Source organism: Bacteroides sp. K03 (assembly GCF_019734355.1).
Taxonomy (GTDB): domain Bacteria; phylum Bacteroidota; class Bacteroidia; order Bacteroidales; family Bacteroidaceae; genus Bacteroides; species Bacteroides nordii.
In genome coordinates, this window is record NZ_JAASHC010000009.1 from 1 (window position 1) to 57671 (window position 57671).

A 57671-nucleotide genomic window follows, 5' to 3' on the forward strand; every position below is an offset into this window, starting at 1 on the left:
AATATTAAGAAATTTATTCTTATTAACGTTCATAAAGAACTATGTTTTCCATGGCAAAGATAATGGTAGAGGAAAAACAAGGGCTATTAACACACTCATTATCAAGAAATTACAAAGACCAATTACTGTATATTTTTTTCATCACAATCTATTTGTATTTCACGAAAGAGAGTATTTATTTTACAATCTGAAATTATTACAAACAGAGCTTTCTACATCTCTTATACTTATGAATTCTTAGATGGTATCAAATATCCTCACCGTATATTTGATCGCTTAATAACTACTATTTTAGTCTATTTTTTAATAGTACCAGACTTTATGAGCTAGACATATTAATCATTTTTTCGTTTTAGTATTACATTATTATACCTAAACTTATTTTTATTTTATAATCACGACTATTCATAGACCCATTAGTAAGTGTTTCCCAAACAGAAACCTCATGACAATCTAAAATTATAAATTTGTTATTTTCAAATCTCCACTTTCCCTGACATTGTGGCATAGCATCCTGAACTATTATTTAAAAAAAGAACGATCCATTCTGATTAAGTTCTAAAATATATTGATATTTAAAGCCCATTGTTTCTCTCATGCCAAAGAAAGTCCCTTCAATTTCCATACTCTTATATTCTACCAATTTTTGAGTTTTACAAGAGTAAATGAATAGTGTTATTGCAATAAAGCAAATGATTTTTATTTTCATCGTTTATAATATATAAAAGGATAAGACTTCTATTACTGTTCAAAAACCTCCTGAAAATGCTCAGACACTTTTTACTTGTAATCTCTATATGTTTTATTATTATTTGGATTCATCCTGTCATAAACCACAACAACAGTATCTCCAATGGACAATGTATCGCTTATAGGATAATGCTTTCCACTTCCATAATAAACCTTTTCTTTGACAAAAAACTTATAATCAAGATAAGACCTCATTCGAGGGCCAGAAGAAAAATCGACTATGACTGCATCTACATATTCAACATTTTTATCTAAAGAGTTTCTTTCTACTACTTTTACAAATATCAAATAGCCAAAATAAATAACCAATATAAAGCTAAAAGAGTAAAGTAAAATATCTTTTTTTATTGTTTTCATCGTTGGATTATAAATGGATATAAAGGTTTATAAACATTTATAGTATCGGTTGGTTGAACAAATTGATTAACAGACTTATTCGTAAAAACAGGCCTTAAATTTCAGATCAAGATAAAAAGACAGGAGAAGTATCTAAAAACACCTCTCCTGTCCTCATTTTATCTCTTAATTAACTTCTCACAGTATGCAAGATTATATTCATCGACAATCCATTATTTCATTATTTTAGCCACAGCACCTTCAGCCTTTACAATATAAAGACCATTAGCCAGTGCATCTAAATTGATTACAGCTTGTGTACTCTGAATAACCTGGCGACCCATGTTATCATAGATATAAACTACTGAATCAGCGGCCTTATCGATGATTGTGACATCATTTGATTCACTATTAAACAGAATCTTAACATTCGATATTTTTTCAGAAGTAATACCAACTCCACCACCTTTTAGATGATCAGGCATCGTTGTAGGTTGATTGGTTAAAGTCATATCATCGGCAGCAAATGCCAGAATCGGAAGTTTATAATCATTATCGGCAGGCATTCTCCAATAGGTATAGTAAACATCTGTTTCATCATTTTCATCATAAGCAAACTTCCAATTAGCATATGTTTCTTGTTTGGTAAGATCAGCCAAAGTTTTTGCTAAGCCATCATTTCCTGTTTCGTCAGAAATTAACTCTTTATTCTCGCACTGCAGATCAATACCTTCGTATGCATAATTACCTTCAAGAATCATAGTGAGCAATTCACCTTCTACTATACGATTAAAACCTAAAATACGACCTGCACCTTTACCTGTTCCATCCGTATTATATGTAGGTGCCTGAATAAGCTTGTTTAAAGCAACACAGTTCTTAATATAAGATGTGCCATTAGGTTTCTGCTTAGAATTACTCCAACCACCATATCCTAAAATACTACCAGCGCTCCCATTAGAAGTCAATGTTCCCAGACTATAGCATCTATCTATTTTCAATACAAATGTATTTAACAGATAGCCCACAATCCCACCAACATTACCAGAACCAGAAATATCATTCGTTGAATAACAGTCTGAAATATTCACCTGCCCATTACTATTTGCACAAGTACCAATGATAGCCCCAACACTGGCTGCGGCTGCTTTAATCGGTCCGCCAGTAACAAAGCAACCGTTTACATTCAGTTTTTTCCCAATTACCTGACCAACCAGTCCACCAACATTATCTTTACCATTAATTCCTTTTTCTGCATCAAGAACCAGACCAAGATGTGTAATCTGTGCAAAGCTATCACCAGCTATGTTAGCAATAAATCCCTGGTTGTCTGCTCCAGGGCGGTTAATCCAAAGCCCTTTGATAGAATAATGAAATCCCTCTATGTTACCAGAAAAGGCAGTAATAGGCTCCCAGCCTTCTTCAGAGTCTTGTAGAAATTCAGTTAAATCAATGTCATTGTCCAACACAAAATAGGCATTAGCTGCAGTCCGGATATTATTCAGATGTTCTGCTGTCTTAATCACATATGGATCCATCTCCGAACCAACACCAGATGCAAACTTATCATCTTGCGCACTCAAACTTGAAAACATACTACCAACAGCAAATAAGCAAGCTGTCAACATAAAACGGTACTGAGTATTCTTTTTCATAATTCAAAAAATTAAAATTAATAAATTCATTTAAAAATAAAGTTCACTATAATATTGAATTAGTGTATTCTTTTACTTCTCAGAGATTTTGTTTCATAGGCATTCTTTTTTTAAGATTCATATTATTGCTTCAATATTTTCTTCACACAAACAGTGTTTTCACCAATCAAACGTATCAGATAACATCCTGGAACATAACCATACATAGATATAGTCTTGCCGCATTCAACAGATTCAATTGATATCTGCTGCAGAGTAACTCCCTGTAAAGACAGACATTCTATTTTATTGAACACCCCTGCCTCAAAGTTTACATTCAATTCAGTATCCACCGGGTTCGGATAGACAGCCACTTGCTCATTCAACTCTGTTTTTCCTATGCTTGTTCCGCCCGTTGCCTGATATACATTCGTTACAGTGCTACCTGTATAGTCTCCTGAAGGCATTCTAAGTTCTATTTTTGTACCATCAGATAATTCAGTACCACCAATCAATTTTTTATTTAATGTCAATGATACCGGACGTCCGGCTCTATAGGTCGGATCGGATACAGACACCTGATATTCGCCATTTTCCACTACCACCAATACCATCAGAGGACCACCGGCTGAAAGTTTCAAATCACCCATCGTTACTTCAGCTCCTTCATAGAAGACAACCGCATATTTATTACCATGCTGTACTGCTTGTACGGATTTGGTATTAGCTATTATCTCAAAATCATGATTTTTTGTAAATGCTTCAAAATTGTCTAAAGACATATCCGGCACTACAATGTATTGATAAGTTGCATTTTGCGGAGCCACTCCATGATCAAAATAAGCACTGAATACACGACCTTGATCACTTCCAGTCGAAGTATCTGTACCTATATTAGTCCAATTACCTTTTTGAAGGATGGCACCGGCAGTTATTTGCCCTTGTTCAGGGAAAATATACCCCACATTATCATGATGAATCCAGGATAAAGTGTTATCGTATGAAGTCCAACGAGTCAAAGGAGTTACCGCTGTCTGCGTATTAATTGTACCGTCTGTCAAGCCAAAGACTGCCGGAGCACCAAAGAAAGCCTGATTCACGGAGGTAGCAATCGACGACTTCCCATTGGTTGTTATTCCCGATCCCAGGCAAACCATACAATCATCAATGAAGAAATAGGCTTTCTGAGCTTTTAACCCACGATAATCGTGCTTATACGCCAATACTCCATCCTCACCGTTGCTTACACCACCACCAAAGCTATTAGTGCCATACAAATAGCCGCCCAAACGGGCAGAATCAACGCTTTGTGCAGCAGTCGTACCAGGAATTCGAGCCCAATCCCAAATACCGTAAATAGCTCCCGCATGGCCATAAGCCCCACCATTATATTCATTACCGCTTGTTAAAATATTGGTTGCTCCCATTGGCAAATTATAACCTAACTTGTTCTCACTGTTAATCATTTCCGTCCCTAATGTACGGTTAGAAATAATTTTGGCCGACATATAATAGTTAGCGCCATGTTGAGTCATCATATCCGACTTCCAGAAATGTTTGTTGATATTCAAAGGGAAGGGAGCGCCATTCTCAATATGATCTATCCAGGCTTCATAATCAGCCTTATACTCCGGATCAGCTTTTATCATCCGACGCAAGACAAGAGGATCTATATTGGTTCGATTACCTCCTGAGTCACGAGAGATATTACGTCCCATGGTACCAAAGTCAAACGCATTACGATATCCGAACAAACGATGTCCCTGTAACAACATATTACGGAATAACTCTATTCTATCTCCCGTATAGGCCTCATCAAACAATGTTCCAGCAGCAATCTCCATATAACCGGAAATATCATTGGTAATCGACATTCCATACCCTCCGGAATAAATTTGTTCATGATGCTGATGGAAGCTACCATCAATTTTTATCCCTTCATCTCCTTGTTTACTTACAATTGTAAGTGTAGAAGCTATTCCGTCAAAAGCTTCCTTCACACCAGCGAAGTCATTCTCTATACACCCCTTATGTATGGCTATCTCACAAATCCAGGTCAGATTTTTACCTCCGCCTAAAAAACGTTGAACCATATTCCGAAGGTATTTCTTAGAACAATATTCCAATTGCGTTTGGTTTGCATATCCTTTGACTAATAACAACGGAATCATATACTTTTGTGGTACTCCAATTTCATCGTACCACCAATTGTATCCCGGATCTCCTCGTTTTCCGGTTTCCTGAGGATGATTATCTGCGAAATAAGTACACCCGGCTACAATACGTTCCAGCAAGCGTTCATTCATATAATAACCACTCTTTGAATGACGATATGCTTTGGCCATTACTACCAAACGATTAGGAGCCGTATTACCTGCCGCATTCATTTGCCCATATTTCCCATCACTCCAGCTTCCATCCGAATTCATTGAATCCATCCACTTTTTAACTTCAGTATCAGCAGGCGGATCATCCACTAATTGCCTGGCCACTAAAACCTCAGAGACTTCATCAATAGATACTTGTTGCTCAGAAGTCAGGCTACGAGTCGTAATATCTGTATCGCTGGCTCCAACCGCCAATAATTCATTAGTTACAGCAAAAGCTCCTGAACTGGTAAACAAACAGAGCGAAAGAAGAACCGTTTTTATATTTTTCATATAGTTCTATTAGGAATAATTACAGGTAGAAACCGAACCGGAAGCCCGGCTCCCACCCATTATTATTGCGTTATTAAATTTATTCTACCGCCAGAAAAACAGCAATCTCAGCCAAAGCTGCTTTTTTGGAATCCTTACCATTGACAGCATAAATTCTGAAATAACGGGTTTCCCCAGCATTAGCAGGAATATTAAATGACTGTACCCCATCAACATCTTCCATTCTATAAGACTGTATATCCGTCCAAGTAGTACCATCCTGACTATATTGCAGTATAAAATCATAGATAGTAGAATTTACAGCGTCCTGAGGGCGAATCAATTCAAGACGTCCTAGCTTATAACTTTCTTTCATATCTATAGCCAGCCAATGAGGGTAAGCCGTAGGTAATGGACTGATTTTGGAATGCCAATAAGTTCTATAGTCATTATCAATAGCACTTTCCGCTACATAAGCACCTCCGGCAGTAGTACTCGCTGTAATGGTCCAATTAGTAACAGGAATCTTAGCTACTCCCGGATTACTCACCCAACTTGTATAAAAAGTATCAACCACTAAAGAGTCAGAAACAAACGCCGTTCTATATTTAAATTCAGAACCGATTTTATAATTTTCATACGTAATCGTATCAGCATTTGTTTTAATTGGGTCCCATACACAAACTTTCTCATTATCTGTGTTAATATACTCAATCTCAGTAGCAATGGCTCCATTATAAAGATCAGCTAATCCCCAAGCAATCACCAGATTTCCATCATCCAGAGAAGCATCATCAAAATCACGATTTGTCAGGATTGCCTGATAATTTTCACCACGTGCCCATCCAATAACTTCAGTCGGAACAGAGATATCACCCGCCTCATTGAATGAACGAATGATGAAAGAATATGAATTCTCGGCTAAATCAGGTATGATACATCTTATTGTATCACCTTCATAGTCAGAGTAATTGACTTTATATACATTGGTATAATTGTTCCAGTATACTTCAGCACGTACAGTCGTCGGATCTTTTCCCTTCAACCATTGCAACTGTACTCTGTTCTTTCCGGCATATACTACCGGATTTTTAGCTACTCCCGGATACACACGCCCATTGGGTACAATGTATTCTTCATAAGTACCGTCCATGTCTTTACAAGAAACAAAATTTAAAAGCACAGACAACAGTATAAAACTATAAAATATTTTTTTCATTTTATTTCAACTCTAAATTATTAGTACTTATCGTTCTATTTTATCTCTTGTCCATAAACATCCAACTCAGAAATCCAAATTGATCCGGAAGTGGTCTGGCCCATGTAAGTTTCCAGAACTTTAAAACGTAGATATCTTACCGGAATATAAGGATTAGGAGAAAACTCAGATTCTTCCAGATCATAATTAACACCCTGTACACAAGCATATTGATGATCTTCTTCTGTTACTGTCCCAGATTCACCGGAAGGTTTATCTGCAATGAATGTGCCCAATGGGGTCCAACTATCATCCCAACTTCCATCCGGATTTGGTGACAAACTCCCATACAACTCGAATTTCTTTACATTCGCTTCACTATATACCTGGATTTCCTGGCGAGAACCTTTACCACGTTGATGAAGTTTTACACGACTTATTGTTGCCTTACGCCCCAAGTCAACAGTAAACCATTGAGGTATCGGAGCCGACTTAGTAGTTGCAAACATACTATTTCTATCCGTTGCCACTCCATCCCATAAATGTTCTATAGAGTATGAATTATAATTACCTTCAACTGGTTCATAAGTATCTGTTGGTAAAGCAGCATTCTTAAATTTATCTTTGGGAATTACTTCTTCATACAATGGAGTTAAAACAGCTTCCTTAGTACCTGAATAATGTTCCCAACGATCTCTCAGATATACAGCAAATCGTCCTTCTTTGGCTTGCAGTCCCCGAAAAGGAAAACTTCCCATAGAGGCCTCTGTATAGAATGTCTCAAATTCTTTATATTCACCTGTATTTGCAGTATCTCCCAATAGTACAATAGCTAATGCTGCACGATCGGGATTTTTAAAACTAACAGATACTCCCCCAAAACCCGCTTTCAATTCCAGATGTTCAAAAGCGTTTAAATAAGCAGGAGTCAATGGAGTAACTTCACAAGTCACCGGAACCGACTCTTTTTCATTTCGTCCTACACTATAAATCTTAATCGGATAAGATTTTACTTCCCCAAACCCCTCCAACACCAATGAGTCTTCATAACATGAGGCTTTAGTAGTATGTACTGCACCCGTTTCAATTTGATAAACAGCCTTTACATATAGTAAATTTTCATCTTTTGGCATTTTATATTTTAAAACAGCACCACCAGCAGTAGCTCTCACTGTTATATCATATATCTGTTCCGGAGCAGGAGCCGACATATCAATATGGTCTAAACGACCCTCCTCTTTACAACCCATCCCTACAAATAATAGAGAGATAAGTGCTATATATAATGATCTTTTCATATTAACTTTCTAATTTTAGATTACCAACCAATATTCTGAACCAGATTATCATTCTTCAATATATTATCATTACTGATAGGCCAGAAATAATCTTTTACGCCAAATGATTGTTTATAAACGACCATAGAACGATAATAATAATTCGCTCTGGATTGGGTCATATCCCAACCCTGCATTGAAGTCTGGTACAAGCTCGGAGCCGTTTTCCAACGACGGATATCCCAAAAACGAATACCTTCAAATGCCAGTTCAATCATTCTTTCCTGTTGTATAATAGCTCTTAAACCTGTTTGAGTAGTATACTTAGTTGGATTGTTGGAATAATTACTCCAAGATTCTTTTACTCCTTTCAAACCGGCGCGTTCTCTGATGGCATCAATGTAGGTAAACGGATTCTCGGCAACGGCATTTTCCTCACCTACAAGTCCGCCCTCAGGACCATATGCCTCATTAATAGCTTCGGCATAAAGTAAATATAAGTCCGAAAGACGATAAATAGGCCATGGATATTCTGTATAACTATACTGAGTAATAGAGGTCAATACATTCTCATCATATACTAATTTTTTAGGCCAATAACCGGTTAACGGTCCCTTTCCCACAGTTTCTTGCCCGTCGGTATCTCCTCTTCTTGCATGAACATAAAAGGGCTGTTCTGTATCTTTCTTGCCCTGTCCGTGCCATGCTCCACGATCAAATCCTAAGAATGCATAAAAACGGGGTTCTCTGTCCATATTTAATCGCGCTGTCGTCTCTCCACCTTCCAGATAGAATCCATAATGATCTTCAGCACGTGGGATATCACGCAATTCATACTTAGTAGCATAATTCCAGTTTATATCTTCAGTAATAGGCACTCCATTATCAGAATAAAATGTTTCTGCCATCTTTAAAGCAGCTGCTACCAAAGAACGGATTTCAGGAGCATCTTTATAAGTTGAATTTAACTTGGGAGTGGTGATTTGTTGCAATCCTGTATTACCACCACCAACACGACTATTCGTATTAGCCCAGATCAACTCACTGTTCCAACGTTCATTAAACATACGGCGTAGCGTCATTTGCTGTCTGTAACGAGGATCCATTGTATTTGAACCCTCTGTATATTGATACAATTTAAGATCAGCTTCTTTGCAAACATCCATTGCCGCCTTACAAGCATTTGCGGCTTTCACCCATTTTTGCTTATCTTCTGTTTGGTTGAACAGCTGTGTTCCATCATGGTTTCTTAAAGTCGCCTGGTCATTATTCCCATTAAATAACGGACTGGCTGCCGTTGTCATAGCTTTCGCTTTTATCATATGCGCAATTGGCAAAGTTATACGTCCCAACTCATCTGCCGGTGCGTATACCTGTAATGGTAATGAACGCATATTAATAGCCTCATCCAGTAGCTCTTCAATATATGCAAAGCACTCGTCTACTGTATTTCTGGGTACTTTTACTTCATCTACCCCTGCATCTACCGAAAGGTTTTCACGAATAATAGGTACAGGACCATACATCAAGACCAACTGATAATGATAATAGGCTTTCAAGACTTTCACTTCAGCGATCCATAAGTCTCTTTCCCAGGCAGGAAGATCCGGAACAGAAGCTACATTATCCAGAAAAATATTACAGTCTCTCAATGCTTTGTAATAATCAGACCAACGATCTAACAAAGGGTTCGCAGTAGATTGCGCTCCTCTTGAAAGATTCAGCGCATAGTCTTTGTCAATACGTCCACTTTCTGTAACTCCACACAATTCATCCCCACCCAATAGTGCGGGATCCCAGGTTGAGTTTCCATGAGAAGGCATATAAGAGTAACAAGTAGCTAAATATTTAATTGCTTCCGAACGCATATGAAATGCCATTTCGATAGTAGCTGTTCCTTCCGGAACCACATCCAGATAATCTGCGCATGAGTTGAAGAATGGCATTAAAGCCAACATTCCTATATATATAAATTTCTTTCTCATAATTGCTATTAATTAAAACTCAAATTAAAACCAATATTAAACACACGCTGCAATGGATATCCCAAACCATTACCACCCATTTCAACATCCCACAATTTGAATGAACTAAATTTCAACAGATTGTTTCCGCTCAAATAAAAACGAAGATTAGACAGGTGCATCTTATTCAGAGCTTTTCTTGGTAACGTATATCCAATTTCCATTTGCTTCAAACGCATAAATGCACCATCACGCATAAACCAAGTACTCTGTACTGTATTATTCACATTCTTAGTACGACTTAATCGCGGCCATACTGCATATACATCCTGATGATCTTCGGCCCAATGACTATCCGCATATGCTTTTAACAACTGTGTATTATCCTGGAAAGGAGCAGTGGCATTTGCATCAATCCAAAATGAGGTATTAGCCGATCCTTGGAAGAACACAGAGAAATCAAAATTCTTATAGCCGGCAGAAAAGCCAAAACCATACACAATTTCCGGAGTCGTAGGGTTACCGATAGGAACCATATCTTTTTCATCGATCACACCATCATTATTCACATCCAAATATTTAATATCACCACCACGTGCAGGTTCTGCTTTATCATCTTTATTAACGCCAATCTGACTCGGAGAATTAGCTGCTTCTTCATCACTTACAAACAGGCGCTCTGCAATATAGCCATACTGTTGCGCCAATGAGTTACCTACTCTATATCTCCAAGGTTCTTTATAAGCCGATTCTTCGTATACTTCGTACTTACTAGTAGCATATGTGAAATTAGCACGAGCTGATGCCCATAGATCCTTATTGAAAACCTGCTGATACTCCAGACTCAAATCAACTCCCTTGGCAGATGCTTCACCGACATTAGATCTTAATGCAGCTGCCAGCCCCATCGTAGAAGGTATATCTGCACGAGTCATCAGAATATTCTTACGATATTCCGTATAATATTCAGCTATTATATTCAACTTATCAAAAAGCCCTAATTCTAGTGCATAATTCTGTTTACGAGAAATTTCCCATGTAATATCAGGATTGGCATAACGTTTTATCGCTACTCCAGATATTTTATTCTTAAAATCACGACCGAATGTATAACCACCGGTATTCATTTCTACCTCAGATAAATAGAAGAAACGGTCTGTGCTACTACCAATCTGGTCATTACCAACCAGACCAAAAGAATAACGGAGTTTTAAATTAGAAAAGATGTTTTTCGCGGGTTCAAAGAATTTTTCGTTAGAAACTACCCATGCCACACCAACAGACGGGAAAAAGCCAAAACGATGTTTTTTATCAAAACGTTCAGAACCATTGTATCCAAAGTTAAACTCTCCAAAGTATCTTTGATCAAAAGAATAAGTTGCACGACCGGATAGACCTATATTCCTGGATGGTAATGATAGTTGCAAACTGTTAGCTTGTCCTTCACGTTCTTCACGTCCCTGAAATACCAATAATCCACTCACACCGTGTTTTCCAAACGTACGATTATAATCAACTGCCGCTTCTAAATAATTAGAACTTGTCATAACTTTGGCACCTTCGGAGAATCCCAGATATTCAGTACCACGTCCATTCCCTTCAGTATTTAAACAGTTAAGTACATATTGCCCGGTATTCTTATCAAAAGAAGTCATTGTATAATAAAAAGGAGTATAACTTCTATTTACGGCAAACTGAGACAAACGAGCTATATTCAGCATAACACGTGCCGATAAACCTTTTGTAATAAATTTCAAATCTTGCTTCAATTCCAATTGAGCCAAAATCTGAGAACGTGTTTTATCCTGATATCCACGCACTGTTTCTGCATAAGGATTGGTATAATAATTCCCCTTTTGTGCATCCATAATAGCACCACCAAACAAAATATGTGAAGCTACTATATTGGCATCCGAAGCCGAGTAATAAGCAGGGAACATAACAGGATTTGAATGCATAATCATCTTATACGTATCAGAACCACTTTTCAATGGACCGGTATAATCCTCGAAGTTACCATTCAAACGGACAATCATTTCAGTCGTTTTAGAAACATCGATATTGACGTTTGCACGCAGATTATAAATATTATCCTGAATGTTGTTATTAAAGTTATTCCGCTTGTCTACTTTCAACAAGCCATTATCTCTATTGAAAGAAGCAGCTACATAGTAACGCGCTACACCTCCACCACCACTTACACTCAAATTGACACGTTGATTCATCGTAAAATCTTTCATCAACATACTTTGCCAGTCATTAGCCGGATAAAGTATCGGATCATAACCAGCAGCAGTTCTTTCTATTTTACTTTGCGAATAAGGTAATTGGCCCAACGGATTACGCGTAAGAACAGCTTCGTTCTCCAGTTTCATATAAGTAATCGGATCAGCCAATTCAATATTCTGTGTAGGCATAGAAATTGAGTTTTCTACACGTAACTGAATTTTAGCCGGACCATTCTTACCCGTTTTAGTTGTAACCAAAATTACACCGTTAGCACCACGAGCTCCATAAAGAGCCGTTGCAGTAGCATCTTTCATAATAGAGAAACTTTCTATTTCATCCGGTTGTAGACGCGCCAGGTCAGTAGATGTCAACTCAACGCCATCAATCAAAATCAATGGATTTGTATTGGAACCAAATGTAGTGATACCACGAACAAAGAAGTCGGCATTATCGGCACCCGGCTCACCGCTTCGCTGGTAAGCAATCATACCTGCCACACTACCAGCCAAGGCTGTTGTCAGGTTACTCACCGGTACTTTCAATTCTGCGGGCTTCACCGTAGTAATGGAAGAGGTGAGACTCTCTTTCTTCTGTTTACCAAAAGCTACTACCGTTACTTCATCCAACGTCTGTGCATCTTCATACAACACTGCATTTATAATGCGTTTGGTACCTACTGCTATTTCTACGGGCTTATAACCAATAGTACGAAACTCTAAAACGGCTTTAGCGTTGGGTACATTAATACTATATTCTCCATTTAAGTCTGTTGTAGTACCGACTGTGGTACCCTTAATCATTACAGTGGCACCTGGAATAGTTTCTCCACGATCATCGGAGACAATACCACTAATTTTAATAGATTGCTGCTGTACCTCTTTCGGTTCCATAGCGTTGCCCGAGTCTTCCTTCACATTAGCAAACGCTTGACTCCCTATCATTATGGAACAAAGGACTATTCCAAGAGCATTACGTATTATACAATTCCTATAAAGCATATTTTTCTATAGTTTAAATATTTGATTAATTAAAAAAGGAACTATTCATAAGAAATTCCCGATTTCTTATAATTCAACAGAACACTTCACTCATACTACATAGGCTGATAGATTTAGAGTTTACACTTCATTTTTATAGATTATACACGATTGATATATCACTAAGGAGGATATTTCTTCATACTCATTATATAATAAGGTTAAACAATTCTTTTTTGGAGTAAAGAGTGGGAGAAGAAAACAATTCTATTCTTGTACTTCTTTACTCCCTCTCAATTACTTCCAGCTTCACATCAACAAATCTTTTTTTACCTGAATTGAAATACCAATTAAAAACATCATTCTATGTTGTTTCTGAAAGCAAATATAAGTCGTAACAGACAAGGTCACTATGCCTAATCTCGCCATTAATATGCCCAATCTGTACAGTGACATTTAAAATACATTTTTGGCGTAATTGAATACAATATACCCTACAATCAATACTCACAGGAAGTTATGGCCAGATGATCACATTCTTTTTTTTATTCTTAAAGTAGGTTATCGCTATATAAACAATGAGGTCATTAGCGTCATAACAGTCTCATTTTTATATCTCAAAAAATCTGGGAATCATTTTATTTTCGATAAAATACCCCCTTAACAAGTGTTTCGTATTAGACTGATTTTATAAAAACTGAGTGGCAATATATACATAAAGTATTTAATCTGCAAGTTCGAAAAACACAAGGAAAAATGAGATACAAAGTATTATATATACATTGTTTATTCTAATTTTCCTACAGAGAATTTTGATTATTACTACCACAAAAAATACAACCATGAAAAGAGTTCTTGCTTATTAATAGACGAGTAACAAAAAGAAATATATTTCAAGCAAGAATAATATAAAGGACACAGTTTAGTATAATAGGTATACTACAAAATAAGAAATTGAAATATACAAAAAAAACTCTGCCGCAATCATAAATGATGTTCAAAGCGACAGAGAGTTCTGTTTTGGGTTTCATACGGATGTATCCTACCAGAATATAGCTGCCCTGGTAAAATGTACTCTTTACACAAATAAAATCCGATTCACATATTATTTCTTTCCTACAATCCTGTAATCACCTCCATTGAATAGATAAGCCTGTTTTCCCTTTTTCTCAAAGCGAATATCTACCTTATATTTTTCAGACGGAGTCTTACCATTAATTGAAATATCAAATACTAGCTCAGCAGGTAAATATACAATGGCCTGAGTATTCCGGGGCACAGAGATCTCTAAGGAAAATACATCCGGCTCTATTATAAAAGCAGATTTAACCAGCCCGGCAATTGTGGGAACAGTAATAGATGCCTGTTTAAAAGAAGTAAGATCAGGTTCTATTTTAAATAATTCATATCCAGGTTTCAATGGTTCCACACCGCACAGATATTGGGCAATAACGGTTAAAGCACCTCCACTCCATGCATGATTAACGGTACCTCCTCCAAATCCTTTCTCACCAATATCCCATCCTTCAAACAGCGTAGAATACTCTTTATTGTCAACCATCGGAGCAAAACGAGATTGTACACGCTCCAATGCATAATTACTTTGTCCCATAATGAAAAGGGCCTCCATAACATACTTTTCCATATAAGGACTGGCATGTTTTTGTGATTTAAACAAGTTAAAAATCTCGTCGTATTGGGTTTGATCCGCAATACCTGTAATAACAGCCAATGCTTGTGCACGGTCATCCGTCTCTTTCTGATATTGCGGATGTCTGTAGGCATAACCATTCCAACATTTATTATAACCAACCTTCAGCTTTTTCATTATTTCCCGATACATTTCAGCATCGCCTTCATACCCTAAAACATCGGCCATTTTTGCTGCACCATCCAATGCCAGATAATGCCATCCGGCATAGATAAGACGAATATCACGATGGTCTCCCCAGTCTCCCCAAGTCCACCCGCCACTTCTAAAAGCAGTCAGACCTGTATCATCCAGTTGCCAAAGTCCAAGATACTTCTTAACTTTAGGATAAGCATCAACAATCGTCTGTTTATCTCCCGTATTCAAATAATAATTCCAAAAACCATAACGCCCGATACTTGCCAATGATTGTCCGGGGAGTTCTGTATCCGAGCGTCCGGAAGGAATGGGAGCATAGAGTACACCGTTTTTCTTTTGCCAACCGACCAGTTCATAAATTGCTTTCTTCATCAAAGCATGTGCTGTAGGAGAATACGTATAGAAACTTTCGCCCATAAGCAACACTACATCTCCCCACCATTGGGCCCGCTCTCTATCGGGACAATCAAAGTAGGTATCACGCATATTCACATACAATGTCCGAAGCGCTTTTTCCCAGAAACGCATATAAAACTCATTGTCGCAAGAGAAGCTACCGATAGGTTCCGTATCATAACCGGTTTCCCGATAAGACAGAGCATTAACAGTTACACTTTTCGGTAATACAAGAATCAGTTTATGCCCATTCATCCATCCTAAAGACTCATAAGTTTGCTTTCCTCGTTTTGTGACGTATTCAGCTCTTACATTTTCTGCCCCTCCTGCCACGGAGTGGTCTGTGGATATAGAGATTAAGCTTCCGCCCTGAGTATCTGTTACATCCAATACTGGAGTCATTTGCATATTATAGGGAAACCGGGCAATAATTGTATCTTTATCGTTTCCCGGAATACGCTGCATTTCAAGCGGCTTTATACCAAAGTCTTTCCAAAACGGAATAGGTCGTTTCACCAACTTATTCCAAGGGCCTACTCCCCAGTCTCCCAATTCTCTCGCATTTTCGAAAGCGTATTTTCTACAATCCTCTGTTTGCCAACCGGTAATATCATATCGTGCATCAAAATGAATGTTAGATTCCGGTAAGCGGTAATTAGGATAAGGTTTGCCGGTGTTACCATAAGCCGGGTGGACTTTACAAAGCCATTCCGAATTACTTATAATATCCAACTTATCATCTTTCACTTTAAATATTAGTCCGGCTTTCCCGCTACTTTTGTGAGAAAAGCCATTTTTCCCAAAATACCAGACCAGAATGGCTATTTTATTTTCTCCTTTCTTCAGATAAGGAGCAATATTCACTTCGTCATAGTAAGTGTCTTCGGGATTAGGGCCTCGTTTCAATCCACCTTCAAATACAACGAGGTTACCATTTATCCAGAGCCAGTATTTACTATCTACGCCAATCTGAGCTATTACTTCCGAAGGAACCTTTTTTATCAAAATATCCCGCCGAAAAGCAATCCAAGTATTAGGATTATCTACATCTTCCTCAATGGAAGTTATCCATTGAGCTCCCTTCCGACTTTCTGCATGAAGCATATATGTACAACTTAATATTAATAACAATGAGATAAAAATCTTTCTCATAAAACCACTTATTTAAAAAAGTTCCATTAGGTTATCAATCAATAATCTTCACACCTTTAGGAGCTTTTACTTTTGTTACTATCTTACCATTCTGTTTGCGATGAGAGATATGAACATCTCCCTTTGGAGTCGGGAAAGTACCTTCCACCCATTCCAAATCACCTAAATGAGACTCTATCTTTAGAGTACGACAACCCGGAGTCATCACTTTCACACCTAAAACATGCTCACTCAGCCAGGCAGTAGGTCCTGAAGCCCAACCATGACAAAGACTATGCCTCAACCTGCTATAACAGAAATTCCCGAAGTCTCCATGAATATCTTTTTTCCCTACAGGAACCAGTTCATCTATCGGAGCAGAACCAGACATCCATTCCAAATTGAAATCTTCCCAGAAAGTAGTAGCTCCCATATCCAGCATTCCGCCCCAATAGGTACGGATTACATCAATAGCTCCCTGATAATTACCGGCTTTAGCCTGTGCCTGCAACATATAATATCCATAGAAAGTTGAAAAATTCTTGGCTCCTCCTACTGATATTACATTATTATCGGCTTCAGCAGCATCTACCAAACCTGCCAAAGCAAGCAGTGCAGCAGCTTGTTTGGAACCGTTTGCATCGGGTACATGTTGTTTCATGCGAGTACTCACTTCAGCACAAGTAGCCGCCAAAACGTTATCGCCCAACGCTTCACAAAGCATAGCACCTGCATCAAAAGTCATCGATAAAAGAGCTTGCAAACCAGCATTAATTCCTTGCCTATTCCTCTCGGAAGGCCAATCAAGAAAACGCTTCCCGTCTAAATGCTCTTTACCGGATTCGTCTACTTTGGTCAATAAATGATTTAGTAAACCAGTCAGATAGTCCTTCTGCTGTTTCAGATACTCCAAATCACCCTGATACAGATACCATTCTTTATGAATCAGAATCCACCATAAAGAATAAGAACTGATATTATTCATCCAGTCCGGAAGCGGAGTGGTATCACGGGATAAATCCAAACTTCGGGGAACAACCTCATTAAATCCGAAAACAGAGCTGATAGTCATTACTTCGGGATGCATATCTCCTACCCACACCAGGCGGTCTCTTTTAATGCCATCCCACAAATATTCCTGCATATTCAAATGAACGGTATAGGCTCCGGTCATCCATATTTCATTCAGCCGGTCATCATTACAACGGAAAGAACCACGATAAGGAATGTCACGCATCACAGATACTGCATTGACCTCTTTCAATAACAATTCCGTATCGGCATCTAATAAGTCAATACGTGCAAAACGGAAACCACTATGTACAGTCTCTGCAGTCCCAAGCCATGGAAGTTCCATCGTAAAATCACGCATGGCATGATCATTCATGGCTCCCTTTGTCCCAACAGGAGTCATTGCTTCACTCACGGATTCACCCAGACGGATACGAATCTTTACCGGCTCTTTGCTTTTTGAACGCCCGGTAACAATACGTAACCCTCCCTGTATCTCTTTTCCAAAGTCGACCAGAAAAGAAGGATATTCACCGCCGGTACTTTTCAGCAGGCACAAATTGCGATTGGTTAATACCCCTTGTCCATCACCGGGTTTCAGTAATGCATTAATATTATGAATTAACCCACCACTACCGTTATACTGCCAAACAATACGTGTCGGCGCGATATATGTACGCGTTCTCGGATCTGTATGCTGCCCCCAACCAACTACGGTAATCATCAAAAACAGCAAAACGCTACCCACTCTTCTTATTATTGTCATGTTAGTATGTATATTCTTATTTAATTCTAATCTCAAAATGATACGTTCCGGGAGTAAGTTTTATACTTCCTTCTTCTCTTTGTGCAGATAAAATCTGCGACTTGATTTCCTTACTTTTAACAGTATAAGCAGCGTCAAGATACAATGAAGCAGAAGTGTTTGAAGGAACCGTTACCATATACTGAACTTTATTCTTGTTTTTATTCCATGATGAAACTATTTCCCCATAAGGTGAAACATGACTGGCCTCAAAAGAATTCAATCCGGTTACAAAGTTAGGTTTTAAAATAATATGTTTAAAACCAGGGGCAGATGCATCCGGAAACAGACCTCCCAAAGCCTTGTAGTACCAGGCACTGATTTCACCAAACATGATATGGTTCAATGAAATATCCCGATAACCGTCTGTGCGCCAATTTTCAAAAAGAGTGGTAGCTCCATTCTTAATCCACCATCCCCAGGAAGGATAGGTATCTTTGGAAGCCAATTTATAGGCTAAATCAGCGTATCCATTCTCACTCAAGGAGTTAAGAATCGCTTTGCTTCCCAATAAACCAACATCCATACTTTGGTCTTTCTCCACCTTTTCGGCCAGATTCTTTGCTACTAATTCCTTCATATGCTCCGGAACAATATTCCAATATAGAGGTGTACTGAGTTCCGTTTGGTGTCCACTGCAATAAATTCCTTTCTGCTCGTCCAGGAAGCGGGCATTGATACTATTCTTTATTTTTGTAGCCAAAGCGGAGTATTTCTCATAATCACGCTGTTTATTCAGCAATTTAGCTGCTTTAGCCAGAATATCGGTATCTACATAATAATAAATAGAAGAAGTCAGTTCTTTTGAAGAACGTGCCTTTATAGGAATCCAATCGCCCAAGCCCCAGTCTGTAATACCGGAAGGATAGGTATAATTCAAGTAATCTACGTACCGCTTTATATTATCGTATACAGATTCGAGCAAATGTTTATCGCCATAAAACAGATAAATATTCCATGGAATAATAGCTATCGTACTGGTCCAATCCACTCCATTTCCCCAATGATAGCCCCATCCTCCGGTAGGTATGATAGCCGGTAATACACCATTAGGAGCCTGTTCATCCTGATGATCGGCCAGCCACTTCTCATAAACCGTAATGCCATCATAGTTGTAAAGCGCAGTTTCAATAGCAATATGTGCATCGCCTGTCCAGCCGTTTTTCTCTCTTTGAGGACAATCAGTGGGATAACCAAACAGATTGGATAAATAAGAACGATTGGTTGCTTCCCATATTTTATTCAATAGTTCGCTCGATGAAGTCACTTTTCCAACAACAGGTACATCACTATGCATAAAATAAGCCTTCAGACTATTCGTTGTCAGTTCTATAGGCTCGTTACTCAATACTTCGACATATTGAAAACCTTTATAATTAAATCGTGCCCGGAAAGACTCTTCTCCCTTTCCACTTAATATGAAGATATCAGTCTGAAACGGATCAGAATCATCAGTAGGACGATAATGATAATCAATATTAGACATGTCTACTTTTCCATCCTCCCCAATTCTTTCGGCATGTTTCAATCTTATTTCGGTACCCGGTTTTCCGGTTACAATCAGTTCACTAACCCCGGACATATTCTGTCCGAAATCAAACAGATAATCTGTATCCGATAGTTTAGTCATCCTTACCGGGTTGAGTTGTTTCACATCACGAACCGGATGCATCTGCTGAGAAACAATTAAATTGGAAGGAGCCGATGTACAAGCAGCGTTTTTCCATTTCTCATCGTCAAAACCGGGAGTATTCCATCCGGCCTGTTCCTTTCTGGCATCATAGTGCTCAGCCGTGTAGATACTATTAAAGATTACCGGACTCAATGACGTTTTCCAATCTGATCCTGTAGAAACAAACTCCTCTTTCCCATCCTCATAGACTATACGAATATCCATACAGAATTTAGGTCTGCCACGCCAGGGAGCCTGATCAAAATTCCACACTGCTGTAGATTGATGATTATACCAGCCATTTCCCAATAATACTCCCACAGCATTATCTCCCTGTTGCAGTAATTGGGTTATATCATGTGTCAGGTACAAAGTACGACGATCAAAACGTGTATAAGTAGGATCAAGGCGATGGTCTCCCACACGCGTACCGTTAATAGATAGTTCATATAATCCAGCCACAGCAATGTACGCCCGTGCCTGCCTGATCTTGCGTCCGGTATCAAATGTTTTTCTGAAATAAGCAGCAGGTTTCAAACGGTAATCATGCGTATCCGAAATCCAACTGCCTTTCCAATTGTGCATCCCCATCAATCCTGTTTCAAAATAAGATACGGCACTTGTATAGTTATTATTAGTATCATCCCAGACAGAAACCTTCCAATAATAACGGGTATAAGGCTGCATCGCCTTTCCGGCATACATTGTAAGTACCTCCGAAGACAATATCTTTCCGGAATCCCACGCTTCTCCGATACCATTCGCTACTGCAACAGAGTCTGTGCCAACAATTACCTGATAAGCTTGCTGCTTATTCAGATTGACAGGTAATCTCCAGCTAAAACGAGGAGTCGGAACATCAACACCTAAAGGAGTGACCAGATATTCACACCGTAAAAAGTCTAACTTCCCTAAAGACTGAGTCGCAAACAAAACCAAATGAGACAAAAGTGTTAAAAAGAGTACTGACAAAAATCGTTTCATGATATATAGATGTGTTTATAATATATAATGCAAAAATAGCCAATAATAGGCGAATACGTATTCTCATATGTGCCAATAGTATGTTATCAGCAGGACAACATGTATTCATTCTCGCCAGTTTTGTATGTTAATCGTCCAAATGCCCTTTTAGCGCCTCTTTTACGGATTATAAAAAATACGAAGATTATATAATTCCGGCAAAAAATATATCTTTGTACGTGTAATTACTATCCAAGCAAATAATATACTAATGAAAAAGCACTTTCACATTCTATTATTGTTTCTTTTATGCTTAGTAGGAAATACCAATGCATACAACCTTAGACAAATCAGTAGCCGGGACGGACTTTCCAACAGTTCAGTGGCTTGTTTGTTTCAAGATGACGAACGCTTTTTGTGGATCGGAACTTATGATGGGCTCAATATGTATGATAGCCGGGATATTTATATCTATAAACCGGATATAAATAACCAGAACAGCCTGTCGAGCAATGTTATTAAGAATATTACAGAGACAGAAGGTGTCTATCTGTGGATCAGCACCAAATGGGGGCTCAATAAGTTATCACAGCGCAGTAATATTATTGAGGAGTATTACAACGAATTTGGCGAGAACTCATATGTGGCTAAAGACAACCATGACAATTTATATGTGTTTGGTAAACCCGGTATTCTCTCGCTGTATTCCAAAAAGCAAAAGAAGTTTATTGACCTTCCTATTCAGAAGGGCATGACACACGACAATGTGAGTAACTTTGTTATTGATGCACAAGATACCATCTGGATAAATCATCGTGGAACGATGGAAAAATATACTGTAAATCAGGTAGACAGTGCGGCTCCTCAGATAGTGCAACATCCCAGTTTCAGACATCCACATCCTATTAAGTATGTATTTTACAGTAACAAAAAGGTTATAATTGTTGATTCAGAGGGAAATATCTATGCAATCACACCTCAGGAGACACGTTTCATTAAAAATCTGAAAACACTTATCAATGAAAGTGGAGAGATTGGTTCCATTATATTCGATAATGAAGATCTCCTTATTGCTTTCAAGACCAATGGGTTAATACATCTTGATGCTGCAAAAAATTATGCACCGGAAAAGATTGAAATTAACTGCGGAGTATTCTCGTTATGGAAGGATGAACAGCAAGACATCGTCTGGATTGGAACAGACGGGCAGGGAGTATATGCATGGACAAAAGATGAATATACATTTAATAACGTATCACTCAACCAACTCCCCATAAATAAAAGAAGACCCATCCGCGCCATTTATGCCGATCCTCAAAACACGTTGTGGCTGGGAACTAAAGATAATGGCATTATCCGTATAGAAGACTATGACAAGGCGAAAGTATACTCAGCTGCAAACGTTACCCACTTCACTACACAGGAAGGACTAACTAATAATGCTGTATTCGCCTTTGTTCCCAGTAAAACCCATCCCGTATTATGGATCGGTTCTGATGGGCCCGGATTAGACTATTATTCCTACCGGGATCATAAAATACATCCATTGGTAAACCACACAAAGATTGGAATAGCCAAAGTGCATTCTATGGTTGAGATTTGTGATTCGCTATTATGGGTGGGCTCCGGCAGTACATTATTAAGAATAAATGTACAACCCAAAGGGAATACTTTGGAAGCTAAAAGTATCCGGTCTGTCAACCTCAATATTTCCAACCGGCAGCAATATAACCAAATATATTCTATCTATCCTGAAAATGATTCTATTATGTGGATAGGTATGCGTGGTAATGGCGTCATACGGCTCAATATACAAACAGAGGCTTACAGGCTGATCACTTTTGATAAAAACGGTATAGCGCCAATGAACGACATATTATGTATTCATCAAGATCGTAATAAAAATATCTGGTTAGGAAGTAGCTATGGACTAACCAGACTAAATCTGCTCCCTGACGGAAGTTTTGATTACAAAAACTTCAACGAGAATGAAGGGCTTCCCAATAACACAATACACGGCATTGCAGAGGACAGGCAAGGAAATCTATGGTTAAGCAGCAATACTGGTATCATTCTGTTTAATCCTCAAAGAAATAGTTTTCGTAACCTCAATTATAAAACCGGACTAAAACTTATTGAGTTCAGCGATAACGCTTATTTCCAGGATAATACTCTAAACAGATATTTTTTCGGAGGAGTAGATGGCATTGTATGGATCAAAAATGAGGAAAGAAAGAAGAAAGAATTTGTACCCGAGATCTTCTTTACAAAGTTACGGATCTTCAACAAAGAATATAGCATATCTGAGTTTGAGAAAGCAAAAGGTAATGAGGAGGCAATTGTGCTCAATCATAATCAGAATTTTTTTGCAGTATCATTCGTTGCAATGGATTTCATCAACGGAGAAAACAGCAAATACTCGTACAAACTCGAAAATTTCAGCGATGTATGGATGGATACCCGCTCTAATGAGGCACAATTTACCAATATTACTCCGGGAAATTATATCCTGAAAGTGAGATATAATGACGGAATGAGTAATAATGAAGAATTAATAAAAAGTATACATATCATCATTCTCCCTCCCTGGTATCAAACCATGGTTGCATACATTATCTATGCACTGCTTATAATAGGTCTTATGATTGGTATATTCAGATATATCAAATGGAAATATGAACGGAGAAAAATATCTATTACCAGACGTTTAAATGAAAAATATAAGGAAGAAATGTATGAAGGTAAATTGCGTTTCTTCACCAACATCACACATGAATTCTGTACTCCGTTAACCCTTATTTACGGACCGTGCGAGCGTATATTACATCATGAAAGCAGTGATGTATTCATCAAAAAGTACGCTCAAATTATTAAATCAAATACAGAGCGGCTCAACAGTCTGATTCAGGAAGTAATAGACTTTCGCCGTATGGAAACAGGAAATCAGATATGCCATATACAAGAATTAAATATCAGCGAACTATCGCAGGAAATTATTGAATCATTCAGCGAACTGGCTGAGCAAAATAATATCCTTCTCCAAACCGACGTTAGCCCTGATATCATATGGAGAAGTGATAATAGTTGTTTTACAAAAATTCTGAACAATCTCATTTCCAATGCATTTAAATACACTCCGGAAAAAGGAACTATTTTAATATCTGTAAAAGTAATAAATACAAAACTGGAAGTTAAAGTATATAATACGGGTAAAGGTATCAGTAAAGAAAATATCCCTCTAATATTCAACCGTTACAGCGTATTGGATAATATCAAAGAAAACAGTATTAAGGGATTATCTTCCAGAAATGGATTGGGACTTGCTATCTGTCATAGTATGGTGGAATTGCTTCAAGGTATAATCAAAGTAGAAAGTGAGGTAAATCAGTATGCCCAGTTCACCGTAACGTTACCTCAGCTGGAAATTACAGAGAATTCTTCCCAAAAACAGGAAGAGGTTCCCAGATTGATACAGAAAAATAAGATGAATAGACAAGAGCCTGAAAATGGGACTACCGAAGAAGAATGTCCGCAACCGGAAGCAACGATTCTGGTTATTGATGATAACAAAGAGTTGTTGTGGATGTTGAAAGATATATTATCTGATGAATATGCAATCCTTACGGCAGAGAACGGAGAGGAAGGGTTGGCACTGTTAAAGCAAGAAACCCCTGATTTGATCATTACAGACATTATGATGCCTAAAGTTGACGGAATTACTCTGACTAAACAAATAAAGAGTAATAAACACACGGTACATATTCCACTGGTTATTCTGTCGGCTAAGAACACAACCGATGAAAGAATAGAAGGCATTGAATCAGGGGCCGATGCTTATATACCAAAACCATTCAATACCCAATATCTGATAACAGTGATCAGGCAACTTATCAGAAAGCAGAAAGAGCTGAAACAATATTATAACTCTTCAGCCAGTGGATTCGATTTTGGAGGTGGACAGCTATTGCAAAAAGAAGATAAAGAATATCTGCAAACAGCAAGAGAACTAATAAATAAAAACATGGATAATACACTCTTCGGCCCTGAAGAGTTGGCAGCAGCCATGCAGACGAGTAGCCGCAACTTATATCGCAAATTCAAAAATCTGAACCAGCCATCTCCCAAAGACTTTATAAAAGAACAGAGAATGACTTATGCCGCCAAATTACTACTAACTACCAGCCTGACAATACAGGAGGTAATGTACAAGACTGCATTTACCAACCGTTCTCACTTCTATAAAGAATTTGCCAAACGGTACAATCAAACGCCAAGGGAATACAGGGAAACAAATAAACAGAAAGATACATCCCTGTCTGATTAAAGGAGTAATTTATGCGAATCTGTAGTTGGATAGTTGGTTCAAATCTGATCGGAAATGAACTCACCACAGAGTAGCACAGAGTTCCACAGAGTACTATTTATCTGATAAAACGCGGATTAACACAGAACGCAGATTAAAAGACTGTAGTTCTTTATCATACATTTGTTTCCCTTTGCGAAAATCTGTGTTAATCTGCGTTTCAATAAAGATTTAAACTCGGTGGAACTCCGTGTTACTCTGTGGTGAAATACATTCAAAACCGTACAATAATGAACACCGCCCGGCATACCTCTCAATGACTTCTTTACTGAGTTTACATTATTTAACCCACTGACTATTGTTTAATTACGAATATTTCGTAGATTTGCAATATAATCGTAATTAAACATACTCCATGGAAAAGCTGACTATACAAGAAGAAGAAGTGATGATCTACATCTGGGAACTGGAAAACTGTTTTGTAAAAGAGATAGTAGCTAAATTCGAACCACCTGCTCCCCCTTATACGACCGTAGCATCCATAGTGAAGAATCTTGAACGGAAAGGATACGTCACACCTCGTCGGGTAGGTAATACTTATCAATACACTCCCTCCATACGGGAAAGTGAATATAAACGTAGTTTCATGAGCGGAGTAGTACGCAATTACTTTGAAAACTCTTACAAAGAAATGGTTTCTTTTTTTGCTAAAGATCAAAAAATATCAACTAATGATCTGAAAGAAATCATTGATATGATTGAAAAAGGAAAAGAAGAATAATCCATAAACAATGATATTATGACTCCGGAACTTGCCTATTTTCTAAAGATAAACGTAGGAATTATAGTATTCTATATATTCTACCGGTTATTCTTTTATAAAGATACATTTTTTCATTGGCGCCGGACAGCATTGCTTTGTTTCTTGGGAGTCTCACTGCTTTATCCTATGCTCAACCTTCAGGAATGGGTAAAGGCACATGAGCCAATGGTGGTAATAGCCGATTTTTATGCAACGACACTACTCCCCGAAGTGGTATTTGAAGAAACAGTAACCCCAACTGATGCAAACTGGCAGGAATTGATCCTCTATTCTCTGAGTATCATCTATTTATGCGGAGTGATATTACTATTTATCCGTTTTATAATGCAACTGACCAGTATTATCCGCTTACGAATTCAGTGCAAAGTAACAAAGATACAAGGTGTACGTGTACATATATTAAACAAAGCAAGTGGTCCCTTTTCCTTTTTCCATTGGATATTCGTCCATCCGGAATCTCATACTCAGGAAGAACTTGCCGAGATTCTTACTCATGAGCAGACTCATGCCCACCAATTACATTCGGCAGATATAATATTCAGTGAACTGGTGTGTATTGCCTGTTGGTTTAATCCTTTTATCTGGCTTATGAAGCGTGAAATACGAAATAATCTGGAATACATGGCCGATCAACGCGTCCTGCAAACCGGATATGACTATAAAGTATACCAGTACCATCTGTTGGGACTGGCTCATCACAAGGCTGCAGCAACTCTCTATAATAGTTTCAATGTTTTACCACTCAAAAACCGAATTAAAATGATGAACAAGAAAAGAACAAAAGAAATAGGAAGAACTAAATATTTGCTATTTCTTCCATTGGCTGCCTTGCTACTAATAATCAGTAATATCGAAGCAGTAGCCCGAACCACGAAAAATTTTGCACGGGAAGTAATACAAACTGTTGAAAAGTCAACAGAACAAGTAACAAAGGCTACCGGACAAATACCAGAACAGACCACAGTAGAAGAAGTTACTATCCCGAAAGAAACTCCTGTCGATATAGACATAACCGATAAAGATCCTTCTGCCACCATGCAAAAAGTGAATACTGGAGATGATGATATTTTTGATGTTGTAGAAGAGATGCCCGTTTTTCCTGGCGGACAAACAGGTCTGATGGAGTTTATTGCTAAAAATTTGCGTTATCCTGTAAAGGCTCAAAAAGAAGGTATACAAGGACGTGTCATAGCACGTTTCATTGTAGAAAAAGACGGATCGGTTAGCAATCTGGCAGTAGCACGACGCTCTGTCAGTTCCGAACTGGACGCAGAAGCCATACGTGTATTGTCAACAATGCCTAAATGGACTCCGGGTAAACAAAGAGGAAAAGAGGTACGTGTAAAATATACAGTTCCCATCGCTTTCAGATTGAGCGGACCGGAAGTAGAAGAGATAAAAGACAGTAAGCTGGAGGAAGTGGTAGTTGTAGGATATGCTCCCAAAGATGACATCATAACCCCGGAAGTTGTTCTTGAAAGTGCAGAAATAATGCCCAAATATCCGGGTGGAACCAGTGGACTAATGAGTTATCTGGCAAGAAATATCAAATATCCATTTGATGCCCAACAGAGCAAAACGCAGGGACGTGTTGTTATCCAGATGATAGTCAACAAAGACGGTCATGTTATCAGTCCGAAAGTAATACAAAGTGTCTCTCCTTCACTGGATGCCGAAGCTATACGTGTAGTAATGGGTATGCCACGTTGGGAACCCGGTAAAAACGATGGCCAAACGGTAGCTGTGCAATATACACTTCCTATCACCTTCAAACTTCAACAATAACTCTCTCTTAATACATTAATTGAAAAGAAAGAAGTAATCGCCTTTTATCATAGTGATTACCTCTTTCTTTTTTACCAAAAAAGTAGTAAATAATAACTATATTATTCTTACTTTTGCAGATAACCATAAATAACAACACCATGAAACCATTCGTACTTATCACTTGTTTTCTGCTAAGTCTGACAGCATTTACACAAGCCCAGGAAAGAATCATAGAACAACCTCCCTTCACCGCCTGGAGTTCTACAAGCATTGAAATAGATAAAGTAGCATTGAGTGACACAGCAACCGTACTACATATCAAAGCTTTTTATCGTCCTAAAAACTGGATAAGAATTGCTTCCGGTAGCTTTCTGAAAGGAAGTGACGGTGAATTATATCCTCTACGCCACGGTATCGGCATCACTCCCGATCAAAAGTTTTGGATGCCGGAATCCGGACAAGCCGAATTTAAACTTGTCTTTCCACCCCTGCCAAAAGATATTACCTCTATCGATTTCTCCGAAGGAGATACAGAAGGCGCTTTCAAAATCTGGGGAATACAATTGGATGGTAAGTTGCCTAAGCTAAAACTACCGGCTGAAGCTACAGAACGAACCAAAAAGCTTACTACCCTACCTACACCCAAAATAGAAAAAGGCAAAGCTCTCTTAGAAGGGCAAATACTTGATTTTGAACCGGGAATGTCTTCAAACTTCACTATCTACCTTAGAGGCGCTGTTAACCTGGAACAAAAAGTAGACATAAAAGTAAATGATAATGGACAATTCTCCAGCGAAATACCAGTCATTACAACAACACCTGTTACATTTTACAACGGAACAGAAGCGATTAATTTTTTATTAGCCCCCGGAGAAAAGACCAATCTCTTCATCAACCAACGTGAGATCTGTCGCCGGCAATCCAAGCTACATAAAGACAAGAAATCCAATGAAGCAAGCGTCTATTACGGAGGATATCTTGCCGGACCATCCGAAGAAATTGCTAAACTGAATTTCAAAACCAATATAGATGATGACTATCCTCAGTTCATAAAAGACCTGAAAGACAAAAATGCAGAAGAAGTAAAAGCGTATATCCTGAATAAACATAAAGAGAAACTCCGGCAGATTGATGCTCTTAAAGCAACGAAAGCCTGCAAAGAGATGCTTTGTTGTGCTGTAGACGCATCGGCTGCATCACTTCTCACGTTCGTTCCCGGAATTATACAACGCGTACATATCATTAACTACAAGCTGAAGGACGAACAAGTGAATGAATATATAAAGAATAATCCTGTCAGTCTTCCGGATGATTTTCTGAATGTACTAAAGGATTTTTCCTCTCTTAATACCCCGCAAGCTATGTATGTTCCTCTCTATACGCGTCTCACCGGAAGCCCCATGTTCAGGACGGCATTCAGCAAAGCATTAGGAACAGACAAAGGGATTTATTTTGAACTTTCTACAGTAGCCAATGTACTAAACGGAATTAACGACTTTACACCTGTCACAGAAGAACAGTTGGCAAAAATATCCGCTTTATCAACTCCCGTCTATCTGGAAACAGTGAAAGAGAAAAACGATGAATTACTGGCAAAAATAGAAGAGAACAAAAAGAAAACCGGATTTACCATAAATGAGGCTGGTGAGGTAAGTAACGAAGATTTGTTCGCTTCTATTATTTCCAAATATCGCGGGCATACCTTATTAGTGGATTTCTGGGCAACCTGGTGCGGACCATGCCGCATGGCAAACAAAGCTATGATCCCCATGAAGGAAGAGTTAAAAGACAGGGATATCGTTTATATTTATCTGACCGGAGAAACTTCTCCAAAAGGTACATGGGAGAACATGATACCCGACATTCATGGAGAACACTTCCGGGTAACAGCTGATCAATGGAGTTATCTGATGAATTCATTCCAGATCAGAGGAGTGCCTACCTATCTGCTCGTTGACCGTGAAGGAAACATCACTTATAAAACAACCGGATTTCCCGGAGTAGATAAAATGAAGAGTGAACTGTTGAAAGTACTCAATAAATAAGAATAAATACAACTCACCACAGAGTTTCACAGAGTCTAATTATCTGATGAAACGCAGATTAACACAAATGAACACAGATTAAAAAGACTGTAGTTCTTTATCTTATAGGTTTCCTTTTACGAAAATCTGCGTTCATCTGCGTTTCAATAAAGATTTAAAACTCTGTGGTAAAACTTATTTCAACTACTGATTCGCATTACTTATGCATTTCTACAATCCGTGTAGGTGCCTGTTCTACATTCCGCCGATCTACCTGGCGGACCACAGCAGCAGCCAATGATAAGAAAGCACGACCGGTAATTGTATTCTCATCCAATGCAGCAGGAGTTCCCTTATCACCGCTTTCACAAATACTTTGAACTATAGGAATCTGTCCCAGCAAAGGCACATTCATCTCTTCTGCCAGTTTCTTGGCACCTTCACGCCCAAAGATGTAATATTTGTTTTCGGGCAATTCGGCAGGAGTAAACCAAGCCATATTTTCGACCAACCCCAAGATAGGTACATTAACTTTCTCATTGGTGAACATATTGATACCCTTACGGGCATCTGCCAATGCCACAGCCTGTGGAGTACTCACAACAACTGCACCGGTCAAGGCCAATGTTTGTACCACAGTCAGATGGATGTCACTGGTTCCGGGGGGCAAGTCAATCAGGAAATAGTCCAGTTCGCCCCAGTCGGCATCACCAATAAGCTGTTTCAGTGCATTACTTGCCATACCACCACGCCATAAAGTGGCTTGATCGGGATCGACAAAGAAACCAATGGAAAGAAGTTTTACCCCATATTTCTCAACGGGAATAATCATATCACGCCCTCCAATTTTTTCGGCATAAGGCCGGGCATCTTCTACCTGAAACATTTTTGGCATAGAGGGTCCAAAGATATCAGCATCAAGCAATCCAACTTTATAGCCAAGTTTGGCAAGCGCCACAGCAAGATTTGCCGCTACGGTAGACTTACCGACCCCTCCCTTTCCGGAAGAAACACCAATAATATTTTTCACTTGCGGTAATAGTTTTCCTACTTCCGGACGTGCGGTCTGAATGGTTCTTACACTAATATTGCCTACAATTTCCACCTCTTTACTTACGTGAGTAAGAATAGCTGCTTCGGCAGCTTTAACCACCGACTTCATAAAAGGATCGGTAGGCTTTTCAAAAAGAAGGGAAAAAGAAACTTTCATCCCTTCAATGCGGATATCATCCTCCACCATACCGGCTTCAACAAGATTCTTACCGGTACCGGGATAACGCACTGTTGCCAGTGCATCGAGTATTAACTTTGGATAAAGTGTCATAATATTTACGATTTGACGATTTACGATTTGACGATTGAAATTACTTAGATTTACCATAAGACGATTGGGATTACCTATGACTACAGGAAGAAAGATTCTTCAATCGTAAATCGTCAATCGTCTAATCGTAAATCTGATTATTTACTTGTTTGTAACCCGCTCCTCTTACTACGGTTATAGCTACGATACGAGTCGAGTTCTATTTCAACATCCGGCTCTTGCAATTCACCTTGCTGTGGAAGCAGAAATTTTATATACTTAATATTTAAACCACGGTCAAGCCATTGTTGTTCATAATAAGTCTTGATTCCCAGAATATCATCTACGAGGCCGGAATGATAAAGATCTTCGGTGATAAACTCTACCGGGAATTTATTCTCCTCGATCATATATCGGGTATAGGTGAACATGAAGTTACTATCCGTCTTCAAATGAATGATTCCATCTGGTTTGAGAAAGCGGCGATAACGCTCCATAAAATGAGTAGAAGTTAGTCGCTTGGTAGCCTTCTTCATTTGCGGATCAGAAAAGGTAAGCCATATTTCACTCACTTCACCCGAGCCAAAAAAGCGGTCTATTATTTCAATATTCGTACGCAGGAAAGCCACATTCTTCATACCTGTTTTCAAGGCTTCGGTAGCTCCGGTCCACATACGTGATCCTTTGATATCTACACCAATAAAATTCTTATCCGGAAACATCTGTCCCAGTCCTACGGTATACTCTCCCCTACCACAACCCAGTTCGAGCACTATCGGATGATCATTACCAAAAAATGTTTCATTCCACTTGCCCTTCATTTCAAAAGGCACATTGTCCACCACAGAGTAAGGATACTCAAACACATGCGGATAACTTGCCATATCGGCAAACTTCTCTAATTTTCCTTTTCCCATATAATCAATCTGGTTTGCCTGCAAAGTTACTTACTTTCGACGGAAACGGCAATCAGGTAGGAAGAATATTTCATAGATGTCAAATAGTCATTCGATACCTATTTGACATAGAATTATAAATGACTTTACTGTATCCGCGAGGAGAACTACGATAACTTGATTCAGTAACACATGGAAAGGTCTTTGAATTACAGAATGAATTGACAATTCATAAGACAGAGGTATGAATATGAAGTTTTTTTAATCATCTTCATGTTTTTATTCTCCTTGGATCAAAATTTCTCTAAAAAATTTTGATTAGTACTAAATAACATATATATTGTCAACACTTAACTATAATGCCTATGAAAAGAACCTTTTTGATTAGTTTACTATTATCGCAATAACCTGATGGCACAACAGTTGATACTATACCTATTCCGCAATCTCATAGAACACAACCTGAGATTAAAGTTATACATAAAAAGTCACTAATAATAAAGGACTTCGTTTTATAGTACCCAAAAGATAGATAAGTATGAAGGCAATATGGATAATTTTAATTATAATGCTTTGTACAGGATGTACTAACAATAGAAAAATCCAGCAAACTGGTTTAGAAAATAATCTAATATCTTATTCTGATACTATGAAACAGAATGACTACCATACTATTTTTAATGAATCAATGAAGCGAGCCATAAATGAATTCATAGTATACATAAAAGATAAAAAATATACGAGTCCTATTGAAGAAAAAGTTTTAAGTTTCTATTTTTATTCAGAAGCAGGTAAAGATTATTTTTTAATGATAGCCGAACCATATTATGAGAGAAAACTAATCAAGGATTATACATATATTGGAAACTATGTATTTGTTTATTATGGTGAAGAAGGTATAGGAAATCAATATATTAATGCAAGTAAGTTAATATCCTATCATGATACTCTTCCTGGATTTCGTGCATACGATGAAGTTCCAATAGGAATTTATGAACCTTTCGGTACCCTTTTTCAAATAATAAATCCAGATAGCCTTATATTAATACAGAAAGGAATGTTATAACGTTAAATTAGAGCATATGATATTATTAATAAGGATAATTTTCGCTTTATGTTGTCTATACCAAATTCTATCAAGGTATCATACAACCAAGAAATGTCCGTTATGAAGGGAGACATAAAAAACGCAGATTATCGCAAAAATAAATGGAGTACAGATTTCTCTGCACTCCATTTATCCATATTATATAAAAGTTTTATTAAGCTTCAATAATAACCTCTTCTTCTATAACTGTCTGCGCTTTCAAATCTTCATAGAAAGCAGCATGAGCAGATTGTACATAAGGTTGTAGGAAAAGGAATCCGATACCCAAAGTAAAAAGACACAAAATAGCCCAACCGATAAAGCTAAGATCAAGCAAGAACAATTTCATCTTGTTACCATCCATCATAGCCATACTTTTTTCGATAGCAGCATTATTAGCCAACTCCGGTTGATCTTTCAGAATAAAGTCCGTCATTGCATACGAATAGTTCTTAATAATACCAGGAATAACGAGCAGCAACGTCCATAAAAATGTATAGATAACCTGTAGTAACTTAGTACCAACAATACGTCCGAAATCATTGAATCCATCAAACAGACCTCCGATGTTCATTTCACCGCCTCTCATTACACTCAGCAGCACAATAGAGTATCCATACATCATAGGCAATGCAACCAATATAGTTCCAACAACCGGAATGTAAGAAGCAGCACCCGATACAGCACCAAATACAAGAGTAGTAACCGCTCCCATCACCCATTTGTCGGTAAGAGCAACACGTGCTTCTGCACGCAATTCTGAATTTTGTTTCAACATAAGATATTAAGATTTATTAAATAAATATTATTCTACAATAGTTACCCATCCGTGTGTATCCGGTTCGTCACCATATTGGATAGCACGTAGTTTATGGTACAATTTTGTACAGATCGGTCCTGGTTTACCATCCTTAGAAATAATATATGAATGATCATTTTCCGGATCATCAATACGCTGTATCGGGCTGATCACGGCAGCAGTACCACAAGCACCGGCCTCTTCAAGAGTTGCCAGTTCTTCTTCGGGCACCGGACGGCGTTCTACTTTCAATCCCATGTCTTCTGCCAGCTGCATAAGGCTCTTGTTGGTAATAGAAGGAAGAATAGATGTTGATAATGGGGTAATATAAGTATTATTTTTAATACCAAAGAAATTGGCTGCACCACACTCGTCCATATACTTCTTCTCTTTTGCATCGAGATAGAACTCAGCCGAATATCCAGCTTCATGAGCTTCCATACTTGCACGCAGACTGGCAGCATAATTACCACCTACTTTATAAATACCTGTTCCCAGCGGAGCTGCACGATCATATTTGCGTGTGATTACGTAAGGAGTAGTTGCAAACCCACCCTTGAAGTAAGGACCTACCGGCGTTACGAAGATTACAAAGAGATATTCGTTAGCAGGACGTACACCCACCTGTGCACCGGTACCGATGAGTAGCGGACGGATATAAAGAGAAGCTCCTGTTTCATAAGGCGGGATGAAACGTTCGTTCAGTTTTACAGCTTTCAGAACAGCCTCTTTAAAACGGTCGGTCGGAAGTTCCGGCATAAGGATTCCTCTACAAGTAGATTGCAAACGTGCCGCGTTCTCTTCAAGACGGAAAATACGAACTTTACCATCTTTACCACGGAAAGCTTTCAAGCCTTCAAATGCCTCCTGACCATAATGCAGACAAGTGGCAGCCATGTGCAGGTTAAGGATCTCGCTACTGCTTATTTCCAATTCGCCCCATGCACCATCGCGATAATTAATTCTCACGTTGTAATCTGTCTTCATATAGCCGAATGACAGATTAGACCAATCTATTTCTTTCATATTAGTATGTATATTAGTTAAATTCTGCTATCAGACAACAAAAATAACTTTTATTCTTTAGATTGTAGCTTTTCATGCAACAATTTTTCGACTTCCCGATCAGCTTTCGTCAGTTTCTCCGTACAAAATGCAATTATTTCATTGGCCTCCTTTATTTTTTCTGCCAACACATCTATTTCAAGTTCATTATTGTCAATCTGACGAACAATCTTTTCCAGACGCTCTATGGCCTGGGAATAGGTTTCTTTTTTTACAGACATAATTTTATTTACGATTAGACGATTGAAGTAACTCTGAATTTACGATTGAAGTTAGTTCTCCATGATGCAAGCGAGTGATGATTTCGTCACCGGGAGATACCTGGGAAGTATCGGTGACGGGTTTACCTTCTTTCAGGGTGATACTATAACCACGGGCAAGGAGTTTATCGGGAGAGGCATCAGTGATACGCTGCTGAAACAGTTCCAGGCGATGGCGCTGACGAGCCAGTAAAGCGGCAGAGACCTGCATTAAATCTTTGCTTGCTGTCAACAGGCGAAAACGTGCATCCGACAACCGATGAACCACTAATGCGGGAATACGAGCCTGGCAAGACGAGAGTCTTCCGGATTCACGTTCAAGAAAAGCAGAAGCACCTTCGCGAAGACGGGTAGACAGATATTCCAGCTGATCCGCAGCTTCATCCATACGGTTTATAAGTAATTCGGCAGCGGCAGTCGGTGTCTTCACCCGGGTATGTGCCACAGAATCAAGCACCGTGTCATCACGTTCGTGCCCAATACCGGTAATTATGGGTAATGGAAATTGCGCACAGGCGGCAGCCAACAGATAAGTATCAAACCCGGATAAATCAGATGTCGCTCCTCCGCCACGAATGATAACAACAACATCAAAGTCACTTAGCCGGGCATTCACACGGTCGAGTGCAGACAGAACCGATTCTTCTACCTGATTACCCTGCATCATAGCCGGAAACAATTCCGTATAAAAGAAAAAGCCACGGGAATTGTGCTGCAACTGATGGCAGAAATCTCCGTAACCGGCAGCAGTAACCGAAGAGATAACAGCTATACGCTGCGGCAACAGAGGCATTTCAAGTTCTTTATTTAAGGTCAGTACTCCCTCTTCTTCCAGCTGCTGCAATATCTCGCGACGGCGGCGTGCCATATCGCCCAGCGTGTAAGTTGGGTCAATATCCAGCACAGTCAGGCTATAGCCATATAGCTCATGAAACTGTACAGTCACCTTCACCAATACTTTGATACCGGAACCGAACATCTGTCCGGTTGCTTCTTCAAAATAAGGTTTGAGCAACCGAAATACATTGCTCCAGATCATCCCCCGCGCTTTGGCAATAAGATTATTGCTACGAGGATCTTTCTGTATAAACTCCAGATAACAATGTCCCGTACTGTTGGACCGCACATCACTCAGCTCCGCCTGTATCCAGTATTCATCGGGCAAGCATTGTTCCAGGCTCCGTCGCACCAACGCATTGAGATCAAAGAGAGTCAGCGCTTCCTGTTTCATTTTGCAGACTGATAAGCTTTCCACATATCAGGAATCCCGTATCCATAAATATTGTCGGGATATTTGGCACGATCTCCCGAACGGCGAACCAGTTCAATGATCTCCTTCGCCGTCAGATTGGGAAATGCCTGCCACAAGCAAGTCACCATACCGCACATGATAGGTGAAGAGAACGAAGTACCGTTGGCTCTTCTCAATACACCATCCGTCCCCATTACGTCCGAACCTAAACCTACTGCCATTACATCAGGTTTTACACGGCCATCGGCTGTATTTCCGATAGAAGAGAAGGGGGCCAATTCACCTTTTTTACTAATAGCACCTACCGTAAGTACATTGTCTGCATCTCCCGGAGGAGTCGTTTTTTTCCAAGGTCCCGAACCGGCATTCCCGGCACTGCACACTACAATCATACCCTTATCTGCTGCCTTTGCAGCCTGGCGGGACATCAAAGCGAAGTGGCCGTCCAGATCACGATAACGATAATCTTTTGATTTATCATCAAAAGCATAATATCCCAATGAAGTATTTACCACATCTACTCCCACACTATCGGCAAATTCAATGGCAGCCGCCCAGTAATCCTGCTCCACTAAATGTTCGGAATATTCATCCTCGCTACGTAAGAGCCAGAAAGAAGCTTCGGGGGCCGTACCAATCATCACATGAGGCTGATTCATACCAATGCATGAAAGTACACACATGCCATGACTGCTCTCGGCATAAATATCAGCTTGGGGGTTTACAAAATCTTTTGTACCCAGAATGTTGATATTCTTCATCGCATCTATACTGTCAGCATTATGAAAACCTGCATCAATCACGGCAATCGTCATCCCTTGTCCTTTAAATCCTGCTTTATGCAGCTTGTCGCCATTGCTTATCCGGATCTGGCGAAGTGCTGGTCCATAGGTTTCTTTTATCCACAGAGGGGTATTTATCAATGAATCGCGTTCGGTAGCCATCGTAGGATTCTCCGGATCGGGTGCAATCCATACCTTTTCGGTAGCACGGACAAAAGGAAGTCTGGCAATCTTATCTATCAATGTCGTATCGTTGCAGGACACAGTTACAAAGTTATCCCATTTTCCCATGGTGACAATATTCACACCTTTCTTACGAATAGCATCCACATACTTACGGCACACCGGTAAGTCGGTAGAGTCTATTGCCAACCGCTGTTTCTGACGGCGTTCAATGGCTTTCTTTGAAAGAAACTCTTCCGGACGATCCAATGAATAAGTGGTAGCAGCCTTATCTCTGAGATTGATGCGATACTTCAATGTGTCCTGTTGCGCCGATACTCCGGTAGTAGCAAGAAGCAGAGCGGCCAAAATTAATTTTCTCATACTTTATATTCGGTTTCTATTAAAAATCTTTGTTTTCTTCAATCACAAGACCAATCCCCCGCTGTGAAGCTATAAATGCACCGCCTATCACCCGACGGCCATCATAAAATACTGCTGACTGCCCAGGAGTTATGGCCGAGGCCTCTGCAAGGAACTTCACGAACAGCCGTCCATCTTCCAATCGCTTCACCCGGCAGGGTATCGGGCGACTGCGATAACGAATACGTACCGCCAGATTCCGGCACGATAATACTTCCTGCTCATCAATCAGGTGATCCTGATCGGCGAGCATATATCCGGCATGTAACTGTTCAACATCTCCCAGCATTACAGTGTTCTTCTGTGGATTGATTTTCAGCACGTATGCGGGTTTACCCAAAGCAATCTCAAGCCCTTTTCGCTGCCCGATTGTATAATAAGGAAACCCTTTATGCTGTCCCAACTTCACTCCTTCCGAATTGACAAACCATCCCGGACCAATCTCCGTATCCAGATCGGGATATTGCTCACGCAGGAAATCACGATAATCTCCTCTGATAAAACAGACTTCCATGCTCTCGCCTTCTTTTGATTTGGCTTCATACCCTTTTTCACGCAGATAATCCCGTACTTTCAGCTTGGTATAGTTTCCCAAAGGGAAAATGCAACGCCTCAATACCTCCTGGCTCAGACGCCAAAGGAAATAGGACTGGTCTTTCTTATCATCATCTCCCGCTACGATGTATATATTCCCATTACGTTCTTCCAACCGGGAGTAATGTCCGGTAGCAATCCAATTACAATTCAGGCGATCCGCCCACTCCGTCAATACACGAAACTTAAACAACGGATTGCACATCACGCAGGGATTAGGGGTTCGCCCCTGACGATATTCATCAATGAAATTCTTTACGATTGTATCTTTGAAGGGTATCCGTTCGTCGGCTACATAGTGCTCAATACCCATGCGTGCTGCCAGTTCTCTGGCATCCTGCGGTTCATCTCCCCATACGCGCATGGTTACACCTACTATTTCGTATCCTTGTTCTTGTAGCATCAGGCAGGTGGCTGTGCTGTCTATACCGCCACTCATACCTACTAATACCCGCTTATTTGGTTCTTTCATGCAAAGTCTGATTATTGTATGCATGCAAATGTACAGTATTCCGCTCAGATAGCCATACGGAGCAGAAAAAAAGTAAGTCCGGATGAAAGAGAATGAATCAATGGTAGCAATAAAGGACTTATCTCATCTGTTTCATCTTGTTCTATTACTATGAGAAAAAAGTTTCAACGCTTTGAGATTTTTTTCTCAATACGTTGAGAATTTCTTCTCAACAGTTTGATACACTTTGTTTCATAGTATTGAAACAAAGTGTATCAAAGTATGAAATAACTGCTATATAAACCAGATATCCGGTGAATATCACGCAGAGGCATCAAGTATATAAAAGCAGGATGTTGTAAAGTAGTTCCTTACATAGGGTATGTTTGCAATAAAAGGAGAAAGTACACAAGGGCGTAACCGAAATTTCACTTCATAGTGTGGATTAATAAACCAGAACTTACGTTGGCGAATGGAATACCCTGTTTTACGAGCCAGACGTTCGAACATTTCAATGGTGGTACGACAGGATTTAATGTCAAGCAGTTCAGCAATGCAGACTTCACTCTCCCCACAGATTTTCAACACACTGCGATAAAGAGGACGCGGTAATAAATGCAGAAATGGCCAGTGAGAAGCTACTTTACTATGACAGATCTGTTGATGCCCTCCAAAGGGCATTTGCCAGGCAGGAAAACCAATAAATACAACTCCGCCGGGAGCCAGAAACTGCCGGATATGCTGCAACATTGATCTTTTATCACCAATATGCTCAATTACATCATGAATCAGGATAACGTCATACTTCTCTTTTTCAGGAGTCATATCAAAAACATTCACAGCCTTGAACTGTGCAGCACAGCCCGATTCAGCAAAAAACTCACGGGCTTGCAGAATACGCGTTTCAGCCAGGTCAATGCCTGTTACAGAACACTGTCGCTCGGCAAAAGGCAAAAGATTCCCCCCGTCGCCACAACCTATCTCAAGAATACGGGTAGATGAAGTGATAGGAAAAAACTCTTCCAGGTAGGGAAGAAAATACTTTCGGCTACTAACAGCCAGTTCATCAAAGTAGCGTTTGCGATTGGTATGTCTGTCCTGCATCGTTATTTTGTATTCTATATTTTGACTACAAATCTATCCATTTCTCTGAAGTATTACAAAATAATCCCGGCATAATTTGATTATTCGGGAAAAAACACTATATTTGAAAATAAGAAATCTCATAAATATGGCTAATCCAAGACTGCCGGGAATACCCGAAACTGAAGAAACCCTCTTGTACGCCAAACTAAATGAGTACAATCGGGGAAGAACATCTTTCAAAGAAGCAGGTGCTTATCTCATAGTGCTGCCACGTCCGGGATATAATAGTTATTCGCTGTGGATTTACTCGCCGGAACCCCAAAAACAATCCATCTTATTCATACACGATCTTTCGACAGATATCTATGAAGCATTACGAATGGCCAGTACCATGTTTTACTTCTCAAGACGCTGCCTGCTCATTGTGGAATATAATAAGAAAAGAATGTTGAGTAATGGAGATGATATTGTCTCTTTCGGAAAATACCGTGGGCATTATTTACACGAAATACTTAAAATAGATCCCGTATATATGAGCTGGATAGCTTATAAATATACCCCAAGAATCCCTAAACAAGAACGCTTTGTGGAAATTGCCAAAGTGTACCACTCCATACACCTGGACCTCATGCTACGGAAAGCAAAACAAAATCAGGAAACAGGACGTTTTTTGGGTAACATAGGTGATAAGGTAGCAGATCTGACCTTAAAAGTCATAAAGGTAAAAGTAGAGGATGACCCATATAAAACCCGGATAAACGGTACAACTGTACAGTTTTATATACGGCAGATTGTAACACTGACCGATACTTCCGGAAATCTGGTAGTTATCCGGTTCACGGCTAAAAGCCCAAGCGGAGAATCCTGCCAGATACCCGCCACGGAACATGCATATCAAACAGACGAAATAATACACATAAGTTCAGCACGCGTGGCACGTATCTACAAAATACGTGGCTCGAAGTATACCCGCCTGAGCCACGTAAAATTACAGGAAGTTAGCGCTTACGCCAGTCGTCTTTAACAAAGCTGGCCGGATAGGATACTTTGTCTATAACCTCTCCTTTCAAACGAATCCAGGAGGTGAAAGTACGGGTACCTTCATTCAGTTCGATCACCCGCGCTCCGTTAGGCAAGTGATTGTATACGGTGTTTCCTCCGGTATAACGACCGTAGGCCAAAAGGATCCCTTTCCACATCACCGCATAATCATTGTCATGATCGTGTCCAACGAAAGTAGCCATAACATCACCCGATTCTTTCATCGCAGTAAACATACCCGAATTTATTTTCGGTGCGCAGGCCCTTTCCATACGTGTACCACGCAATATCGCATTTTCATCCTCGGCAGCTTCGTTGTATTCGGGCAAGGGGATGTGAAAGAAAGCAACGGCAGGCAACGGTTGACCATTATTGGCCGCTGTATAGGCAGCACTCTGATTGCGGTACCAGGCTATCTGATCAAACGTAAACCAATTGTAACCATCAACATCCTTCATCGGAGAATAAGAATGAGAATCCATGCAATAAAGCAAAGCAGCCTCCTTTGCATCAGAAGATGATTTTACGGTCAACACATAATCCGGTGATGAAACATTACCACGGTCGGGAAGAAGATTGTAGGGAACCTCACGAATTAAATCATAGAGTTGTTCACGGGTCATCTTTTGCTCATCATCGTGGTTACCAAAAGTCACCACAAAAGGAATCTTACGATTAGAAACCTGTTCCAACACCTTGTGCATACCACTGTCTGCTGGAGCAGCATAAATAACGTCGCCGGTAAATACTACCAGATCGGGATGCTCGGCATCCAACACTTCATTAATGCGTTCGAGAGCAACATCAGAAGCCGGATTACCATATTTAAAGTGTACATCGGTAAATTGTACTATCTTAAATTTACCATCCTTATTAAACTTAAGTTTTGTGTTTTGGGCAAAGCCAGATGTAATACCCAGAAGGGAGAAAAGCAGCACAAACAGTACTTTTAATTTAATCATGATACTAATAATTTAAAGGTTAGAATATGTGTTTGGGTAGTTTATTTACAATCTATTTTTTCAATCAATACAGTGGCATATGCCGATATACCTTCTTCGCGACCTGTAAAGCCCAATTTTTCTGTTGTTGTAGCTTTAATAGAAACTTCATCCACATCTATATCCATCACTGCTGCGAGTTTTGTCTGCATAACAGGAATATGTGCTTTCAGTTTCGGACGTTCTGCACAGATAGTAGCATCGATATTTCCTACTCTATACCCCTTGGTTGCAATCAGTTCAACAGTCCTCTTCAATAATATCTTACTGTCAACATTCTTAAACTCTCCGGCTGTATCGGGGAAGTGATAACCAATATCACGCATATTCGCAGCCCCCAGTAAAGCGTCACAGATTGCATGTATCAGGACGTCTGCATCAGAGTGCCCTAATAATCCTTTTTCATGTTCCAGGAGAATACCTCCCAACCATAATTCACGTCCTTCTACCAACTGATGAACGTCAAACCCAAAGCCTACACGTATCTTCATTTTTATATCTTTTTCTTTAAAGTCAGTAAGAAATTAATTTCAGCCCGAAGCTATCTATTTTTCTCCGGATTACATCGAAGTTGGATGACTTTTTTAGGTTTATTCACGTAGCAGAAGTAGGAAAAGCTACTAGAAAAAACAAGAGGATGTGTCAGTAGAATCTTTGACACATCCTCTTGTTCTATTGGTATTATTCCGAAGTTATCTCCGACGACCAAATAAATCTCTGATACCGTCAAGATCAAAACCCAATGTGAAACGCAATGTCTGGTCAAGCGGATTGCTTTGCGCAGTAGACACCAGGTAAGCAGCATCAAGAGAGAATACACTCATCTTAAATCCGGCACCAAAAGAGAAGTACTTACGATTACCCTTGTTTTCATGTTCATAGTGATAACCACCACGAACGGAGAATTGGTTATGATAAGTATATTCTACTCCTAAAGACCATTGAATCTCTTGCAACTCTTCCTTGAAACCGCCGGGAGCATCACTGAAGGATTTGAAAATACCTTTGATTGGAGAGATATCATTATAGCCCTCTGTTTGTAACCACTGGGTATACTCTGCCTGGGTCATATCTTCACCGAACTTTTCTTTATATTGCTCAAAAGTCGGACGCGTAGGTACCATCAGTTTATTTATATCAAGACTGAAAGCTATCGTATTATAATCGTCTATCGGAGCCAACAACGAACCACCTAAACGAAAATTAGTAGGCAGAAACTGGCTGGAATTACCTCCATCATAAGAGATTTTCGTACCAATATTAGAAAGGTTTAACCCGAAAGACAACATACACTCACGCTGCGCAAGCATGATATAATTTGTATAATAGAAAGCGATATCAGCAGCAAATGCAGAACCGGGAGAGACCTCCTCATCCTGTTTATAAGCCAAATCAGAGTAGATATAGCGCAAAGCAACAGCAGCAGAAAAACGCTCGGATAGCATACGCGAATAAGCCACATCTACTGCCATTTCATAAGGACTGATGCTATAGGTAGAACCTGTTGTAGCATCCCCTCCCATAGGCACTTCACCCAAAGAGAAATAGCGTAACGAACCACTGATCGCTTGGTAATCACCAATGCGATAATATCCGGCCAGATAAGCCAAGTCAATATCATTAACCAATTTACGCAACCAGGGAGTATAGGAGATAGATACACCTGCGCGCCCAATCGTAAACGGATACTTTGCCGGATTCCAGTATTGTGAGTTGTTATCCGGGTCGGTAGCAGCACCTACGTCTCCCATACCACCACCACGTGAGTCGGGAGCAATGCCGAGTGAATTGACACCTGTATTGATAGGATTGAACTGATCTTTCTGTGCCCACAAACTGACAGAGAAAGCAAAAAACAGTAGAAATGATATAAATATTTTCTTCATAACCAATCTTATGGATGTGTACATATAAACCGGATTTTCACTGATTTATTGTGCCAGAATGACTATTTTCTCGGTTTTCGTACTCTCCTTACTATCACCGGAAGTAATAGAAGCACGGTAAAGATAAATACCCGGTGACAGACGCTGACCGGCGTTACTACATAGATCCCAGTCTACATAATAATAACCACCGGAAGATATTCCCTGTTCATTGTGTACCCATAACTCCCGACCTGCAAAGTCACATACAGCTATACGTACATTCAGCTCTGAACCAGGGCGGTCATGCGAAAGAATAAATGTAGTACTTTCACGAGCCGGACTCTTGCTGCAAGTTATAGAGAACAATCCGGGGCGCAACCCTTTCACAACTTCAAATTCCAAAGATTTCACAGAAGAATTATTCATGATATCCCAGGCACGGAAAGTAAGAGTATGCTTACCCTCAGACAGGGCCGGAATTGAAAATGCAGCTGTCCCCTTGGTATAACTACCTGCAACCGGAGTATAATAATCATTCAAAGAATAGGTAAGTTTACCATCAATACAAAGAGAAAGATCATGTCCAATACCGTTTCCTACAGTATTGATTCCATCTTCATCCTCCAATTCCGCTACAAAATAAGGTGTTTCATTCACTAAGCCTCCCCATGGAAAATCAGGAGTATTCAGATATACCATTATATCAGGCCCTTCACCAGAGGTAGGAATATCATCGGCTGTTCCTCCTACGAGAAAACGATCAAAAACACCACCAGCTTCCCGCTTATCGGCATCACAAGCATAGAGATTCAACAACCCCTGCTCATTGGAATAATTAATATCTAACGGCACAGGGAAAGTCAGTTCAAAGCGACCATTACGTACAGAATCCATTCCGGAGAAAAGAATCTTGTTATGATCAGTATAAGTCACAGCTCCCTTATTTAACGTATTAAGGGTACTAATAGTCTCCTTGCTATCATAAACCAAGGGGTGAACCGTTCCTGTAAAATCATCAGCAGGCTTACCATCAGGAGTAAGAATATGTCCTTTCACCGTCACTTTAGCACCAGCTCTCATAAAAGGCAATTCATCAGACGGAGGACCATCGAACTCATCCACTACCACTTTATAATCAGGATAAGTAGGCATTATGGCAGGATCCCCCATCAGATTGAAATTCAATCTATTTCCCCCATCACTACTTGCTGCCAACTTTGCTAATCGAACTATATCTCCCAACCGCAATCGTTTACCATCCTGTAGAGTAAATAACTTATCCACAAAGTTATTATTCAAGATTTTGTTTGGATCATCATATACTACTCTTGCAGCCGAAACCATCGCAATAGCTCCCCCTTTCTTATTCAACAGAGCTAATTCACCAGCTGAAGTAGCCTCCGCATCAAAACGAGTAAACTCACATGATGCGGTAAACCATATAGATAAACGAGGAGATGACAGATTTACAACATCAGCAGAAGTCAATAAATTTTCTGATGACCAGGAAGTTGTACCACTATGCCCTGTATAATTAACGAGCAACAAGCCCTGATCTAACAATTGCAATAACCGCTTATTTGCCTGAGGATAACTATAGCCTGTAGCTGAAGATTCTCTCTTATAAGCATCTGCAAGGATACGTTCTCCGCGCATACCAGAAAGGGTATTATTTACTCTATCGGCAAGATCACTAGCCTGTTCCATAAAGCCTATATCATCATCATTCCCTGCCGCATCATCTCCAACAAAGCAAGTCATCCGCTTCCAAGGACCTGCATTCTTATTATATATATAATCAATTGTCTTATCAACCACAGCTTTGGCTTCATCAACCACACGAACAGGAAAACGACCTACACCAATATCAGGAATACCACTGGTCAGCGAACTCACTTCACCTTTTACAAAACCAAAATAATCGTCAGTCATATAAGACTGTGTCTCATCCACCGAGTTTGGAAACTGGAAAGAAAGCAGGAAATCAGAAGGTTTATAATTCCTCCAACTTGCTGTAATCATGCGATTATCATAACTACAATCTCCAAAAAGTAATAGATACTTAATTCGATCTTCGGCAGAAGTCGCTTTATCATACAGCATCTTCATAAAACGACGATAAGCCGTAGCATCCGGAGTTCCGGATGAAAATTCATTGTATACTTGTGAAGCTTTCACTACCTCTACAGTAAGCCCATCCTTGTCACGATGTGCCTCTGCCAAACGTTCGGCTTGCTGAACAAAAGCAGTTCTGTCCGGCACAATAATCACCATGTCAATACCCTTCAATGCATGAAGGTTCTGATTAGAAACATCTCCCATACTCTCTACTCCACCAAAAGAAGCCGAAGTATTAACTGCCACAAATTCACGCAGGATATTACTAGCTGGAATAGTAAAGGTATAAGTGTCTCCACTCAAAGTTCCTTTGATCTGTTTATATTCTGAAGGCGAAGTAACATCCCATACAACAGTAGAAGAATTTGCACCGGAAATAACAAATGTACTTGCTTGCCCCTGAGATTGTAAAGCACGAAACGCAAGAGCCCCTCCATTCATCTGTAGCCGTTGTTTATAATTCAAGATAATATAATTCAATCGTCCTGAAATACCGGAAGCACGATTATGAGTAAGCTTTACAGTAACAGATTCCGACTTATCACCTGTCCAGAGTTGATCTAATGTACCTTCACCCGCCTTTATATAATGAGCATTAACGCTATTCGAATTAATTCCAGGAATAACTTGTGTACCAATATTTTGTCCATCAATAGCAACTGTCATTGTAGTGTTACCGGAAGAGCCTGCTCCCAAAGACCTTGCCGTAAAAACAACCCGGATACGGCCACTTTCATCGGTGATATTGGGAAGAGTAAAAGAATAACTTTGTGAATTACCTACCACATAGTCATAAGAATCATATAACTCCCGCCCTGAAGCCGCCCATGAATAAGCATCTGTCTCATGCAAAGCATATGCATCGAAAGTCTCAATAATATTAGAACTGCTACCGGTACCATCTTCCACAGGAAACTCGGCCGGCTTTTCATCACTCTCCGTCAGGAAGTAATAAGCATCATCCGAATAGAAATTCTTTATACGGACAAAAGTATCACCGGTTTTCTTCCAATGAAGGGTACCACGGGCATAAAACAAGACTCCATCGCCTCCACGATATAAAGGCACCTCGGGAAGATCATCAGCGGGGTGCTCTGAGAATTTCTCCGAAAGCAGATACCCCCCATAACCATAGATCCGCACCTTATCCGGATTAAAGAATCCCATTTTCCTTAATTCAGCCTGCGTAATACGATAAACTCCGGTATCAGAGACACGTATTTTCACAAATCGTCCGGAAGAAAGAACAGAATTTTCAGTAGTTGCTAATGTGGCTGCTCTTGTTGCTGCAAGGGTAGTAGCAGAAATCGGTGTACTAATAACAGAAAGCTTAAAAGAATTAATGCGTTGATAAATTCCCTTCCGGTAAACTACCGGAACGAACCGTACATTTAAAGAAGCTTTATCAGCAGATGTAACTACAGAAACCTCAGCCTGAGGATAATCGGGCAAAGTTACCCCTTTCGCTATTAGCTCAACGACAGCTTCAGGAGTCAGATCTACAAACTCCGGAAACTCAATCTTTACATCATAGTTATTTAAATAGAAATCGTCAGACAAAGGAATGCTTTCAGAAATTTCCGGAAGAGTTTGGACAGCAGGTAACTTCTGCCAGTCCAGCGTAATAAAACGATCCTGAGCTGAAACCGGAAATACGATAAACAATATGAGAATGTAAAGTACCCTGTACATAATAAGCATAGATTAATTTGCTAATGTGCCGGTTACCATGCAAATGTTATCACGCAGCCAACATTCTATTGGCAAACAGGCATATTACCTTATATAAAAATCGAGTAGCTTATCTCCTTCAAGGTATCCTTGCAGGTGCTGACCTACACTAACGGGACCTACTCCTGCGGGAGTACCCGTAAATAACAGGTCGCCAATTTTCAATGTCACAAAACGGCTCACATACGCAATAATATCATCCACATGAAATAACATGTCTGCCGTACATCCACTCTGCACCTCTTGTCCGTCAATTGTCAGGTTAAAATGTAACTGCTGAATATCAGCAAAGCGTTCAACCGGGACAAATGTGCCAATAGCTGCCGAGCTATCGAATCCCTTACAGAGTTCCCAAGGTCCGCCGAATTCACGAAAACGGCGTTGCAGATCACGAGCAGTAAAATCAATTCCAACGGTCACCGCATCATAGTAACGATGCGCAAAACGTGGGGCGATATTCTTACCTAAGCGGTTGATGCGTACTACCAATTCTGTTTCATAATGCACCTCGTCCGAAAAGTCGGGGATAAAGAATGGCTTACCGTCTTTCAGTATCGCCGAATCGGGCTTCATGAAGATAACCGGCTCTTGATTTATTAACGTATGTCCCAGCTCTTTATTGTGCTGAGTATAGTTCATTCCTACAGCGATAATCTTCATTATTTGATTTCGTTAAAATTCAATCGGTTAAACATAACAGCCAAATGGGCATAAAGGGAAGTATTCTGTACTACGATATTTTCAGGAACACGGATACGGAACGGTGTAAAGTTCCAAACAGCTTTAATGCCTCCCGCTACCATTACATCGGTAATACATTGCGCTATCTCAATAGGAACAGTAAGCACACCAATATGTACGTCATATTCCTGCATCTTCTTTGCAAATTCATCCGAATGAAAAATAGGAATACCATTCAGACTGGTACCTACCAAAGCAGGATTCACATCGAAAGCAGCCACTATTTCCAGACCAAAGTGTTTCAAGCCTGAGTCCTGCAACAATGCTCCACCCAAACTACCAACACCAAAAAGAAAAGCTTTATGAATATCTGTAAAGCCAAGAAAGTGCTCTAGAACAGCAATTAAGGTATCTACCTCATAGCCCACACGCGTACGCCCGGAAATATTAACGTAAGACAAGTCTTTCGCAATCTGTGAAGCATCTACATTGATTTCCTTGGATATCTGTGTAGAAGAAACGTAACGTTCCCCTCTCTGCTTCAGCAACTTAACATTAGACAAGTACCACGGTAGTCTGCGCAAAGTAGGTTCCGGTACCCTCATATTATCTTTATGCTGTATCTGACGATCCATTGTCACTTCTTTCATGCTTTAAGATTAGAGATTGGCAAATTTACATTATTTTTTCTGAAATACAACAGAGATGTCATAGAAGCTTAACATTATTTCTACATAGCAACTTAATACTCCCTGAACATTGCCAAAGGAATACTTACAGATACTCCAACCGAATGAAACTTCAGGCAATCAAAACCTACAAAAACTCCCGCCCGTAGTATTTCAGAAAGTCCCACAGAATAACCTATTTCCGTATAAGGTTTCCGGCCATATACAACTACCGAACGGAGATGCAACGCTTCATCAAACCTCTTTTTTCTCAGAAAAGGAAGTTGCTTCAACAACAGATAAGGAGTATACCAGGAAAGATTGGCCTGCGCCCAACGGGTGTTATTAGAATAAGCGTAGTTATCAAGCAAAGCGAAGCCCGTATCAAACGTTCGTTCCGTAAACGGCAGACTTGTTGTTGCAAAATGTTTAAAATCGGGAAATTGCATCTTGTCAACATCCCCAAAAGCACCTGCATTCACATACCAATTAAAATTATTAAACATGCCGAATTCAACCTTTTGCCGCGCCGAAAACTCAGTCAGATGATAAGAAGGGGATGGTTTCATTCCATCCAAAGGAAATGCACGGTCATAACGGAGTGTAAAGGTTGGAAAGCGAGACTCCTCATAAACTTTTCTTCCACGTATCATTCGGTAATAATGTGCCGGTGTATATTCCAACACAAACGAAGCTTTTAATAATTCATTCTCTGGCATCGGTACAAAAGAACTATTGGCGGGAATATTAGGTTCTGCTTTTCGCTTAAACCAGCTCCTCGATATATGATTCTCCAGCATTTTGCGTTGCTGCCAGGTAAGTGATGCAGAAAAAAGCAACCCATTGGTCAACTCTATTTCATGCCCAATAAACAAGAAACGCTTATCATACAACTTCACATCATTGCGCCCAAAGAAAGAGGAAGCAACAGAGTTTATTAACCTGGATTCTCCGCTTTCTCCATTATAATCGGAAGAAAGTACACCACCCGACAATAAAAATTGTCCATTACGCCGCGGAGCATAATTCAATGTTATTTCCCCTTCTCCTACCAGCGATTTACGGGCAGTAGTATAATAGATGGATGGAGATAGCCGAAGAGTTGCAGTCTCCGATAATTTAATTCCCCCTTCCAAACGCGCTCCTAACCAGAATCCATCCACAAAATTATATTCAGGAATGTATGAAGGCAATCCATATAAACTTAACCAAGCCTTTTTGTTCTTAGTCCGGTATGTATCTCCTACAAAGAAAGCCTGCAAAACCTTTCTTGTGATAGAACGTCCTTTTACACTATCTTTCCGAAGTGAATCTTTCGGAGCTATCAATTTTTCTTTATTAATATAACTCTGGATCTCTTCCGGTTTTAAAGGAACACTACGAACTGCCGCCCAGTAGAGAGAATCTTTTTTATCTGCCAATGAGTCAGTTGCTACATTCCAACGGTCGGCAAGTGATCTCCGCTCATACTTATGCTCAGATTTTAACGTATCGGACGTTACAATTGATTTCTCCATCAGCTTGGATAACTTATAAGCCTCGCTCATTGTCAAATCTTCTTTTGCAGAGAGTTCTTTTATCTGCTTCTGTACCTTTTCCTGTTTCTTCGTGATTTTTGGATCAGCTACCGTAGCCTTAGATGTCTTTTGTTCCTGTATCCCAAATCCGCCAACAGTTTCTACACGTTCATAATGTACCGAAGCTAAATAAGACGCTTCCGCCTTGAGCCCCATCATATCAATTGTGCATTCCATACTGGTAGAAGTAGCTAAAAAAGCAGAAGGCTGCACTTCTTTACAAGTCACTTTTACCATGGTTTTTAATCCGCTCATACGAACCGAAAGACTGGCTGCAGAAACACACCAGAGATCTTCAACAATATACAGATCGCCCGCCACTAATTGCGGATTATCTTTCTTAGGAATCACCTTGATTTTATTTATCATATGACCACCTTCGGCATAAAAGCCTTCCATTTTGAAACGGTAATAAGAAAAGGCACCTTTACTCAATGGAGATACCTTATCAAAAATGGTAGGATTATAAAGATTGACAGTTGCCAGCCCCATGCTTATCTTAATCTCTTCCGGAAAAGTATTACTATAAGCTTTCACCGTATCTTTCCAAGTATTGGGAGCTTTGAACGTAACTTTACGCTGTTCTTCCAGCAAGAAAAGTTTCCCCAACATTTTCTTCGACTCCGTTCTTACCTCCTTGGATAGTTTTAATACAGCAGGAATACTTTTCACTTTCCCTGTACCCTTCAAATAGGTTTCAGCAGTAAAACCAGTTACCTGAGTCCGATAATAGGGCGCATTGGCTATCGCTCTTCGCATAACGGCATACGCAGGGTCTTCCGCTCCTTTTACCACACTTACTTCATTCAGAGAATAGATACGTTCAGCAAGTACAACATTCTTTTCTAATCCTCCGACAGGCATCTGTATAGAAAGACTCTGTCCTGTATATCCCAGCGAAGAAATCTCACAAGTATAATGTCCAGGTTTAAGTTCTGTTTGAAAGCACCCATTATCATCTGTAGTAAATCCCCATCTCAATTCCTTCAAATAAAGAGATGCATAAGGCACCGGTTCTCCTTTCTCATTTGCAATTCTCCCTTTAAACACTTGTGCTATAGAAGGTAAAGTTAAGAAACAGAATATTATAAACCATAAATACCTTTTCATTCCAGTTTTGTTTTACTAAGTAATCGTTCTAAATTATATGATACTATTACTGAAACGCAGATTATCGCAGATTCACGCAAAGAATATCATCGCTCAAGTATAGCGCAGCCATTTAATCTGCGATCATTTGCGTTTCAATAAAAAGCTGTCATAGTTACTACTTATCATAATATATGTATTAGACGACAAAAAGCACAAAAGATTGCAAGGATCAATACAAAATATTACTTTTGCCCAAAAGCAAAGATAAGCTGCCCCTCGACATAAAAAATGAATGAGTTCATTTTATTCTACTCCCGGTTTGCATTATCTTTGACCTTATATAAAAGAATAAATGATATGAAGAATAATGACTGGAAAGAACGATTGAATGTGGTTTATTCTACAAACCCGGATTTCAATTATGAAATGGATGACGATGAGGAACAGGTAACACTTGCCCCCGCCCAGCAAAACCTACGCGTACAACTGGACCGTAAAAACCGGGGTGGAAAGGTAGTAACACTCATCACCGGTTTTGTCGGTACCGACAATGACCTGAAAGAATTGGGAAAGCAACTAAAAACCAAATGCGGTGTAGGAGGAGCAGCAAAAGATGGAGAAATCATGATACAAGGCGATTTCAAACAAAAAATACTTGAACTCCTAAAAAAAGAAGGTTATACAAGAACCAAACCTATAGGTTAGTGGTGCTTCCCGCACGGGGAGGTGCGACAGGCGATGAATAATATATAATGCAAAACAAGAAAACGGCCGCTATGGAACTATTTCCGAGCGGCCGTTTTTATATTTTTTATTACTGAATTATTCAGCTCTTAAAGTAAAGCGTTTGAATGCAGTAACAGTCAGATCTTTATCTACTGACTTCAGGTATTCAGCAACAGTCATTTTACCATCCTGAATGTATTCTTGCTTCAACAAGCAAACCTCTTTGTAGAACTTGCTGATACGACCCATAGCGATCTTTTCAATCATGTTCTCAGGTTTACCTTCCTGACGAGCTTTGTCAGCTGCAATTTCTTTTTCTTTTTCCAATACATCAGCAGGTACACCAGCTTCGTCCACTGCAATCGGGTTCATTGCAGCAACCTGCATAGCAACCTCGTGACCAACCTTCGGATCTACTTCTTTGCTCAAAGCAACCATTGTACAAAGGAAGTTCTTACCCTGGTGGTTGTAAGTAGCAATAGCAGAACCTTCCAGAGTCATGTAACCATCCAGTTCCATTTTTTCTCCAGTGATACCACTTCTGTCTGTTACAGCCTGAGCAATAGTAACGTCACCCATTGGCAAAGCCTGTACTTCTTCCAGAGTCTTGCACTTGTTAGCTACAGCAGCATCCAGAATATCCTGAGTTAATTTAATAAAATCTTCATTTTTAGCAACGAAGTCAGTTTCGCATTTCAAAGCAATGATAGCACCAAAACCATCAGCAACTTTCACGAGTACACAACCTTCTGAAGCTTCGCGGTCAGAACGTTTTGCAGCAACTGCCTGTCCTTTTTCACGGATAATTTTCATAGCGCCATCAAAGTCACCATTAGCTTCTGTCAACGCATTTTTGCAATCCATCATACCAGCTCCGGTCATTTTGCGCAGCTTGGTTATATCAGCCATTGTTACAGCCATAATATTTTCCTATTTTAAGTTCGTTTATAAAAAAAGTAGTCAAGTATTAAGTAGTTAAGTAGTCAAGTAGAATGTTGGCTACAAAAAGTAGAAGTATTGCTACTTACTACTTAACTACTTACTACTGACTACTTACAATATATTAAGCCTCTTCGTCTTCCTTAATGAAAGCAGCAGCTTTAGCTGCATTGATTGCTTCTTCGTCGGACTTATCGAGTCTAGCCTTAGTTGATTTTTTCTTGCCTTTGTTAGCAGGAGCTTCACCAGCTGCTTCCATATCAATTTTCTCAGCTTTTCTTTCTTCCAAACCTTCCTGCATAGCAGCGCAGCAAGCTTCAAGAATTACTTCGATTGATTTAGTAGCATCATCATTTGCCGGAATTACGAAATCTACATTTGAAGGATCTGAGTTAGTATCAACAATACCAAATACAGGAATACCCAAACGGTTAGCTTCGCGAACAGCGATGTTTTCTTTCATTACGTCAATAACGAACAGAGCAGAAGGCAAACGAGTCAGGTCAGCGATAGAACCCAATGTTTTGTCCAGCTTAGCACGCTGACGAGAGATCTGAAGGATTTCTCTTTTAGAAAGATTAGAGTAAGTACCATCGTTAGTCAACTTATCGATAGTAGCCATCTTTTTCACAGCCTTACGGATAGTAGGGAAGTTAGTCAACATACCACCCGGCCAGCGTTCGATAACATAAGGCATATTTACAGATGCAGCTTTATCAGCTACAACTTGTTTAGCTTGTTTTTTAGTAGCAACAAAAAGGACTTTCTTGCCTGATTTTGCAATTTGTTTCAAAGCTTCAGCAGCTTCGTCTACTTTTGCAACAGTTTTGTGGAGGTCAATGATGTGAATACCATTGCGTTCCATGAAAATATAAGGAGCCATTGCGGGGTTCCACTTTCTTTTAAGGTGTCCGAAGTGGCAACCGGCTTCCAGTAATGTATCAAAATTTGTTCTTGACATCTTGTTTTTTCTTTAAATCGTTTACTTTCTTTTTTGTTTTTCTAAACCAACCGCCGGGTAGCCTGATCAAAGAGTCCCGGTAGTTTAGATACTAAACATATTCCGTCAGGCAGCACATTAACGCTTACTGAACTGGAATCTTCTACGAGCTTTCGGCTGACCCGGTTTCTTACGTTCAACAGAACGGGGATCGCGTGTCATGAATCCTTCAGCACGAAGAGCAGCTTTATCTTCAGCATTCATCTTAACCAGTGCACGAGCAATAGCTAAACGCAGTGCCTGAGACTGACCAGTGAAACCACCACCACACAAGTTTACTTTGATGTCATACTTCTCAGCAACACCTAACTTGTTCAACGGTTGTTTTACTACATACTGAAGAATAGTTGATGGAAAGTACTCTGCAAGGTCTCTCTTGTTAATAGTAATCTTTCCTGTACCTTCGCTTACGAATACGCGTGCAATAGCACGTTTACGTCTGCCTAATGCATTTACTACTTCCATTATATCTTATTTAAGTAAGTTTATATCAATTGATTTCGGGTTCTGTGCATCGTGTTTGTGTTCGCCACCAGCGTATACATACATATTGCTCAGCAATTTAGCTCCCAGTCTATTTTTAGGAAGCATACCCTTTACTACCTTTCTCAGTAATCTGTCTTCGCCGTTAGGTTTAGCGATCAAACGGGCAGGAGTCATTTCTCTCTGACCACCAGGATAACCTGTATATGACAAATAAACTCTGTCATTCCATTTGTTACCAGTTAATTTAACTTTGTCTGCATTAATGATAATAACGTTATCACCGCAGTCTACATGAGGAGTAAAGTTTGGTTTATACTTTCCTCTCAACAGTTTCGCAACTTTTGCGCCCAGACGACCTAAAGTTTGGTCTGTAGCATCAACAATAACCCATTCTTTGGTTACAGTTGCCTTGTTTGCAGAAATGGTCTTGTAACTTAAAGTATCCACTCTTAATTTGTTTTTTAAATGTTACTACTAAAAATTTGCTCACCACTTATTAATCTTCCCCGGACAAAGGAAGATTAACTTGCTATGAATTAATCTCTTATCCTTTTATGATAATAATCGGCTTGCAAAAGTACGGCTTTTCTTTGAATTGGCAAAGTATTTCTATCTTTTTTTGGATTTATCAGATTGAAAGACAAGGGTAAGAAAAACATAAGACAAATCCGGAATATTCATAAAATCATAAGGACCATACTAAGTCCTATCTTGTTTCCCGGCAAATTGTTTATATCTATTTTATATTATAAGCAAAACGCAAACACCAAATCAACAATATTTACATGAAGAAACAGTTACCAGTAAAAGTAACTCTATATATATCCCCCATTCAGACCACTCCGTTCTATATTCCCTATATCTGAAGTACTTTTTATATAGACTCCCCCTTACGTCGCCCTGCCACTCTGACAAACAGAACCTTGCAGAATTACGCAAGAGGGTAGTTGAAAAAGGATACTGTATCAGTATATTTAAATTTCCAGTTCCGGAACCTGGTCTTTCAAAGTCACAGTTCGCTCCTCTTCTGTTATCTTTGTACTTCCATCATATTCCAGAATAATGTTTTCTGCTTTATTCTCTATTGTAAAAGTAGCTTTCCCTTTGGGAGATATATTCATTTTTATTATCCATTCACCGACTTTTAAGGTATCTTCCGATATCTTTTCAGGAACAACGCCGCCGCTCCCCTGTTCATGTGTACTCACAACAGTAGCAAAGCGGTATACCGGACTATACGGAGATATCGCTGTAAAATGCCAGTGATTTTTGTATGGAGCAAAATATCCTTTGTCATCTGCACGTAGCCAATTGACAGCCGGATAGAAAAACTGATCTGTCTGCTTCATCTCCAGTTTATCATTTGCAAAAAGATAAGCATCCGACACCCCTCCTGCATTCGTTGCAGTAATGTGCGTCATACCCTTATCATTTTTTATAATCATCGGATGTTCTATTGTGTGCAAAAGATAACTCCAGGTGACAGCTGTATCGGCCTCCAATTCATCATAAATAAAAACAAGTCCCGCATTTCCCAATTCAACAACATGCCGCCGAAAAGTCTTCAACCGATTCTTATCCCAGCCATTAGCAGGTGAATACTCAAGACCAGAGTCCCGTCCACGAGCCAACCAAAGAGGAGAAACCACCTCACCATAAGCATTGGAAGCATCTCCTACAAAATAAGATATTCGTTTACCTGTATAATATCTTGGAATCCATCCATATCCTTCGGTACCTATTCTCTGTCCCATACCGTTGACAAGAATACTATTGTGTGCTCGTGTGCTTCTATGACAATATACACTATGTTCATCCGTGAAACTTATGTGATGTCCACTACTGTAAAAGAGAGGTTTCCCGCCGAAGAATGTATTGAAAGCATTTTGATTGGCAATAGCATGCGAAGTCGATCCATACGGACTACTACGAAAAGTAAGCATCGCATTCCGACTGAAATTCTCCCAATCAGACATCAGTGTCACCACCCCCGTTTGTGGAAACACATAAGCAAGAGGAAGATCTTTCATTTTCTTACCTTCCGGCAAAGGGGTATGATTCTGAAGACGAAACCAGGAAAGATCTCCCGTCTTAGCCATAAAGGCTTTACGCAACAACTCCGGTTCCTTTTGCAAAATACACCGTACATAATCGGCACTATAAGTATTGTTTATTAACCGGGCCAGCGCATCGGCATATCCCACACGAACTCCACTGGGCTGCAACACATTTTGATGAGAACTTCCATTACCCGCTGATTTCGAGAAAGGCGGCTGTTGATAGATGACGTACATAGCCGAACCCTCATACCATGGATCAGAGAAAAAATCATACCCGCTAATACGGCTATAAAAATAAGGTACTTCTATTAGTGTACGAATATTAACATGAAAATAAGAATCACCGTTATGCCATGCACCATCCTGGTTTAATCCAGGAAAACGAGCCACCCACAAATTATAGCAATAATCAGCCCACACTTCGGCTTCCGGCAGATCACCATACACACTGAAAGTCGCCATCGTAAAGATACGAAAAGCCATTTGCCAGACATGATTATCGGCAATATGATTCTCCAGATGATTATTGAAGCGATTAAAAAACTTTGTTCCATTCTTTTGCACCTCTTTCAATAATAATCTTCTTTGCAAGGCATCCAACTTATCATAAAAAGCATCATAAGCCATAGAACAAAGAGAAAGTAATGCCGATTCATTAAAATCACCTACAAAATTCGGACTCTCCTCCCACTTTATCATTTCGAGGATGCGCTTCATTGCTTCTTCATAATAACGATCGTCCTTAGTCAACAGATAGGCACGCACAAATACCTCA

The 57671-nt window shown here is 39.6% G+C and carries 38 protein-coding genes (1 of these 38 running past the window's edge); 7 read left to right on the forward strand and 31 right to left on the reverse strand.

Annotated features, from left to right (window positions below):
• Positions 1-780: 780 nt before the first annotated feature.
• The 10 genes from HCG69_RS08595 to HCG69_RS08640 all read right to left on the reverse strand — a co-directional run bounded on the left by HCG69_RS08595 (position 781) and on the right by HCG69_RS08640 (position 20852).
• Positions 781-1107: a DUF3592 domain-containing protein gene (locus HCG69_RS08595; RefSeq protein WP_221649718.1), complete on the reverse strand. Its 327-nt coding sequence runs from the start codon at positions 1105-1107 to the stop codon at positions 781-783.
• Positions 1108-1319: 212 nt separating this feature from the next.
• Entirely contained in the window at positions 1320-2741 is a 1422-nt protein-coding gene (locus tag HCG69_RS08600; RefSeq protein ID WP_221649719.1) for a T9SS type A sorting domain-containing protein, read from the reverse strand.
• A 122-nt stretch (positions 2742-2863) separates the two neighbouring features.
• On the reverse strand, positions 2864-5380 hold the full coding sequence (locus HCG69_RS08605) for a polysaccharide lyase family 8 super-sandwich domain-containing protein (RefSeq protein WP_221649720.1): 2517 nt from the start codon (positions 5378-5380) through the stop codon (positions 2864-2866).
• Between the two features lie 79 nt (positions 5381-5459).
• Positions 5460-6578 (reverse strand): DUF4998 domain-containing protein, encoded by a 1119-nt coding sequence (locus tag HCG69_RS08610; RefSeq protein WP_221649721.1) that lies wholly within the window; start codon positions 6576-6578, stop codon positions 5460-5462.
• A gap of 35 nt (positions 6579-6613) precedes the next feature.
• Positions 6614-7855, reverse strand: coding sequence for a DUF4959 domain-containing protein (locus tag HCG69_RS08615; protein ID WP_221649722.1), 1242 nt, complete (start codon positions 7853-7855; stop codon positions 6614-6616).
• Between the two features lie 20 nt (positions 7856-7875).
• On the reverse strand, positions 7876-9819 hold the full coding sequence (locus HCG69_RS08620) for a RagB/SusD family nutrient uptake outer membrane protein (RefSeq protein WP_221649723.1): 1944 nt from the start codon (positions 9817-9819) through the stop codon (positions 7876-7878).
• A gap of 8 nt (positions 9820-9827) precedes the next feature.
• A complete protein-coding gene (locus HCG69_RS08625) occupies positions 9828-12968 on the reverse strand; it encodes a TonB-dependent receptor (protein ID WP_255585600.1) in 3141 nt (1046 codons plus the stop codon).
• Positions 12969-14109: 1141 nt separating this feature from the next.
• Positions 14110-16401, reverse strand: coding sequence for an alpha-L-rhamnosidase C-terminal domain-containing protein (locus tag HCG69_RS08630; RefSeq protein ID WP_255585601.1), 2292 nt, complete (start codon positions 16399-16401; stop codon positions 14110-14112).
• 34 nt (positions 16402-16435) lie between these two features.
• Positions 16436-18157 (reverse strand): alpha-L-rhamnosidase C-terminal domain-containing protein, encoded by a 1722-nt coding sequence (locus tag HCG69_RS08635; RefSeq protein WP_221649725.1) that lies wholly within the window; start codon positions 18155-18157, stop codon positions 16436-16438.
• A 16-nt stretch (positions 18158-18173) separates the two neighbouring features.
• Positions 18174-20852, reverse strand: coding sequence for an alpha-L-rhamnosidase (locus HCG69_RS08640; RefSeq protein ID WP_221649726.1), 2679 nt, complete (start codon positions 20850-20852; stop codon positions 18174-18176).
• Positions 20853-21102: 250 nt separating this feature from the next.
• Here HCG69_RS08640 and HCG69_RS08645 point away from each other — a divergent pair, with 250 nt between their 5' ends.
• The 4 genes from HCG69_RS08645 to HCG69_RS08660 all read left to right on the forward strand — a co-directional run bounded on the left by HCG69_RS08645 (position 21103) and on the right by HCG69_RS08660 (position 29769).
• Positions 21103-25155 (forward strand): response regulator, encoded by a 4053-nt coding sequence (locus tag HCG69_RS08645; protein WP_221649727.1) that lies wholly within the window; start codon positions 21103-21105, stop codon positions 25153-25155.
• 394 nt (positions 25156-25549) lie between these two features.
• Positions 25550-25915 carry a BlaI/MecI/CopY family transcriptional regulator gene (locus tag HCG69_RS08650; protein WP_221649728.1) on the forward strand — a complete coding sequence of 122 codons (366 nt, stop codon included), beginning with the start codon at positions 25550-25552 and terminating at the stop codon, positions 25913-25915.
• Between the two features lie 18 nt (positions 25916-25933).
• Complete coding sequence (locus HCG69_RS08655; RefSeq protein WP_221649729.1) at positions 25934-27742, forward strand: M56 family metallopeptidase; 1809 nt, start codon at positions 25934-25936, stop codon at positions 27740-27742.
• Positions 27743-27882: 140 nt separating this feature from the next.
• Positions 27883-29769 (forward strand): TlpA disulfide reductase family protein, encoded by a 1887-nt coding sequence (locus HCG69_RS08660; protein ID WP_221649730.1) that lies wholly within the window; start codon positions 27883-27885, stop codon positions 29767-29769.
• 196 nt (positions 29770-29965) lie between these two features.
• On the opposite strand, the gene HCG69_RS08665 is transcribed toward HCG69_RS08660, so the two are convergent.
• A complete protein-coding gene (locus HCG69_RS08665) occupies positions 29966-31072 on the reverse strand; it encodes an Mrp/NBP35 family ATP-binding protein (RefSeq protein WP_221649731.1) in 1107 nt (368 codons plus the stop codon).
• A 137-nt stretch (positions 31073-31209) separates the two neighbouring features.
• Positions 31210-31968: a tRNA (guanosine(46)-N7)-methyltransferase TrmB gene (trmB, locus tag HCG69_RS08670; protein ID WP_221649732.1), complete on the reverse strand. Its 759-nt coding sequence runs from the start codon at positions 31966-31968 to the stop codon at positions 31210-31212.
• A 517-nt stretch (positions 31969-32485) separates the two neighbouring features.
• Here trmB and HCG69_RS08675 point away from each other — a divergent pair.
• Positions 32486-33013, forward strand: coding sequence for a hypothetical protein (locus HCG69_RS08675; protein WP_221649733.1), 528 nt, complete (start codon positions 32486-32488; stop codon positions 33011-33013).
• A 196-nt stretch (positions 33014-33209) separates the two neighbouring features.
• On the opposite strand, the gene HCG69_RS08680 is transcribed toward HCG69_RS08675, so the two are convergent.
• From HCG69_RS08680 to HCG69_RS08710, 7 genes are all read right to left on the reverse strand, one after another.
• Entirely contained in the window at positions 33210-33812 is a 603-nt protein-coding gene (locus HCG69_RS08680) for a DUF975 family protein (RefSeq protein WP_221649734.1), read from the reverse strand.
• Between the two features lie 27 nt (positions 33813-33839).
• Positions 33840-34871, reverse strand: a complete 1032-nt coding sequence (locus tag HCG69_RS08685) for a branched-chain amino acid aminotransferase (RefSeq protein WP_316929461.1) — start codon at positions 34869-34871, stop codon at positions 33840-33842.
• Positions 34872-34909: 38 nt separating this feature from the next.
• Positions 34910-35119 carry an exodeoxyribonuclease VII small subunit gene (gene xseB / locus HCG69_RS08690; protein WP_221649735.1) on the reverse strand — a complete coding sequence of 70 codons (210 nt, stop codon included), beginning with the start codon at positions 35117-35119 and terminating at the stop codon, positions 34910-34912.
• 4 nt (positions 35120-35123) lie between these two features.
• Entirely contained in the window at positions 35124-36389 is a 1266-nt protein-coding gene (xseA, locus tag HCG69_RS08695) for an exodeoxyribonuclease VII large subunit (protein WP_221649736.1), read from the reverse strand.
• Positions 36386-37738, reverse strand: coding sequence for a S8 family serine peptidase (locus HCG69_RS08700; RefSeq protein ID WP_221649737.1), 1353 nt, complete (start codon positions 37736-37738; stop codon positions 36386-36388). Before HCG69_RS08700 ends, xseA begins: the two co-directional genes overlap by 4 nt.
• Before the next feature lie 19 nt (positions 37739-37757).
• On the reverse strand, positions 37758-38843 hold the full coding sequence (gene mnmA / locus HCG69_RS08705) for a tRNA 2-thiouridine(34) synthase MnmA (protein WP_221649738.1): 1086 nt from the start codon (positions 38841-38843) through the stop codon (positions 37758-37760).
• 300 nt (positions 38844-39143) lie between these two features.
• Positions 39144-39926, reverse strand: coding sequence for a bifunctional 2-polyprenyl-6-hydroxyphenol methylase/3-demethylubiquinol 3-O-methyltransferase UbiG (locus HCG69_RS08710; RefSeq protein WP_221649739.1), 783 nt, complete (start codon positions 39924-39926; stop codon positions 39144-39146).
• Positions 39927-40053: 127 nt separating this feature from the next.
• On the opposite strand from HCG69_RS08710, the gene HCG69_RS08715 reads away from it, so the two are divergent.
• Positions 40054-40932, forward strand: coding sequence for a hypothetical protein (locus HCG69_RS08715; RefSeq protein ID WP_221649740.1), 879 nt, complete (start codon positions 40054-40056; stop codon positions 40930-40932).
• On the opposite strand, the gene HCG69_RS08720 is transcribed toward HCG69_RS08715, so the two are convergent.
• From HCG69_RS08720 to HCG69_RS08750, 7 genes are all read right to left on the reverse strand, one after another.
• Positions 40907-41911 carry a metallophosphoesterase family protein gene (locus HCG69_RS08720; protein WP_221649741.1) on the reverse strand — a complete coding sequence of 335 codons (1005 nt, stop codon included), beginning with the start codon at positions 41909-41911 and terminating at the stop codon, positions 40907-40909. The two genes, HCG69_RS08715 and HCG69_RS08720, sit on opposite strands and share 26 nt — an antisense overlap.
• Before the next feature lie 41 nt (positions 41912-41952).
• Complete coding sequence (ispF, locus tag HCG69_RS08725) at positions 41953-42441, reverse strand: 2-C-methyl-D-erythritol 2,4-cyclodiphosphate synthase (RefSeq protein ID WP_221649742.1); 489 nt, start codon at positions 42439-42441, stop codon at positions 41953-41955.
• A gap of 201 nt (positions 42442-42642) precedes the next feature.
• Positions 42643-43836 (reverse strand): type IX secretion system outer membrane channel protein PorV, encoded by a 1194-nt coding sequence (gene porV, locus HCG69_RS08730; RefSeq protein ID WP_221649743.1) that lies wholly within the window; start codon positions 43834-43836, stop codon positions 42643-42645.
• A 45-nt stretch (positions 43837-43881) separates the two neighbouring features.
• A complete protein-coding gene (porU, locus tag HCG69_RS08735; RefSeq protein ID WP_221649744.1) occupies positions 43882-47628 on the reverse strand; it encodes a type IX secretion system sortase PorU in 3747 nt (1248 codons plus the stop codon).
• A gap of 84 nt (positions 47629-47712) precedes the next feature.
• Positions 47713-48327 (reverse strand): fumarylacetoacetate hydrolase family protein, encoded by a 615-nt coding sequence (locus tag HCG69_RS08740; protein ID WP_002562276.1) that lies wholly within the window; start codon positions 48325-48327, stop codon positions 47713-47715.
• Positions 48327-48989, reverse strand: coding sequence for a redox-sensing transcriptional repressor Rex (locus HCG69_RS08745; protein ID WP_025867468.1), 663 nt, complete (start codon positions 48987-48989; stop codon positions 48327-48329). Before HCG69_RS08745 ends, HCG69_RS08740 begins: the two co-directional genes overlap by 1 nt.
• Before the next feature lie 101 nt (positions 48990-49090).
• Positions 49091-51703, reverse strand: coding sequence for a DUF5686 and carboxypeptidase regulatory-like domain-containing protein (locus HCG69_RS08750; RefSeq protein ID WP_221649745.1), 2613 nt, complete (start codon positions 51701-51703; stop codon positions 49091-49093).
• 339 nt (positions 51704-52042) lie between these two features.
• Here HCG69_RS08750 and HCG69_RS08755 point away from each other — a divergent pair, with 339 nt between their 5' ends.
• Positions 52043-52390: a translation initiation factor gene (locus HCG69_RS08755; protein WP_002562279.1), complete on the forward strand. Its 348-nt coding sequence runs from the start codon at positions 52043-52045 to the stop codon at positions 52388-52390.
• A 117-nt stretch (positions 52391-52507) separates the two neighbouring features.
• Here HCG69_RS08755 and tsf read toward each other — a convergent pair whose 3' ends face one another.
• The 5 genes from tsf to HCG69_RS08780 form a co-directional block, all read right to left on the reverse strand.
• Complete coding sequence (tsf, locus tag HCG69_RS08760) at positions 52508-53332, reverse strand: translation elongation factor Ts (protein ID WP_195350428.1); 825 nt, start codon at positions 53330-53332, stop codon at positions 52508-52510.
• 142 nt (positions 53333-53474) lie between these two features.
• The gene (rpsB, locus tag HCG69_RS08765; protein WP_002562281.1) at positions 53475-54311 is read right to left on the reverse strand and encodes a 30S ribosomal protein S2; all 837 of its coding nucleotides are present in this window, start codon (positions 54309-54311) and stop codon (positions 53475-53477) included.
• A gap of 117 nt (positions 54312-54428) precedes the next feature.
• Positions 54429-54815 (reverse strand): 30S ribosomal protein S9, encoded by a 387-nt coding sequence (gene rpsI, locus HCG69_RS08770; RefSeq protein ID WP_002562282.1) that lies wholly within the window; start codon positions 54813-54815, stop codon positions 54429-54431.
• A gap of 6 nt (positions 54816-54821) precedes the next feature.
• On the reverse strand, positions 54822-55283 hold the full coding sequence (rplM, locus tag HCG69_RS08775; RefSeq protein ID WP_002562283.1) for a 50S ribosomal protein L13: 462 nt from the start codon (positions 55281-55283) through the stop codon (positions 54822-54824).
• Positions 55284-55810: 527 nt separating this feature from the next.
• Positions 55811-57671 carry the 3' portion of a DUF4962 domain-containing protein gene (locus tag HCG69_RS08780; protein WP_221649746.1) on the reverse strand. The gene runs 767 nt beyond the window's last position, so 1861 of the gene's 2628 nt are visible here — the last part of the coding sequence; its start codon lies beyond the right edge, outside the window; its stop codon occupies positions 55811-55813.

Excerpts from the sequence above, each read along its gene's own strand:
- HCG69_RS08595 (WP_221649718.1), bottom strand. The coding sequence starts at position 1,107 with ATGAAAACAATAAAAAAAGATATTTTACTTTACTCTTTTAGCTTTATA.
- HCG69_RS08600 (WP_221649719.1), bottom strand. The coding sequence starts at position 2,741 with ATGAAAAAGAATACTCAGTACCGTTTTATGTTGACAGCTTGCTTATTT.
- HCG69_RS08605 (WP_221649720.1), bottom strand. The coding sequence starts at position 5,380 with ATGAAAAATATAAAAACGGTTCTTCTTTCGCTCTGTTTGTTTACCAGT.
- HCG69_RS08610 (WP_221649721.1), bottom strand. The coding sequence starts at position 6,578 with ATGAAAAAAATATTTTATAGTTTTATACTGTTGTCTGTGCTTTTAAAT.
- HCG69_RS08615 (WP_221649722.1), bottom strand. The coding sequence starts at position 7,855 with ATGAAAAGATCATTATATATAGCACTTATCTCTCTATTATTTGTAGGG.
- HCG69_RS08620 (WP_221649723.1), bottom strand. The coding sequence starts at position 9,819 with ATGAGAAAGAAATTTATATATATAGGAATGTTGGCTTTAATGCCATTC.
- HCG69_RS08625 (WP_255585600.1), bottom strand. The coding sequence starts at position 12,968 with ATGATAGGGAGTCAAGCGTTTGCTAATGTGAAGGAAGACTCGGGCAAC.
- HCG69_RS08630 (WP_255585601.1), bottom strand. The coding sequence starts at position 16,401 with ATGAGAAAGATTTTTATCTCATTGTTATTAATATTAAGTTGTACATAT.
- HCG69_RS08635 (WP_221649725.1), bottom strand. The coding sequence starts at position 18,157 with ATGACAATAATAAGAAGAGTGGGTAGCGTTTTGCTGTTTTTGATGATT.
- HCG69_RS08640 (WP_221649726.1), bottom strand. The coding sequence starts at position 20,852 with ATGAAACGATTTTTGTCAGTACTCTTTTTAACACTTTTGTCTCATTTG.
- HCG69_RS08645 (WP_221649727.1), top strand. The coding sequence starts at position 21,103 with ATGAAAAAGCACTTTCACATTCTATTATTGTTTCTTTTATGCTTAGTA.
- HCG69_RS08650 (WP_221649728.1), top strand. The coding sequence starts at position 25,550 with ATGGAAAAGCTGACTATACAAGAAGAAGAAGTGATGATCTACATCTGG.
- HCG69_RS08655 (WP_221649729.1), top strand. The coding sequence starts at position 25,934 with ATGACTCCGGAACTTGCCTATTTTCTAAAGATAAACGTAGGAATTATA.
- HCG69_RS08660 (WP_221649730.1), top strand. The coding sequence starts at position 27,883 with ATGAAACCATTCGTACTTATCACTTGTTTTCTGCTAAGTCTGACAGCA.
- HCG69_RS08665 (WP_221649731.1), bottom strand. The coding sequence starts at position 31,072 with ATGACACTTTATCCAAAGTTAATACTCGATGCACTGGCAACAGTGCGT.
- trmB (WP_221649732.1), bottom strand. The coding sequence starts at position 31,968 with ATGGGAAAAGGAAAATTAGAGAAGTTTGCCGATATGGCAAGTTATCCG.
- HCG69_RS08675 (WP_221649733.1), top strand. The coding sequence starts at position 32,486 with ATGAAGGCAATATGGATAATTTTAATTATAATGCTTTGTACAGGATGT.
- HCG69_RS08680 (WP_221649734.1), bottom strand. The coding sequence starts at position 33,812 with ATGTTGAAACAAAATTCAGAATTGCGTGCAGAAGCACGTGTTGCTCTT.
- xseB (WP_221649735.1), bottom strand. The coding sequence starts at position 35,119 with ATGTCTGTAAAAAAAGAAACCTATTCCCAGGCCATAGAGCGTCTGGAA.
- xseA (WP_221649736.1), bottom strand. The coding sequence starts at position 36,389 with ATGAAACAGGAAGCGCTGACTCTCTTTGATCTCAATGCGTTGGTGCGA.
- HCG69_RS08700 (WP_221649737.1), bottom strand. The coding sequence starts at position 37,738 with ATGAGAAAATTAATTTTGGCCGCTCTGCTTCTTGCTACTACCGGAGTA.
- mnmA (WP_221649738.1), bottom strand. The coding sequence starts at position 38,843 with ATGAAAGAACCAAATAAGCGGGTATTAGTAGGTATGAGTGGCGGTATA.
- HCG69_RS08710 (WP_221649739.1), bottom strand. The coding sequence starts at position 39,926 with ATGCAGGACAGACATACCAATCGCAAACGCTACTTTGATGAACTGGCT.
- HCG69_RS08715 (WP_221649740.1), top strand. The coding sequence starts at position 40,054 with ATGGCTAATCCAAGACTGCCGGGAATACCCGAAACTGAAGAAACCCTC.
- HCG69_RS08720 (WP_221649741.1), bottom strand. The coding sequence starts at position 41,911 with ATGATTAAATTAAAAGTACTGTTTGTGCTGCTTTTCTCCCTTCTGGGT.
- ispF (WP_221649742.1), bottom strand. The coding sequence starts at position 42,441 with ATGAAGATACGTGTAGGCTTTGGGTTTGACGTTCATCAGTTGGTAGAA.
- porV (WP_221649743.1), bottom strand. The coding sequence starts at position 43,836 with ATGAAGAAAATATTTATATCATTTCTACTGTTTTTTGCTTTCTCTGTC.
- porU (WP_221649744.1), bottom strand. The coding sequence starts at position 47,628 with ATGTACAGGGTACTTTACATTCTCATATTGTTTATCGTATTTCCGGTT.
- HCG69_RS08740 (WP_002562276.1), bottom strand. The coding sequence starts at position 48,327 with ATGAAGATTATCGCTGTAGGAATGAACTATACTCAGCACAATAAAGAG.
- HCG69_RS08750 (WP_221649745.1), bottom strand. The coding sequence starts at position 51,703 with ATGAAAAGGTATTTATGGTTTATAATATTCTGTTTCTTAACTTTACCT.
- HCG69_RS08755 (WP_002562279.1), top strand. The coding sequence starts at position 52,043 with ATGAAGAATAATGACTGGAAAGAACGATTGAATGTGGTTTATTCTACA.
- tsf (WP_195350428.1), bottom strand. The coding sequence starts at position 53,332 with ATGGCTGTAACAATGGCTGATATAACCAAGCTGCGCAAAATGACCGGA.
- rpsB (WP_002562281.1), bottom strand. The coding sequence starts at position 54,311 with ATGTCAAGAACAAATTTTGATACATTACTGGAAGCCGGTTGCCACTTC.
- rpsI (WP_002562282.1), bottom strand. The coding sequence starts at position 54,815 with ATGGAAGTAGTAAATGCATTAGGCAGACGTAAACGTGCTATTGCACGC.